We start from the raw sequence: 57,671 nt of genomic DNA on the forward strand, positions 1-57,671 counted from the left end.
CGCAACGTGTGCTTCAGCTCATCGGCCACTTGCCGCATTTCATCGACGACGATGCCGATAAAAAAGCCCACCAGCGCCAGCACGGCGTCGAGCAGTTGCAATTCATAAAACTGGATATCGACGGCATGCGTCCATTTCACCAAGGTAATGATACATAGCTGCAATACAAACACGGCCAGCATGGCGCCATGCAATCCCTGGCGCGAGGCGGCCCAGATGACGGGAAGAAACAGGAAATAGAAATGCTTGTATTCGGAGCGCACGATGGAACCGAAGAGGCTCCACAGCACGAAGCTGGCCAGGGCCAGGTACGCCAGGGTTTCCCAGCGCCAGACGGCGGCGTGCAGGCGCGCACGCCCGCGCTCGCTGAACAGCACCCAGATCAGCGGCATCGACACCAGCATGCCGACCGTGTCGCCAATGCCGAAACGCCAGACGGCCGTGCCCCACTCGCCGGCCGGTATGCGCCCCGTGAGCGACAGCAATGAAATATAGCCGAGCGCATTGAGCGTGGTGCCCAGCAGCACGATGAGGACCCAGGCGCTCAGGCGGCGCCGGTTGTCGAAGATGTCGCTGCTGCTGAAGCTGCGACGCAGGACTGCGCCGATACCGCCATAGCCGAGCACCAGCCACGCCGAACAGAGCAGGGTCAGAGGCAGGCCTGCCGGCATGCCGCGCACCAGCACCTCGCCGGCCACCAGGGCGATGAACCATGGCAGCGCCGCCTTGCGGCCGTGGATCAGCCAAAACACGAGGCCCAGCGCGGGATCGGGATTCCACGGAGTGATGTTCAGCCCGTACATCGGGTCGATATACGTGGCCCAGTCAAACAGCAGATACAGGCCGACAAAGGCGGGATACGGCAGGTAGCGGGACAGGAGTGGGCGCATAACGGTGTTTTTTAACTGTCCCGCATTATGCATCGCAAGCGTGCGCCACACCATGCCATCTTGCGTTATGTGCACATGAAATAATTTTCATGCAATATCGCAAGGCGCGCCAGCGCGGTCAGGCTACGGCCAAGGGCAAACGTACCTCCACCAGCAAGCCCAGGCCGCCATTTCCGCTGTGCAACTGAATCGTGCCACCGTGCTGGCGCACGACGGAAGCGACGATGGACAAGCCCAGGCCGCTGCCTGGCTGCACCTGCTGCGGCGCGCGGAAAAAGCGGTCGAACACGCGGTCATACAGCGCCGGCGCGATGCCCGGTCCCTGGTCGGCCACATGCAACACGGCCTGGCCCCGCTCCGCATGCAGCGACACCGTCACGCTGCTGCCGCGCGGGCTGTACTTGATGGCGTTTTCCACCAGGTTGTCGATCAGCGAAACGAGGCTCTCGCGCTGTCCGGGCACACTGAGCGAGACGCTGGCTTGCAATTCAAGCTCGATATCGCCCGCCTGGGCCAGTCCGGACAGGGCCGCCAGGCGGTCTTGCAGCAAGGTATCGAGCGCCTGCCGCCGCGGCAACTCGCCCGCGCCCGCCTGCACTTCGCTGCGCGTCAGCTGCAGCAACTGGCCCACCAGGCGCGCGGCCCGGTTGCCACTGTTTAAGATACCGTCCAGCAGTTCTTGCTGGCGCGCATCATGTACCTGGCTCTGCAAGGCCTCGACATTCACGCGCATGGCCGCCAGTGGCGTGCGCAGCTCATGCGTGGCATCGGCGATGAAGCTGCGTTCGCGCGCGGCGCTGGCATCGACCCGCTGCAGCAGCGCATTGATATTGTCGACCAGCGCCGCCAGTTCGCCATGCGGCGGCTTGAAGGCCAGCGGCCGCAAATCCTGCGGCCCGCGCGCCGCCACCTCCTGCGCCAACTTGCGCCACGGACGCATGGCAAGGCGGATCGACAGCCAGGCCGGCACCAGCAGGAACGGCAGGCTGATCAGCAATGGCAGCAGGTAGTAACCGCGTGAATTGATCGTGATGAACAATTGCCAGGCGCCTCCCGCTTCCAGCACCGTCACGCGCGTGCTGCCCTCGGCCAGGCTGCGGCTGCGCCAGGCCTGGCCCTTGACGTACACCACTTCCATCTGCTCCGGGCCCGCGCTGCGGATACCGCTGGGCGCATCGGGCGACTTGTAGACCAGCTTGCCTTCGCGCCAAACGAGGATGCGCGGCGCCAGTTCCGGCACCCGCCCCGTTTCAAACTCCTCGCGCAAGGCTTCGTCGATGGCGCGCAAGCTTTGTTCCTGGCGCTGCGGCTGCTCGGCCAGGTTGTCGGCCACGCTGATAATGGCGTGCAGGACGCCGCGGCTCACATTGCTTGCTTCGTCCGCCCCCTCGACCAGCACATACGCCACGGCCAGACTCCACACCATGGTCAGCATCAGCATTTGCGCGATCATCAGCCGGCGCACCAGGGTAGGCCGGCGCAGCATGGCCCAGAAACGCCCCATCATGCGCCAGTACCCGGCGCAGTGGACGCTTCGCCCTGCTGGTCGATGACATAGCCGACGCCACGCACGGTACGGATATAGCCTTCGCCTATCTTGCGGCGCAGGTTGCCCATGTGCACATCAAGGGTATTGCTGGCATTGGCCAGCCCGCCGGGCAGGATGTGTTCTTCCAGCACGCGGCGCGTGATGACCCGGTTGGCGCGCATCAGCAAGGTCTTCAGCAGCGCATATTCACTGGCGGTAAGCTCCACCGGCCGGCCATGCACGCTGACACGGCGCGTGGGCACCTGCAGCAGCAGGCCGCGCAACTCGATGGTGTCGCCGTCGAAGCCATAGCTGCGGCGCGCCAGCGCGCGCACGCGCGACAGCAGCTCGGCCAGCACGAAGGGCTTGACCAGGTAATCGTCGGCGCCCCCATCGAGGCCCCGCAAGCGCTGTTCCAGCGTGTCGCGGGCGCTGAGGATCAGCACGGGCAAACGGGCCGCGCGCAGCCGGGCCAGCAAATCGAGGCCATCGCCATCGGGCAAGCCCAGGTCCAGCAGCACCAGTTCGCAACTGTCGTGCTCGATGCTGCGCGCCGCATCCTCGAGGCTGCGCACCCAGACCACTTGCATGCCCTGGTCGCGCAAGGCGATCCGCACGCCGTTGCCCAGGTCCATATCGTCTTCAATCAGCAGTATCTTCATGGTGAGTATTAAACCACCGCAAGCTGAAGAAAGGGTAAAGAACCCGTCTTCATGCAATCTTAATAAAAGGCTCATTTTTCCTTCATGGCAAGGACAGATACTGTCGGCAGTCAATCGAGCCACCTCCGGACTCGGTTCTCCACCTGACGGAAAACTCCATGCACGCATCTACAACCTTGTTGACCTCGCTGGCACTGGCCTGCGGCCTGAGCTTGAATCCCCTGGCTGCCGCGGCGGCCGAACCGGCTGCGGAAAATGTCTTCACCATCGGCGGCGGTGTCGCCGCCGTGTCCAGCTATTCCGGCGCCGACAAGCTGTCGGCCTCGCCGCTGATCATCCTCGATTACGCCATGGCCAATGGCCTGTTCTTCAGCACGTCGCGCGGGGTCGGCTATGGCGGCCAGGCAGGCCCCCTCAGCTACAGCGCGGCGCTGGGCTACCGCGGCAACCGCGAAGACCACAAGCGCAATGGCGCCAACGGCTGGGGCGGCAGCGACTATCTGAAAGGCATGGGCGAAGTCAAGGGCAACGCCAGCGCCCTGCTCAGCGTGGGCTACTCGCCATTGCCGGGCCTGTCGCTGAGCGTGTCGAGCGACATTCCCCTGTCGAACCGCGAAAATGGCGCGAATGTGCATTTCGAAGCGACGGGCCAGGTCTACGGCAGGTCCGATGCCAAGGGCATGCAGAAAGACAGCGTGACCATCGGCGGCCAGCTGGCCTGGGGCGAGCGCAAGTACGTGCAGACCATGTATGGCGTCACGGCCACCCAGGCCGCGAATACCTCGTTCAAGCAATACACGCCCAAGGCCGGTTTCTATGAAGCGCAAGCCACCGTCAACTGGGAGCACCGCATCGATGCGCGCTGGGGCGTCAATACGCTGATCGGCGTCGAGAGCCGCCTGGGCGACGCGGCCAAGAGCCCCATCGTGCAGCGCAAGACCTCGCCGATCGGCGCCGTGTACGTCACCTACCGCTATTAAAACAGGCCTGGCATAAGGGGAACCCGTACGCTGTTTCGCCAATTTACAGGGGGTGATGGCATGCATAAGATGACATGGTTTTCCGACTATGGCCATCCCTTCCATGCATGCATCGCGCCCCGCAACGCAACACCACCGCGCCCCGGACAGCGCCGCGGGCGCCTGCGGCAAGCCGGGCCAGGATACCTTGCTGCTGCTCTTGCCCGTCAAGCGCGCCAGCGACATCATCTACGGCGCGCGCTACGCCAGGCGCTTGCAGGAATGGGGCATCAAAGTCTGCGTCAGCCTGTTGCACGTGACCGCGGCGCCACGGCGCTGTGCCGATGACCTGCCCCTGCATGGCGCCAGCGAGTGCCCTGCGCTGGACCTGGCCACGCAGCACATGATGCACGAGGCGGGACTCTACCTGAGCCGCTCTCATATCGCCTACAGCACCCACATTTTCGCCGGCGAACTGCTGTTTACGATACTCGATACAGCCGAGCTACTGGGTTGCCATGAAGTGGTCTTGCCAGCGCACAGGCACGGCGGCTGGCCGCGCCATTTTTCGGGCGGCCTGGCCGGCAAGCTGGCGCGTGGCAGCCGCGGCACCACCATCCTGCTGGCAAACCACGAGGGCGTCAGCAGCCCGGTACCCGTCTGAGCCGAAACGGCTTCGACGTTTCCCCTTTATCATGGACATGCGCACGATGATGCCAACTATTACCCTGTCTGACGGCTTGATGGCGATGCCCAGCGGCATGCGCCGCTGGCGCGAAATGCTCAAGCTGCATCTGCGCGCCCGCGTGCAACAGCGCCAAACCCGCCACTGGCTACAACTGCTGAACTCGCATCCGGTGTTTCATGATCTGGTGCAAGCCTATCCGCACATGATCCACAAGGTCTACCGCCCTTACCTGAGCCTGACCTTGAATTGCCAGCAGCGCGTGGAATTGCTGACCGAGCACTACCACTTCATCTTGCAGCAAGGCTGGGGCAGGCTGATGAGCCAAGCGGCGCACGGCCCCGTGCGCCTGTGCACGGTGGCGGGCAAATCGGGCGCGCCCTACCATTTGCAACTGTGTTCGCTGCACCCGATGGACCGCGAAGGCGAGATGGTGCTGCAACTGATGCATGACGACGACGTGCTGTATTCGATCGCCTTCTCCTTCTTCGGCAGCCAGCTGCGCGCCACCCTGGGCATGCGCATCGGCTGCCTGCAAGGCCCGAAGGGCGAGGACAGCGCGCACCGCGTGCGCGAAGCAACGCGCGACTTGCACGGCATGCGCCCCAAGAGCCTGATGGTGCGCCTGGTGCGCCAGCTGGGATACGAACACGGCTGCCGCAAGATGCTGCTTGTCGGCAATATCAACCGCGCCGTGCACCACTCCGCCAAGAAAGGCCGTTTGTTCGCCAACTACAATGCAATATGGCAAGAACTGGGCGCGCAAGTGCGCCAGGACGGGGATTTTGAGTTAGCGTGCGAAAACCTGCCCTCGCTGGCGCTGGAAGAAATTCCTTCAAAGAAACGCTCGGAAGCACGCAAGCGCCACGAACTGACACTGGCCATGATCGCCAGCCTGCGTAGCGGCCTCGAGGCCCATCGCAGCCTGGTGCAAGCCGTCACGGCAGGCGCCACGGCCGCCAGCGCGGTGCGGCAATCGGCCATGCTCGACGAAGACGACGACTACGCTTCCGCTATCGCCTGAGCGCCCCCGCTCTTGCGGCACACGCTACAACCCGTGCACGGCACAATCCTGTTACGCTAGCGCTATCGGAATGCACTGCGGTGCACCGGTTCCCCCAACGTTTACTAGGAGGCAAGTCATGCGTGTAGACATCTACCGCCGGGCCGAGCACGACGGCATTTTTTCCTACCTCGCCGTGCCGGAAGGAAAGCTCATTCCGGAAGAAGTGACCAATACGGACTGGCAGCTCGAAATACGCGCCAGCGAAGTGGCTGACGATGCCGAGATCTTGCCCGACTACCATATCGAACAGCCGCACCAGCAGATCGCCGCCAAAGGCTATGCGATCACGGGCCTGAAAGACATGTAAACGAAAAAAGCCAAACCAGCATGTCTGCGGTTTGGCTTTGTTGTCTGCGCCGGGCGGTGCCGGTCAGTATTCGACCGCCACCTCTTGCGCACCCAGCATCTGCTCCAGCGCCATCTGCAATTCATCCGATGGCGCCACTTTCCACTCATCCCCGAACTGCAGCACGCAACTGACGCCTTGCGGGCTGACCCGCGCGGCGATCGGCAAGCCCGTCTCCGCACGGTGCGGCATGATCACGTCGCGGATGCGCTTGGCATCCAGGGTGGCCGGCAAGGTCAGGCCCAGCTGGCGGCCATACTGCACGCGCGCGGCGATGATGTCGAAGGCGCTCTCGGCCGTGATACGCAAGCCGCCCGAAAAACGGTCTTCCGACACCTTGCCCACGACGGCCAGGAATTCATCTTCCTTGAAGATTTTCCGGTTGGCGTCGAACAATTCGCCGTACACCGTCACTTCCACCGTACCGCTCTTGTCATCGAGCGTGACGATGAGGATCTTGCCCCGTTGCGTCATCTGCGTGCGCAAGCCCGTGATGACGCCGGCCATCATGCGCGGCTCGCGCGATGGCGACAATTCCGACAATTTCGTGCGCGCAAAACGGCGCGCCTCGGGCGCATACGAATCGAACAGGTGGCCGGACAAATAGAAACCCAGCGCGATCTTTTCTTCCGTCAGACGCTGTTTATCGGTCCACACGGGCACCTTGACGTACTCGGGCGGCGCCACCATGTCGCTGTCGTCGCCGCCGAACAAGCTCACCTGGTTGGCCGCCTTGGCGGCCTGGTCGGCACATTCCATGGCGAACGCGACGGACGCGAGCAGGATGGCGCGGTCGACCTTCAGGCAATCGAAGGCGCCGCTGCGTATCAGCGACTCGATGGTGCGGCGGTTGATCTGTTTCTTGTCCACGCGCTTGCAGAAATCGAACAGGCTCGTGAAAGGGCCGCCTGCCTCGCGCGCGGCGATGATGGCTTCGATGGCGTTCTGGCCCGAGCCTTTAACGGCGCCCAGGCCATAGCGGATCTGCGTGACTTTCTTGCCGCTCACGGACGGCGGCGCGCCGCTCGGCATGAAGCGGTAATCGGACTCGTTGATATCCGGCGGCAACAAGGTCAGCTTGCAGATTTCCAGCGAGTCTTCCACCAGGATCTTGATCTTGTCCGTGTCGTCCATGGCCAGCGACAAGTTGGCGGCCATGAAGGCGGCCGTGTGGTGCGCTTTCAGGTAAGCCGTGTGGTACGACAGCAAAGCGTAGGCGGCGGCGTGCGATTTGTTGAAACCGTAGCCGGCGAACTTTTCCATCAAGTCGAAGATCTCATCGGCCTTTTCCGCCGTCAAGCCGTCTTTCGCCGCACCGGCGCGGAAGATCTCGCGGTGCTCGGCCATCTCTTCGGCCTTCTTCTTACCCATGGCGCGGCGCAGCATGTCGGCGCCGCCCAGCGAGTAGCCGCCGACGATCTGCGCCATCTGCATCACCTGCTCCTGATACACCATGATGCCGTAGGTTTCGGACAGAATCGATTCCGTGCGCGGATCGGGATAATCGAAGCGTTCGCCGTGCTTGCGCTTGCAGAAGTCGGGAATCAGGTCCATCGGGCCCGGACGATACAAAGCCACGAGCGCGATAATGTCTTCGAAACGGTCGGGACGCGCGTCTTTCAGCATTCCCTGCATGCCGCGCGACTCGAGCTGGAACACGGCCACGGTCTTGGCCTTGGTCAACAAGTCGTAGGACGGCTTGTCGTTCAGCGGCAAGGTGGCCAGGTCGAAATTCGCCTGCGCGGGATCAAGCTGCTTGATGTAGCGCACGGCGCGGTCGAGAATGGTCAGCGTGGTCAGACCCAAGAAGTCGAACTTCACGAGGCCGACGGCCTCCACATCATCCTTGTCGTACTGCGACACGACGCCGGAATCTCCGCCCTGCGTGTACAGCGGGCAGAAATCCGTCAGCTTGCCGGGAGCGATCAGCACCCCCCCCGCGTGCATGCCGATATTGCGCGTGATGCCTTCGACCTGCTGCGCCAGGTCCAGCAGCTGCTTGACCTCTTCCTCGTTTTCCAGGCGCTCCTTGAGCAGCGGTTCCTCTTCGATGGCGTCGGCGATCGACACGGGTTTGCCCGGCTTGAACGGGATCAGCTTGGAGATGCCGTCGCAGAAGTTGTAGCCGAAATCCATCACGCGGCCCACGTCGCGGATCGCGCCCTTGGCCGCCATGGTACCGAAGGTGGCGATCTGCGAGACGGCCTCCTTGCCATACAAATCCTTGACGTGCTGGATGACGCGGTCGCGCCCTTCCTGGCAAAAGTCAATATCGAAGTCGGGCATCGAGACGCGTTCTGGGTTCAGGAAGCGCTCGAACAGCAGGTTGTACTGCAATGGGTCCAGGTCGGTAATGAGCAGCGAGTACGCCACCAGCGAACCGGCGCCCGAGCCGCGGCCCGGGCCGACGGGCACGCCGTTTTCCTTGGCCCACTGGATAAACTCGGCCACGATGAGGAAGTAGCCGGGGAATTTCATGTTGCAAATCGTATCCGTCTCGAATTTCAGGCGCGACTCGTAGCGCGGACGCTCCTTTTCACGACGCTCGGGATCGGGATACAACTGCAACAAACGCTTTTCCAGGCCCGCCTGCGATTCGGCGACGAGAAACTGGTCGATCGTCATGCCGGGCGGCGTGGGGAAATTCGGCAATTGCGGCTTGCCCAGGGTCAATGTCAAATTGCAGCGCTTGGCGATTTCCACGGAATTGGCCAGCGCGGCCGGCAAGTCGGCAAACAGTTCGGCCATGTTCGCCTGCGACAGGAAGCGCTGGCTGTCATTGAAACGCTTTACCCGCTTGGCGTTGGCCAGCATTTCGCCTTCGGCGATACAGGTGCGGGCTTCGTGGGCAATAAATTCCTCAGGGGAAATAAATTGCACGGGATGCGTGGCGACCACTGGCAGGCCCAGCTTGGCCGCCAGGGCCACCGCATGGCGCACCTGCGCTTCCTGGTTGGCCTGGCCGCCACGCTGGATTTCGATATAGAAATGCCCCGGGAAAATCTCGGCCCAGCGCTGCGCATTGCGCTCGGCCAGGGCCAGGTTGCCATTCTCGATGGCGGTACCGACATCGCCAAAGTGCGCGCCCGACAGCACGATCAAGCCATTGGCCGCGCTTTCGCCCGGGTACAAGTCGTAGGTATTCGTCGCCAGCGCCTGCAGCCACTCGATGCGCAACTCGGCACGCCCCTTGTACTGGTTCGTCAGCCAGGCCGTCGACAGCAGTTCGCACAGTTGCAGATAGCCCATGCGGTTCTTCGCCAGCAACAGCAGGCGCGACGGTTTTTCGCGGTTGTCGTCATTCGTGATCCACACGTCGACGCCGACGATGGGCTTGATGCCCTTGCCACGCGCTTCCTTGTAGAACTTGACCATGCCAAACAGGTTCGACAGGTCGGTGACGGCCAGCGCCACTTGCTTGTCCTTCGCCGCCGCCTTGACCACGTCGTCGATGCGCACCAGGCCATCGACGATCGAGTACTCCGAGTGCACACGCAAATGGACGAAAGCAGGACCGGGCTGCATCGCTTGCTGTGAACCTGCCGGAGCGCCGGCCTCTTGCATTACCATTTCCATCCTGTGTACCGTTTCGTGCAAAATTCAATGGGGTCTATTCTACCGCGTCGCGCGTGCGGACCGGGTATCCTGCCTGGCCTGTCGGGCTTATAATATCGGCTGTTCAGTCTAAGCCGATCGCCATCATGCAAGCCATCACCCCAGCAACACCCGCCGTTTCCGCCGCCGTCAGCCCGCTGGCCGCCACGTTTGTCAATATCGCCGCGTATAAATTCATCACGCTCGACGATACGGAAGCCATGCGTCCCTTGTATCAGGAGCAATGCCTGGCGCTGGAACTGAAGGGCACGATCCTGCTGACGCCGGAAGGCATCAATATGTTCCTGTCGGGCACGCGCGAGCATATCGACAACTTCCTCGCCTGGGTGCGCAGCGACGAGCGTCTGGCCGATCTGGAATGGAAGGAAAGCTTGTCGAACGAGCAATCGCACAAGCGCATGCTGGTCAAGCTGAAAAAAGAAATCATCACCATGCGCATGCCGCTGATCAAGCCGGAACTGGGCCGCGCCCCGTCCGTCGATGCGCACACGCTGAAGCGCTGGCTCGACGCCGGCGTCGACGATGCGGGCAAACCCGTGGTCATGATGGAAACGCGCAACGCCTTTGAAGTGGATGTGGGCACGTTCAACAACACGCTCGACTACCGTATCGACAAGTTCACGGAATTCCCGGCAGTGGCCGCCGCCCACAAGGATGAACTGGAAGGCAAGACCGTCGTCACCTTCTGCACGGGCGGCATCCGCTGCGAAAAGGCCGCCATCCACATGAAGGAAATCGGCTACGACAGCGTGTACCAGCTCGACGGCGGCATCCTGAAGTATTTCGAAGAAGTGGGCGGCGAGCACTACACTGGCGACTGCTTCGTGTTCGACTACCGCACGGCCCTGAACCCGAAACTGGAACCGACGGAAACGGTACAGTGTTTCGTCTGCCGCGCCGTCGTCACCCCGCGCCAGCAACTGGCGCCGGAATATGTGTATGAAGTGTCTTGCCCGCATTGCTACGGCAAGCATAGCGTCTAATACCGGGCACAGAAGGTAGGACAGTACTTGCCTGGTACCGCAGACCGTTTCTTAAATGCCAGACTCGTTCCATTCTTGCGTCTACAGGCAAAGCTCCTACCAAGCGAACAATTCTTTTACGTAATATATCGTAAAGGTTTAATCAGTCGCAGTATATAAATAAGCAAGAACGACGCGGTGAACACGCCAATAGAAGTAGTCAGAGAAGTGACCCATGGATTCCCTATCGTCGCTGAAATAGCGTGCACCTTAAAAATGGGGTCGATCATAAAGATGTGTATACAATAAATTCCCAAGGTACAGTCGGATATGGCCACGACCCAGCGCGACGGCACGCCTGGCTTCATCCCCATGAAGGCTGTGTACAAGCCATAGGAGGCTCCTACGACCAAGGGCGACAGGTAAATATAGAAAAATTCACAAGGTCCACCCAGGTGTCGTGACCACAAATAAGTAACGGCCATAGTGGCGGCGGAGCAACTGAAAAAAATGGCCAACCCTGCCATGATGCTGCCACGGCTATCAGCGATATAAGCACCAAGCAACAAATAGCCAATATATCCGCCAAAGTATGTCAGATGATACTGCGTAGCAAGCAACCCCAACTGCAAGCTTCCGCATTGCGTATCATTCCGCAACGCCATGATGGTTGGGTAGACCGAAGCGACCGCGAACCAGAGCAAGATGAAAGCCAGATGCTCTTTCCTACTGCTATGCTGGTAAAACTTGCGTAATACTGGCACCAAGGCGTACAGACCAACGAGGGCATACAAGTACCACAGATGAAACATTGTCTGGCCACTCAGAATTTTCACCACCCACGCATCCCAGCTGCCAATTATCACACCGTTATACGCTAGCCACCATAGGAAAAAACATGACCAAAATATTAATGGCGGGATGATTTTTAAGAAGCGCTTACGAAAAAAGGTGCCAAGGGTCTCATCCTTCGATAATAGGTTAGCGCCGCTAATCATGAAAAATATCGGTACGCATGCACGCGTCAGTGAGTCATAGAAATTGGCTGCCCACCACTTTTCTCCGAAAGCATGAAAATTCTCTGCTGAAACATGCAATAAGATCACCATAAAACACGCAACGATACGCAACAAGCTAACTCTTCGGTCCATTCTTATCCCATTCTTCAAGAAAACTATTATTACAGAATGTCAATAACATGCAAAACTGACAAAAGCGCTTTACTGATACGGATATTCATTCGCGCGTCAGCTCTTGCTTGGACGTTCGCGTGCAAAACCGCTATACTGAGAGGTTACATTAAAGGCATTAGATTCAGATAGTAATTTTACGTTAATTAATTGCATTTGAGAAAACATTACTCTCCCAGCCCTTCCGCCATACTTGGCTAGGCCAAGGGTTCAGTACGCCAGAGCAATTGGGCTAGCCGGCTTGAACCAACACATTTTCCGCTGGCATGGCGTGTCATCCGACTCCGCCCCGCCATGCATCTCAACCTAAAGATTCATTACATGCTTATCCGCAACACTTTGTACAACTTGCTCGGACTTGGCTTACCGATGCTGGTCGCTATCGGATCGATGCCAGCTCTGATCCATCTTCTCGGTGACGAACGTTTTGGCATGTTGACGCTCATTTGGGCTGTGGTCAGCTATTTCGGATTGTTCGACTTGGGCTTGGGGCGCGCACTGACATTGCAAATATCGCAATTAATGGCAGACAAGCGCGATGCGGATCTTCCCTCGCTGATTTATACCAGCCTGCTGATCATGGCCGCGCTGGGCTTGTTTGCAGGAATGCTCATGTGGCTTGGAGCTGACTGGGGTGCAGCCCATATGGCTGGCGGCGTCAATACCGGGGAAATTTCTGGTTCCGTCAAGGTCATGGCCATGGCAATGCCATTTATTGTATTGACATCCGGTTTGCGCGGCATTTTGGAAGCGAGAGGGGCATTCGGCATCATTAATATGATACGTTTACCCATGGGAATGTTCACCTTTCTCGGCCCGCTGGCGGTGGTACTCTGGTACAAAAATGACCTGATCGCGGTTACCGTTGCGCTTACCATCGGGCGTATCGTCGCCTGTCTGGCCCATGTCTACTATGCCATACGCTCACTGCCCGGCATGCTCAATGACCGACGCTATCGCAGGGAGTTAATCAGAGGGTTGATCAGTTCAGGCGGATGGATGACAGTCAGCAATGTCATCAGCCCATTGATGGGCTACATGGACCGTTTCCTCATTGGGGCAACCATTTCGGCCGCCGCTGTGGCCTACTATGTCACGCCGTTCGAAGTCATTTCCAAATTATGGATCATTCCTGGGGCGTTGACAGCAGTACTCTTCCCTCGCTTTACAGGCGAATTATTTGCGAACGGCAAGGAATCCCCTACGATTTTCAGAAAAGCGCTACTGATGTTATTTTTGGTTATCTATCCGTCAGCGTTGTTTTTTGGCATTTTTGCCCAAGATTTTTTGCGACTGTGGATTAATCCCGAGTTTGCGGAAAAAAGCTACTTTTTACTGCAAGTATTCTCGCTGGGCATCATGATCAACTGCATGGCGCACATCCCCTTCACTTTGATTCAAGGTGCAGGAAAAGTCAGGGTAACTGCCATGATCCATCTGGTGCAGTTCCCATTTTTTATTCTCATCCTGTGGTTGGCCACCTCCCGTTACGGCTTGGTGGGGGCGGTGGGCGCATGGCTGGCACGCATGCTGATCGATGCTTTCATCATGTTTTTTCAAGCCGCAAACGTCATCAAGATGCGCGACGTCATCGATCAGCCGCTCAGGCTCTGCGGCGTGGGTATCCTAATACTATTATCGTACTTACCAGCGCTTGTCGGCGGCCTCCTGACACGGACATTGCTATATGTATGCTGCATAGCTGTAATGTTTGCTTACATATGGCTTTGTATAGCAACAAAAAACGAACGACAATACGTCCTTGGTAAAATTTCTTCTCGTTTCGGTGGCAAGCATGATCTTTAAAGACAATCCATTGGTTACTATCGTGACTCCCGCCTACAATCAGGCTGAGTTTCTTGACGAAACTATTGCAAGCGTGCTGGCACAAGACTATCCGCATATCGAATATATCGTGCTGGACGACGGTTCGACAGATCACACCAAGACAGTATTGCAAAAATATCAAGGAAAATTTCATATCGAAAGTCAGCAGAACATGGGGCAAGCCAGTACCTTGAATAAGGGATGGGATATTGCCCGAGGAGAAATTTTCGGTTATCTGAGCGCTGATGATATTTTGTATCCTGGTGCCATTACCAAGCTGGTAGCTGCATTACAAGCTGATGCCAGCATTGCCGTGGTCTATCCAGATTGCCACCTGATTGATCCAGCATCGATTATTATAAAAAAGAATGTATGCCGTCAGTTCGATCATGAAAATCTCGTTGTTGAGCAAGAGTGCTTTATTGGTCCCGGCGCATTGTTTCGTAAAGATTCCTATCTGAAAGCGGGTGGCTGGCGGCCTGATCTGAAACTGGCACCTGATCGCGAGTTCTGGATGCGGGTGGGCCTCAATGGCGGTTTCAAAATGCTCGAAGAGCCATTGGCGGGCTATCGCATGCATCCGAAATCCATTTCTTTCTATGAAAAGCGGCCTGAGATCGCGATGGAATATCTGCGAGTAATGGACGATTTTTATGCACGCAAAGACTTAGCACAGTGCCTTATTCTTCGCAAAGATGAGGCATATTCGCATGCTTTGCTGGTCATCGCCCGTTCGCACCTGCGCAGCGGCGATTTGACTGGCGGCTACAAAAAGTATCGCGAAGCCATCGCCCGCTATCCCCGTCACCATTCTCTGCGCACAATACTCAGCCTGTTGCGAACCAGCGTCAGTAAACCGCTGCGCCGCCTAATCTGGGGTGTGCAATCCTTGTTGCCAAAGGCAAAGATTTAAATATGGGTGTTAACCGACCTGCAAAACGAAAGCCCCGGGGCCTTTGGTTGCCTATTATATTTTTTCAGATCTATCTGAATATCTCGGTATTTTTATTTGCTTTTGGACCGTGGCCTTGGCCGGTCAGCAATCCTGTTGAACTATACAGCTTTCTGACTGCCTCTCACATTTTGCTCGCCTGGGGATATTACTCCGGCTACAAAAAGGCTTTGCGTTCCCCACTAGTGACCAGCAAGTCAAAAACAGATTGGTTGAGGATTTCATTAATCCTGAATCTGGTCATGTTATTGCCGAGTTCCTTTTCGCGCACTGGCACCTTTATTCCCAATATCATGTTCGGTTTGGCGGCACCTGGCGAAGCATATCAAAATGCAGTGGAAAGAAGCTTCTCCGGCGGCCCATGGGTGATCATCGAGTATATCCGAATTATATTGGCCCCCTTACTGGCATTAAGCTTTCCCTTTGTAGTGGCGACTTGGCAAAAACGTACCACAAACGAAAAACTGTGCTGCGCCTTCATCATTTTATTTAATATTTCCATGTATATTTCCATGGGAACCAACAAAACCATCGTTGACACGGTACTGTTGGTTCCTTGGCTTATGGCACTGGCTATAGCCTCTGGACATTTAATACTGAGTAAAAAGCAAAAACTAATACTGGCTTTGGGTAGCCTGACGGCGATGTTTGGTGCCTTTATCTTCTTCGGCTATGGGCAAACCCAGCGCTCTGGCGGTGTCGCAAGCGGTAGAACGTTTGGTCCACCGATCTTCATAGATAGCGATCCCGATAATTGGATGACGTACGCAATGCCGGAGCAATACCAAATCTATGTAGAGTCACTGTTGCGCTATTTGTGCCAAGGCTACTATGCCCTGTCACGTGCCATGCTGCTCGGTTTTGAAAGCACGTTCGGTGTTGGCAATTCAATGTTTCTCTCCAGAACTGCGACTTCGCTAACGGGTATGGTGGAACTAGGAACACACACCTATCCGGCCAGACTGGAAGCGGCAGAAGGCTGGGGTGAACTGACACTGTGGCATTCGATCTATACGTGGATCGCATCGGATGTCGGTTTCGCTGGCACTTTGTTGATCGTGTTTTTTATTGGCCGTTATCTGGCCATGTCATGGATATATGCAATCTTATATACCGATAAACTTTCCATCCTGCTATTCACTTATTTGACCATCATGTTGCTATATTTTCCAGCAAATAATCAATTGATGCAAAATGGTGAATCCTGCATGGGATTTTTATTGACTTTGTTTTTATGGCTCTTATTCACCGGACCATTGATGAGAAAAATAAAAACAATACGGAAAAAGAAAAATCTCAACCCGCAGACAAAAATATGCAGCTTGCCCCAGGCATAAACGGAAAAGATTACAAGTGAAAAAGAAAATATTAATACTAGTCGATTGGTACTTGCCTGGCTATAAGGGGGGCGGGCAAATCAAGGCCGTCGAATACATAGTCGAGAATCTCAAGGAATACTTCGATTTTTATATCTTGTGTCGCGACCATGATGCAGATGGAACAAGCTATCCAGGCATTGCGACGAACACTTGGATTATGCGTGATGGCATCTGGATAAAGTACATGTCTGCCACACAGCAACCTTACCGTGCCAGTATCACGGCTGAAGTGGCGTTGCCACAGTGGGATGCCATTTACGCCAATAGTTTCTTCAGCACCTATTTTTCGATCATCCCTTTGCTGGCGCGGCGTTTCTCGGCAAGTTCGAAACGGCCATTTATTCTGGCACCTCGAGGTGAGTTCTCACCTGGCGCCTTCAATCTGAAACGCTGGAAAAAAAGGGCATTTGTCGGCTTGGCAAAGCTGCTGGGCCTGCACAAGAACGTGCTGTGGCATGCATCAACAGAGCTGGAGCAGGCGGACATACTGAAACAATTTTCGCAAGCGCGTGTACACATCGCTCGCGAATTGCTTCCCCCTGCGGTACAGTCTCAAATTACCCCGTTGGAAAAAGAACCAGGCCAATTACGCCTTATCTTCTTATCGCGTATTTCCAGCAAGAAGGGGCTCGATATTGCGCTGCGGACGCTGTCCAACCTCGACCATGGGCAGGTCACGCTGGATATATATGGCCCCATCGAAGATGCACGCCATTGGAGCGAATGCGGCGCATTGATTGCCAGCATGCCTTCCAATATCACCGTCAAGTACTGCGGTGAACTTCCGCATGCGCGCATCAAGGAGGTCATTCCCGCCTATCATTTTCTGTTTTTCCCCACACTGGGAGAAAATTTTGGCTATGTCATCATAGAAAGTCTCTTGGCAGGGCGGCCTGTATTAATCAGTGACCAGACCCCATGGCGCGAGCTGCAGCAAAAACAGATCGGGTTCGACATTCCACTTGCGCGGCCAGACTTGTTCGTGCAAACCCTGCAAACTCTGATCGGACTGAACCAGGCCGGTTTTGACGCTTACCAAGCAAGTGTCAGCGCTTATGCCAGCGCCTATGTCGCCTCGCAAAGCACGCTGGTTAACGACAGCTTTGCGCTATTTTCTCGGGGCCAGTCACCTGAGTGAAGAGCTAATAATGAAAGCAACAATTTGAATATCCTGATCGTCAGCCAGTATTTCTGGCCCGAGAATTTCCGCATCAATGATCTGGTGCGCGCCTTGCTAGGCCATGGCCAGAAAGTCGACGTGTTGACCGGACAGCCTAACTATCCCACGGGCAAGACTTTTGATGGTTACCGCGCCAATGGATTCTCCATGCAGGATTGGGAGGGCGCCACTGTGTATCGGGTGCCATTGGCTCCGCGCGGTGTCGGATCAGCATTGCGCCTGGTGTGGAATTATGTATCATTCGTCCTGAGTGGCTCGACACTCGGTCCTTTCGCGCTGCGCGGCAGGCATGTAGATGTGATCGTGGTGTATGCTGTATCGCCCATTTTGCAGGCCCTCCCCGCTATTTTTCTGAAATGGATAAAGGGCGCCAAACTGGTTATCCTGGTACAGGATCTCTGGCCAGAAAGCCTCGAAGCCACAGGTTTTATACGTAACCGTACCGTGCTGTCGTTGGTAAGGTTAATGGTACGCTGGATCTATGCGCGCGCAGATTTGTTATTGGTTCAGTCAGAAGCATTTATCGAGCCGGTTGCGGCCTTAGCGGATCGAGGGAAAATTGCCTACCACCCAAATACTGCAGACGATGTATTTGTCGCTCCGCAGCAAGAAACACCCGATCATTGCCCGATTCCGGGCCTTGAGGAAGGCTTTAGCGTCGTTTTCGCAGGTAATCTGGGCACGGCCCAGTCGGTAGAAACCATCGTCGAGGCAGCTGCCTTACTAAAAGATATACGGGAAATCCGCTTTGTGCTAGTCGGCGATGGTAGTCGGGTTAGCTGGATCAAGCAGAAAATTGCCGAGTTAGGCCTGAAAAATGTGCAATTAACCGGCCGTTATCCACTTGGATCAATGCCGTCAATTTTAAAGCATGCCGGAGCGCTGCTGGTGACATTGAAGGATGAACCGATTTTTGCGCAAACTATCCCAAGCAAAGTCCAGGTATACCTGGCCATGGCGCGCCCGGTCGTCGCTTGCTTGAATGGAGAGGGTGCGCGGATCGTGCAGCAGGCCAACGCTGGCGTCAGTTGCAAAGCCGAAGATGCCCATGCACTGGCCATGGCCATCCGCCAACTTGCAGACTTATCTGTAGAGCAACGCAATGTACTGGGGCAAAATGGTTTGCGTTATTTCCGCAGCCATTTTGACCGGGATATGCTGACAAAAACTTTGATTGACCATTTTCAACAGCTAACGGATCCAACAAGTACTGCATAGTACGAGACAATAGCTTTTTTCAAATAAACAAATTGAGAGTAAAAGGATAACTTATGAAAGTTTTGGTGCTTGGAGTGTCAGGAATGCTGGGCAATACGGTATTGCGCTATTTTTCCGACGACAGCCGTTACCAGGTTTTTGGCTCGGCACGCAGCGCTTCTGTACGCAAGGCCTTCCCGCCGGCTCTGGCTGAGCGTATTGTAGTTGGCACGGATGTGGACAATGCCGACTCTCTGGCCTGGTTGTTTGGCAAGGTACAGCCCGATGTTGTGATCAATTGCATCGGCTTGGTCAAGCAATTGGCCGAATCCAACGATCCGTTACAGGCTATCCCCATCAATTCCCTGCTGCCGCACCGCCTCGCCCGTCTGTGCGCCATCGCTGGTGCGCGCCTGGTGCATGTCAGTACCGATTGTGTCTTCGCCGGTACGCGTGGCGGTTACACCGAAGCCGAGGCTTCAGATGCGACCGATCTGTATGGACGCTCCAAGTATCTCGGCGAGGTCAATTACGAACACTGCATCACCCTGCGCACCTCGATCATTGGCCACGAATTAAACAGTGCCAATGGATTGGTCGGCTGGTTCCTGGCTCAGCAAGGGTCGGTGAAAGGCTACACGCAAGCGATTTTCTCAGGTTTGCCTACCATCGAACTGGCCCATGTCATCCGCGATATCGTGTTGCCGCAACCACAGTTACATGGTTTGTATCACGTTGCTTCGCAACCGATTAATAAATTTGATCTGCTCACGCTGGTCAAGAAAGAATACAAAAAAGATATTGCAATCGTTGCCGATGAAAAGCTGAAGATTGATCGGTCGCTGAATGCAGATCGCTTCCGTGAGGCAACAGGTTATATTGCTCCGGCATGGCCTGAGCTTGTTGAAAAAATGGCTAATTTTAAGTAAGAAGGAAATCAAAATGTTTGCAAATAAAGTCTTGATGATCACCGGCGGCACTGGCTCGTTCGGCAACGCAGTCCTGAAACGTTTTCTGTCGACCGACGTGTCTGAGATCCGTATTTTCAGCCGCGACGAAAAAAAACAAGAAGACATGCGCATCGCGCTGAACAATCCAAAACTGAAGTTTTACATTGGCGACGTGCGCAATCCTGAAAGCTTGAATGAGGCAATGAAAGGCGTGGATTACCTGTTTCACGCGGCAGCGCTAAAACAGGTTCCATCGTGCGAGTTCTACCCGATGGAAGCGGTGCGCACAAATGTGTTGGGTACCGAAAATGTGCTCAATTCAGCAGTCGCCAACAATGTATCGCGCGTAGTCGTGCTGAGTACCGACAAGGCCGTGTATCCGATCAATGCCATGGGGATTTCCAAGGCACTGATGGAAAAATTAATGGTTGCCAAGGCACGCGTGCGCAGTGCCGGCGAGACGGTCATCTGCGCCACCCGTTACGGTAACGTGATGGCTTCACGCGGTTCGGTCATTCCACTGTTTATCAATCAATTGAAAGACGGCAAAGCGATCACGATCACCGACCCCAACATGACGCGTTTCCTGATGTCGCTTGATGATTCGGTCGATCTCGTTTTGCATGCCTTCGAGCACGGAGAACAAGGCGATATCTTCATTCAGAAAGCCCCCGCATCGACGGTAGGCGACCTGGCGATCGCGCTGAAGGAGCTGTTTGCAAAGGATAATGAAATTCGCGTAATTGGTACCCGCCATGGCGAAAAATTGTACGAATCCCTGGTTTCACGCGAAGAAATGGCAAAAGCCGAAGATATGGGCCGATACTATCGTGTCCCTGCAGATAATCGTGACTTGAACTATGACAAATATTTTGTCGAAGGTGAGACCAAGATTTCGGAAATCGACGACTATACCTCGCACAACACCGAACGCCTGACGGTTCCACAAGTAAAAGAGATTCTGCTGACGCTGGACTTTGTGAAAGAACAACTCGATGCGTAAAATTATGACGATCGTAGGCACGCGGCCAGAATTAATCAAAATGAGCCGCGTGATTGCTGAACTGGAAAAACATACCCAGCATATTCTTGTTCATACCGGCCAGAATTACGACTACGAATTGAACCAGGTTTTTTTTGATGACCTGGAAATCCGCAAGCCGGATTACTTCCTTGACGCTGCGGGTACCACGGCAGCCGAAACCATTGCCCAGGTACTGGTAAAGGCCGATGCCGTGTTTGAAAAGGAAAAACCGGATGCCCTGATGCTGTATGGCGATACTAACTCATGCCTGGCGATCATTGCCGCCAAACGTCGGAAAATTCCGGTCTTTCATATGGAAGCCGGAAATCGCTGTTTTGACCAGCGCGTCCCTGAAGAATTGAATCGTAAAGTATTAGATCATTTGTCCGACATTAACATGGTATTGACGGAGCATGCGCGCCGTTATCTGGTTGCGGAAGGCATTCGTCCAGAAACCATCATCAAGACAGGTTCGCATATGCGCGAGGTGCTTGATTTTTACATGCCAAAGATTGAACGCTCGGATGTCCTGACGCGTCAAAATCTGCAGGAAGGTAAATTCTTCCTGATCAGCGCGCATCGTGAAGAAAATGTCGACTCGCCGGAAGCGCTGCGTGACCTGCTGGCCACGCTTGAGGCACTGGCTGAAAAGTATGATTACCCGGTACTGTTTTCAACCCATCCTCGCACCATGAAGCGCCTGCAAGAGATTGGTATCGAGAACCTCGATAAACGCATCATTTTCTCCAAACCTTTCGGCTTTGTCGACTATATTAAATTGCAAATGGAAGCTTTTTGCGTATTGTCCGATAGCGGAACGATTACGGAAGAAACCTCGCTGCTGAATTTATCGGCAATCACAATCAGAAATACGCATGAACGACCAGAAGGAATGGATGTCGGCACCTTGATTATGTCCGGATTAAAATCCGAACGTGTACTTGAAGCCGTCGACATTATTACCAGCCAATACAACCGCAATACGCCGCCCGTTTTGCCAGTAGCTGACTACGAAAACCCTTTCGTCTCCAAGCAAGTCTTGCGTGTAGTCAGCAGCTATATTGACTATATTAATACCAACGTCTGGTCGAAATAATTCAACCAACGAAATGATTGGCAACGGCAATGAAAATTCGTTTTTAAGATGACAAAGATTCTCGTAACTGGAGCGAATGGTTTTGTCGGCAGCGCGTTATGCGCTACGCTGGCAGAGCGCAACGTCGCCTACACGGCAGCGGTGCGCAAGGATGCCCGCGCTATTCATGCCATTGCCGTAGGCGAACTGGACGCGAGCACCGACTGGTCGCCTGCGCTGGCTGGCTGCACCTGCGTGGTACATCTCGCCGCCCGCGTCCATGTTATGCATGACGTTTCCAGCGATCCCTTGGCGGAATTTCGACGAGTCAATGTCGATGCCACCATCAACCTGGCCCGGCAGGCATTGGATGCCGGGATCAAGCGATTCGTCTTCGTTAGCAGTGTAAAAGTCAATGGTGAAGAAACCACTGACAAGCCCTTCACCGCCTTCGATTCCCCTGCACCTCGCGACCCATATGGCCAATCCAAGCTGGAAGCGGAGGTGGCTCTGCAGGCATTGGCTAGGGAGACCGGACTGGAATTGGTGATTGTGCGCCCTCCGCTAGTCTACGGACCAGGCGTCCGCGCAAATTTTCACAGCCTGATGAAACTGGTCAGACTGGGATTGCCGCTACCTCTGGGAGCCATAGACAATCGACGCAGTATGGTCGCGCTGGATAATCTGGTCGATTTATTGATTTTATGTTGCGGCCACCCTGCCGCTTCCGGGCAAGTCTTCATGGTTTCCGACAATGACGATGTCGGCATTACAGAGTTGCTGCGCAGGCTTGCTTCCGCCATGCGACGGCGTAGCTTGCTGTTGCCTGTGCCAGCGGCATGGCTGGCGGCAGGCGCTCGCCTGATGCGGAAATCAGCTGCCGCCGACAGGCTGCTTGGCTCTCTTCAGGTTGACGTCACACATACCATGCAGACGCTTTCCTGGAAGCCGGTGTCGAGCATGCAGGCAGCGCTCGAAAAAACTGTTGCGCCATTTCGCCGTTAATGCCTCAATAAACTTTTAATCGACCTTGAATGAAAAAAATATTTGATTTTTTATTGGCGCTTCTTGCCCTTTGTATTTTGCTGCTACCAATCACCATTGTCGCCTTACTGGTCAAGATCACATCAACCGGGCCAATAGTTTACTGGTCAGATCGCGTCGGTCGCAACAATCGCATCTTTCGGATGCCCAAGTTTCGCACCATGTTAGTCGGTACTCCTGCCGTAGCGACACATTTATTGTCAGATCCAAGGCGTTACCTGACGCCGATCGGTTCATTTTTGCGCAAATCGAGCCTTGATGAGTTACCACAATTGTGGAGCATCCTGTGCGGCGACATGAGTTTTGTGGGCCCACGACCGGCACTCTTTAATCAACAGGATCTGATCGCATTACGCACACAATATGGAGTCGATCAAATCTTGCCGGGACTGACCGGATGGGCTCAAATCAACGGCCGGGATGAACTGCCAATTCCGGAGAAGGTCAAGCTTGACGTGGAGTATCTGCAGCGACGCTCCCTAGCATTCGATATTAAAATTATCATATTGACCTTTATCAAGGTCATTCGCAAAGATAATGTAACACATTGATTCTAAAAAACTCTTGCCTACCTACGGAGAGTAATATAGCAACTTTTAATTCCGTGTCGCGTTGCCAGGGATGACAATTATATGAAGCATACAAATGAAATCCTTTCTTGATCTTTCGCGTTTCCATAAGCAAATCATAGCGGCCTCAGCAGATTTGTTGATGTTGCCGCTAATTTTTTCTACCGCCATTCTGCTTCGTTACGACGTCGTGGATATGGTGATCTTGAAGCAATATTATTGGCTAATCCTATTGGTACCGGTCGTTTCCTTGCCCGTGTTCGTGCGACTCGGCTTATATCGTGCCGTCATCCGCTTCATCGATCAGAAGATTGTCTACGTGGTGATCCTCGGCGTGTCGATCTCCGTCGCATTACTCGTGGCCGCCGCGGCCATCCTCACACACATGAGCGGCCTCTCGCGAGGCGTCTTTGGCATCTACTGGATCAGCGCCATCATGTATATGGTGGCAAGTCGCTTCGTCGCGCGCGGCTTCTTGTTGCATGCCAATGCGGAACGGGCTCCAGTACGCGTGGCCATCTATGGCGGAGGCAAGGCTGGCACCCAACTGGCCACGGCGTTACGGGCTGGCCACGACTATCTGCCTGTGGCTTTTATCGACGACAAAAAAGAGATGAAAGGTGCGACCATCGCGGGCATCAAAGTCTATCCGGCCAGCGAATTGGATGCCTTGATCGCAAAAATGGATATCTCAGAGGTGCTGCTGGCCATGCCTTCGCTCGCCAAAAGCCAGCAAAAACTCATCTTGGAAAAATTAGCCGTCCATAAAGTCAAAATCAAGGTAACACCGCCAATCGGCAGCCTCGTGAGTGGCGAATTGCGCGCACAGGATGTGCGCGACATCGAAATCGAGGATTTGCTAGGACGCGATCAGGTAACGCCAAACCGCCACCTTCTGGCCAGCTGTATTACTGGAAAATCGGTCATGGTCACGGGTGCCGGCGGCTCCATCGGTTCGGAACTATGCCGCCAGATCATCCGTCTGCAGCCAAGTCACCTAATCCTGCTGGACATGACAGAATTTGCCTTGTATTCGATCAAGCAAGAGCTGCGATCGCTCATGTCAGCACACGATCTACACATTGAATTGATGCCCTTTCTCGGCTCCGTGCTCGATACAGAGAAATGCACCCGCGTCATGCGTACGTTCGCCGTCGAAACGGTTTACCACGCCGCGGCCTATAAGCATGTGCCACTGGTTGAACATAACCCGATTGAAGGCGTCAATAACAATGTCTTTGGCACGTTAAGCGTTGCCAAGGCAGCGATGGCGGCCGGCGTCGGTTGCTTTGTTCTCATTTCAACAGACAAGGCCGTGCGTCCCACTAATGTCATGGGTGCAACCAAACGCCTGGCGGAATTGATTTTGCAAGGTTTTGCGCGCGAACAAACGAAAACCCGCTTTTGCATGGTGCGTTTCGGCAATGTATTGGGGTCTTCCGGCTCAGTCGTACCGTTATTTCGCCGACAAATCATGCAGGGCGGGCCAATCACGCTGACCCATCCTGAAATTACGCGTTACTTCATGACAATTCCGGAGGCGGCACAGCTTGTCCTACAGGCTGGGGCGATGGGAGAAGGTGGCGATGTCTTTGTGCTCGACATGGGTGAACCTGTCAAGATCATGGATCTGGCGGAACGCATGATTCACCTGAGCGGCTTGGAGATCAGGAGCAGCTCTGCCCCTGACGGTATTGACATACAACACGTTGGGCTGCGTCCAGGGGAAAAACTTTATGAAGAGTTACTCATAGGCGACAACGTGGAAGGCACTGAACATCCTTTGATCATGCGCGCCCAGGAGTCAGAAACGGCCTGGAGCGAATTACAAGTGACACTCAACAGGCTCAAGCAAGCATGCGACCTGTTCGAATATGATCAGGTGCGCGAAGTACTGTTATCGGCCGTAATTGAATATGCACCGCAATGCGGCATAGAAGACTTGATCTGGAATGAGAAAAATCGCCGCAGCTCGCTGTTGCCAATAGCTAGCATATTAAATGGCAATACACCGGATACCTCGTCTTAAATAAAACGCACTCACGCAGTTTAAAGATGCGCAAAAACTGACACATCCATATTTAAAAAGTGAAATCATGCACAACCAAAACACCCAAGACAATCAGGATCAACAAGACGACTTCGAGGACGATAACGCAACGCCGTTTACTGACATGCTGGCGATCGCCTGGCGTTCGCGGCGCACCATCATCTCCGTTACCATCGCCGCTGTAGTGATTGGCGTTGGCTACACCTATGCGTTTCCAAGCTATAAAAGCGAAGGTTTCCTGCAGTTTGGCGGCGCCATTCCCATGCCTGCGTCGCTGAAGGAGCGTGAAACCGCCAGTTCCGGGATCGTGCTGGCTGACTATAAACGCTATTCGGCTGCGTTCAGCACAAGCGGCCGCTTGATGGATTACATTAAGGAATACAAACTGGAAGGTCAGCCTGGCGTCGACAAGCTGCGTCGCGTCTTTGCCTCGCGCGCGGGAATGGGCAAGCTGGTGGAGCCAGTCTTTCCATTTACCAAGATTGACGCCAAGGAATTGATGGAGCAGCCCAAGGATGGTGGCAATAACGTCATTGGCTTGCGCATTACCTATGATGCAGCCACGCCGATCGAAGCCAACCAAACGGTAGCCCTGCTTGGGCGCTATACGATGGACAGCATTATCTATCAGATCTATTCAGACGTGCTACGTTTCAAACATAGTGAAATTACTGCCCGAATTACCAAACTGGAAAATGACATCATCGATAGCAATGGGAAATTGGAAGTATTAAACCGTAAGGGTAGCAATTTGAAGCAAATCATGGCTCGCTATCCACAGAGCGCTAACCAGGCATCCCGTGAAGTAATTTCCATCACAGAAGATAATGCACGCTACTTGCCGCCAGCTACACAATTAATGACTACGGAAGTCGAAGCAGCCGCTGAAAACGAGTCTATCTACAAATTCAAACGCGAGCAGCAAAAATATCAACTGCTGCGTGAGTATTATGATCGTGCAAAAGTAACGCTGGACAATACTAAATCCGGTGAAGTCATCCTGCGCGCGCTTGAACCGCTGAAACAAACCATCTTCAAAAACAAGGACATGAAGAATGAGGTCATACAGGAGACCTTCAATATGATCAGCATTGATAATCAGAATGCGCTTAATCTTTATCTTGAGAAAAGCAGATTCATTGCAGGACCGAGCTTGCCTGAAAACCGTTCATCGCGTTTGACCACAACCGCACTAGCAAGCTTCATCTTCGGCCTGCTTATCTCGCTCGGCCTCGTTTTTGGTCGCAACTGGTGGAAAAATAACAGCAGCAAAATGAATGGCTAACCAAGCTACTCTGAATACATGCCGTGCGCCAAGGTGGCGCATGGCTGCATCAAAAAAATACATAAGGCACAATAAAATAGCAGCGATACGACTCCACAAATAATAATGAAATCTTATTATCCAAGGCTCATCTCGCCGTATTAATGGCCTGCGCACCATCGAGTATCAGGCAAGGAGCTATTACCTTCGCCTGAACTCCATCAAGTCAATCGCAGAAATATTGCAAAAAGCTCTACTTCAGCAACCCACCCAACAACGCCGCCACCTTCTGCTTCGGCTTGGCTGCGGCAGGCGCCATGCTGGCGGCAGCCGGAGCTGCTGCCTTGGCCGGCTCATATGGCTTCAGGAACCAGGGATCGGCCTTTTCGCGGCGGGCGCCGGGACCAAAGGCGGGACGAGCACCGCGCTCGGCGGAACGGCTGTCGCGGCTGTCGCCGGCATGGCGGCTCTCAGGGGCACGCGCGGGACGCGCATCGCCACCTTCGGTACGGCGCGGAGGACGGCGCTCGCTGTCGCTGCTGCGGGCGGGCGCAGGGTTGAAGCCCGCCAGTTCGCCACGCTTGATGCTTTGCTTGATGAGTTTCTCGATATCGGCCAGCAAGCGCTCGTCTTTATCCGAGTAGATCGAAATGGCATCGCCCGAGGCGCCGGCGCGGCCCGTGCGGCCGATACGGTGCACATAGTCTTCCGCGTTGTACGGCAAGTCGAAGTTGATGACGCAAGGCAGGTCGGAAATATCCAGACCGCGCGCCGCCACGTCGGTAGCCACCAGCACGTCGATCTCGCCCTTCTTGAACGCTTCCAGCGCCGCCATGCGTTCCTGCTGGCTCTTGTCGCCATGGATCGCCGTGGCGCTCATGCCTTCCTGTTCCAGCACACGGGCCAGGCGCGAGGCGCCGATCTTGGTGTTCGAGAATACGATGACCTGCTTCAGGTCGCGCTGGCGCAACAGATGGGCGACCAGGGCATGCTTCTGGTCTTCCGTCACCTTGTAGACCACTTGCGTGACCTTGTCGGCCGTCTGGTTGCTGCGCGCCACTTCGATCGTCAGCGGATCGTTGAGGAAGGTCGCGGCCAGTTTCTTGATTTCTGGAGAGAACGTCGCCGAGAACATCAGGTTCTGGCGCTGCTTCGGCAGCAAATTGATGATGCGTTGCAAGTCCGGCAGGAAGCCCATGTCCAGCATGCGGTCAGCTTCGTCCATGACCAGCATCTGCACCTGGCTCAGGCTGATGTTCTTTTGCTCGATATGGTCAAGCAAGCGGCCCGGCGTGGCGATGACGATTTCCACGCCGCCGCGCAGGATGACGGTTTGCGGCTTCATGTCCATGCCGCCGAAGACGACGGTCGAACGCAGCGGAGTGTGCTTGGCATAGGCCTTGACGTTTTCCGCCACCTGCACCGCCAGTTCACGCGTCGGCGTCAGGATCAACGCGCGCACCGGGTGGCGTGCCGGCGACATGCTGCTGCTGGCATGCGCCATCAGCAACTGGATGATCGGCAAGGAAAAACCGGCCGTCTTGCCGGTGCCCGTTTGCGCGGCACCCATCACATCGCGGCCTTGCAGCACTACGGGGATCGCTTGTTCCTGGATCGGTGTCGGATGGGTGTAGCCCTGGTCGGTCAGTGCGCGCTGGATTTCAGGCGCGAGGCCGAAGTCGGCAAAAGTCAGGCTGGGAGCAGCAGATGCGACAGGTGCTGGTGCAGGCGCAGCGGCGGCGGGCGCCGCTTCAGGGGCAATCGCCGGGCTGGGCGTAGGAGTCGATTCGATTTCAGACATAAATTTTCTGGTGTGCCTCCGCACTGCGGAAGCCATGCTTTCTCAATAAACAACATTTCGGGGCACAGGCAGCTCCGTCTTGCAAGCCATGGATCATTGTTCTTGCGGCACCTCTGTGCTCCGGGACATGCTGGATGGCGTATGCGGGAGCGTCGAAGAGATGTGCGGCAATGGCGGCGGAGATCGCGCCGGCGGAACATCGCGCGCAGAAGATACAATATCAGTGCTGTAAACGATACCCTAATTCACCGCAACTGTACACGGAAACCGTGATTTTTGAGCAAAAAGCGTTCCAGCAATGACGCGCCGGGATGCCGTATCATGCCAGCTCCTATGCCTGCTCCGATGCCAGCCTTAACGTCCCCTGCCCTCACCATGCCCACCCCGCCCTTACCCCACGATCCGCAACCGCAAGCGCCCAGCAAACCAGGCAATGACGAGTGCTGCCACAGCGGTTGCACCTTTTGCGTGCTGGAAATGTACCAGGAAGACCTGGCTGCCTACGAAGAGTCCTTGAGGGCGTGGCAGCAGCGCCAGCAAGCTGCTGCCGCGCCCGCTGCCCCAGGCATCAAAAAGCCGCGCAAGCGCGCCTGACTTCATTCACTTAAAAGCTTTCCCATTCATCCACCGGCGCCGCGCGACGGGCCGTGCCGGCCAGTTGACGCGGCGCAGTTGCTGGCGTCACGGCTGTCGGAGCCTGGACGGCGACGGGCGCGCGCGGCCGGCTCGCGGCGGCGCTGGCCGCGTCGAGCTTGAAGATGCTGACGACGGCGCTCAAACTGGCGGCCTGCTCCTGCATCGATTCGGCCGCGGCGGCCGCCTCTTCCACCAGAGCCGCATTTTGCTGCGTCACCTGATCCATCTGGGCGATGGCCTGGTTAACCTGCTCGATACCGGCGCTCTGCTCGCTGCTGGCGGCCGTGATCTCGCTCATGATGTCCGTCACGCGGGTGATGCTGGCAACGATGTCATCCATCGTGCGGCCGGCCTGGTCCACCAGTTTCGATCCCGCCTCGACTTTCTCGACCGAATCGCCGATCAGTACCTTGATATCCTTGGCCGCCGCGGCCGAACGCTGCGCCAGGTTGCGCACTTCGGTGGCCACGACGGCAAAGCCGCGCCCCTGCTCGCCTGCACGCGCGGCCTCGACGGCGGCATTCAGGGCCAGGATATTGGTTTGGAAAGCAATGCCGTCGATGACGGCGATGATGTCGACAATCTTGCGCGACGATTCGTTGATCGACGCCATCGTGCCCACCACTTCGCCGACGACCTTGCCGCCCTCGATGGCGATGCTCGACGAGGTCAGCGCCATGGTGTTGGCCTGGCGCGCATTGTCCGCATTCTGTTTGACGGTCGAGGTCAGCTCTTCCATTGACGAGGCCGTTTCTTCCAGCGAGCTGGCCTGCTCTTCCGTGCGCGACGACAAATCCTGGTTGCCGGCGGCGATCTGGCTCGACGCCGTGGCGATCGTATCGGTGCCGCTGCGTACCTGGCCCACCAGCTTTTGCAGGCTGGCATTCATGTCTTTCAGGGCCTGCATCAATTGCCCCGTTTCATCTTGCGATTGCACAATGATATGCGCCGTCAGATCGCCAGCCGCCACCTGGCGCGCCACGCCGACGGCCTCGATCAGCGGACGCGCCACGCTGCGCGCCACCCACAGCGCCAGCAGCATGCCGACGACGACGATGCCCACCACCAAGCCGATCAGGCTGGCGCGCGAGGCTTCATAGGTTGCATCGGCGCTGGCGCTCGAGCGCACGCCGCCGTCCGTGTTAATCGACACCAGTTTATCCAAGGCCACCATCATGTCCGTCATGACTTGGGCCGACGGTCCCACGGCCAACGCGCGCGCCTCTTCCTTTTTCATCTCGCGCGACAGGCTCAACATGGTTGCATGCAGGCGCATGAATTCATCGTTGAGCGCCAGGAAGCGCTCGAACACTTCCTTCTCGCCCGGTTCGGAAATCAGGCTGCGGTACTTGTCGCTATCGGCCTTCATCCTGGCCTGCGTTTCCGACATGCGTGTTTCATTCTGCGCCATGTCGGCATCTTGCGCGGCCAGCATGTGCGCCAGCTCCCAGCGGCGGAAATCGCTGACATCGCTGCGCATATTCATGGCCGCCAGCACGCTGGGCATCCAGTTGTCGGACAGGTCGGTCGACGCCGTATTAATGCGCGCCATGGAAAAGATCGCCGACACGCCCAGCGCCGCCGTCAACAGCAGCACGGCGCCAAACGACAAGATCAATTTGGTGGCAATTTTCAGATCAAAAAACCATTTCATGCGTTGCTTTCCTTCATTAGACAAACGGGACAAAAGTGAGCAGTGATGGAGAGCAAGCTCATCCCGACACGCACGTTAAATTTCCGCAATGCAACATTTTATCACCGTCGTACTGCAACGCAGAGTGGTTTGACTGCTCCACGCGGCCAAAGTTCGCGGGTAGCGCGCAACGTGACGTTTTTTGCCGAAGTACCGTTATTTCTACAGGGAAAATACAGCAACAGGCGTAGGAGTCGGATGACACGAGGCAATGTTCCTAGCCTACATAAGCACGTCGGCTCATCCGATGCCCGCCGACGCCCCCTGGTCCTATAGTGGATACAAGATTCAGCACAACGCTAGCAAGCCAGAAAAGCAGCGCCATCCAACAAAATCAGAAGACGAGGCCCTACCATGTACAAAGCTTATAGCAACCTGACACCAGCAACGAATAGCCACGCAGCAGCCCAGCACAACTGGCAAGCCGCGCCCGCCACGCCCATGATCAGCATCACGGGCGCACAACAGAACGAATTGCTGCGCGCCTTGTCGCGCGCCGATCTGGAGCGCCTGTTTTGCCAATTGGAATTGGTCGCTTTGCCTGCCGGCAAGCACCTGTTCGATTGCGGCGGCAAAATTGAATACACGTATTTCCCCACCAATGCCATCGTTTCCCTGCTGTACGTGATGGAAGACGGCGCCACAACCGAGATCGCCGTCGTCGGCCGCGAAGGTGTCGCTGGCGTGGTGCTGTATGAAGCGGAACGCGCCACCTGTACCGCCATTGTGCAGACGGCCGGCTACGGCTACCGCCTGAAAACGGCCTTCCTGCGCGAAGTGTTCAATGAGGGCGGCGCCCTGGCGCAATTGCTGATGCGCTACACCAGCGCCATGTTTGCGCAAATGGCACAGAACGTGGTGGGCGGCCGTCATTGCAGCATCGAACAAAAACTGTGCCGCTGGCTGCTGGACCGCCTCGACCGTTCCCTGTCGAACGAGCTGAAGGTGACGCAAGACACCATGGCCAACATGCTGGGCGTGCGCCGCGAAAGCATCACCGTCACGGCCCGCAAGCTGCAGGACGAAGGCTTGATCCAGTACCGCCGCGGCACGGTCGAAGTACTTGACCGCGAAGGCCTGGAAGCGGCCGCCGGTAATTGCTACAAGGCAGCGCGCGCCGGTTTCGAACAATTCCGCAGCGGCATCAGCGCACACAATTAAGTAACCAGCGGCAAGTCATCCGCGCAAGCACGCTTCGGCGTGCTTTTTTCATTCCGGGGTGTTGACTTCCCTTCCAAGCCACTTGATCGCCCGTCACTTCGAAGCGCACGACGCCACATGGGCAGCCACCTGCCCGCGCCTTTTCTCCATTGCCTCTCCTCGTTTGCACCGTTGCCTAAGCCGCCAGCCGGTACGCACCCGGTACAATATTGCAATACACCACAAACCGGCGCGACCAGCAGTACAGCGCGCAGGCACTATGAAAGAATCAATGGAAGATATCAATTGCGAAGGCTTGCCCCACATCCGCGTACTGGCAGGCGAAAACACGAGCGGTCCCGTGTATGAAACCCTGCCCGCGCGCAAGATCGACGAGCACGTCTACGAACTGCTGGCCTCGCCCGGCCTGACCCTGAACTTGGCACGCGGCGACATCGTCAGCATCGCCGACCCGCTCGCTCCCGCCGAAGTGCTTAAGCGCGGCGGCAACTTCTGCATCCAGATCTATGCCGACGACGTGTCGCAAGAGGCAGTGGACCAGCTCGAACGCGAGGTGCAAAGCCAGCTGGGCGGTACCATGGACGGCCAATACAAGGGCAACCTCACCTTCAGCGTGCCGGGACACCACGGCATCTATAACGTCAACGGTCCCTTCGACGCCTTCCGCGAAGCGACGGGCGTGGAGTGGTACTTCGCAAACATCTACGTCAACCTCGATGACGACGATGATGAAACCCTGCTCAACTGGTGGGTGGATATGTAAGACGGTTCGTGCGCCAGGCGGGGCCATGACACGTGTCAATGCTCCGTATTGCCCTGGCGCACATCAAGGTGCCTGTCCGCATCTTGCGTACGCTCTCTCTACCGTCAGTCACAGAGAGAAACGCCATGCCCTACATTGCGAGTGCCGGCTATACAAAGCAAAAAGAAATCGTGGGAAATGGCGAGTGCGTCACCCTGGTCAGGGACCTCACAGGCGCCCGTGCCTCATCGCTTTGGCGCGAAGGCGACAAAGTGACTGATCTGCTGGAAAAAAGTAGCATCGCGAAAGGGACGCTGATCGCCACCTTCGTCAATGGTCGCTATCAGAATCTGCGGCATGGCAACCATGCGGCGCTCTTCATTCGCCAAGTGCCTGGCGGTATTGAAATTTTCGACCAGTGGCGCAACCACAAACCCAGCGCCCGCATGATCCACTTTGGCCGTTCAGCGGCCGGAGCATCGAATCGCCCTGAGCTGTATTCGGTGCTCGCACTGCTGACATTGGCTATCGCGGCCACGACGATGCAACCAACTGCAGCAGCTCCTCTTTCTTGCCCGCAAGCAGCTCCATTGACCTGGAACCTGCCAGCCGCCAGGCTAGACAGTGTGCGCGTGCTCTCCTATCCGGCGAATCAGCCGCAGGTGGATGGCGAGGCCCTGCCCATCCTGGCCCCGATCAGGGAGTGGACACGAGCCGGCACCTTGTATCAACGCTGGAATATCAATTTCGATGCCCCCCACTATCTGTTTCAAGTGGACTGCCTGTATGCCGGTACCGCACGCTACCTGCGCATGGATTTACCGGCAGTCAAACAGTGCACCGCGGCCATTCAACAGCGAACAAAAATGGTCAGGTTTCAGTGTAAATAGTGCGCTCGGCGGAATTTCTCATGCATGCTCATGGGAAAAACGGAGTGCGTGTGACAAGTCTGACAGCGGTTGTAGCGGATCGCCCGCGCGGGGCACGGCCAACCGAACTCATCGCTACGTGCTACGATGCAAGACAAGTTCCTTTCAATGACACGCCATGAAATACAAGCTATTCCTGTTTGACCTCGACGATACCCTGCTCGACTTCCGGGCATCCGAAAAACGCTCGTTCCTGCACACCATGCACGAACTGGGCTTGCGCGACGGTATCGACGCGCTGTTTTCCCAATACCAGGCGATCAACGTCGACCTGTGGAGACGTTTCGAAACGGGTGACGTGACCAAGGATTTCCTGAAAGTGGAACGCTTCCGCAAGACATTTGCACTGAACGGTATCGCCATCGATCCGGAACTGGCCAGCCGTCTGTATCTGGACTCCCTGCCGGACACGGTCGTCCTCATCGATGGCGCCAAAGAAGTGTGCGAAACGCTGTCGCGTATCGACGAAGTGGGCATCATCACCAACGGCGTCGAGTCCATCCAGAACCGCCGCATCGCCGCCTCCGGCTTGAGCGACTACATTTCCTTCGTCGCCACCTCGGAAGCGTGCGGTCATGCCAAGCCGGACGTACGCTTCTTCGAATACGCCGCCAACATGGCGCGCGCATTCAACAAGGATACGACCATCATCATCGGCGATCGCCTGGACGCCGACATCCTCGGCGCCAACCGCTACGGCATCGACAGCTGCTGGTTCAACCCGGACAGCATGGCCAATATCTCGGCCGCCATCCCCACCTATGAAGTGGCCAGCCTGCATGACATCGTGCCGGCGCTGGGTGCGGTAACGGTCAACCTGAAACAGGCTTGATCTTCAACAAACACGGCAATTAATAACGCGGGTAGCGGCGCGAAAACACGCCGCTGCTCGCGTACCATCGGGGCTCGTCCATCCTGGTGCCAGCCCATGCCTTCCTTCAGAGTCCTGTTCGCCATCGCGGCATTGATCCTGTTCTTTGCCATGTTGGCCACGCGCCAGGCCGCCAAGTCGCGCAAGCCGCCGAGGCTGCAAAGAAAACCCGTTATGACGGCGCGCGAACAGCAGATGTACCACCTGCTGCAGACAGCCTTGCCGGAATGCACGGTGCTGGCGCAAGTGGCGTTTTCCGCGCTGGTAACGGCGAAGGAATGGGCAAACAGAAACCGTTTCGACCGCAAGGTGGCCGATTTTGTCCTGTGCAGCCAGCAACTGCACGTCATCGCCGTGATCGAACTCGACGACAGCAGCCACGCCGGCCGCGAACGCCAGGACAAGGAGCGCGATGCCATGCTCAGGCTGGCAGGTTATGTGACCTTGCGCTATGCCACCTTCCCAACACAACAGGCACTACGCGTCGATATCGAGCAATTGCTGCTGAAAAGCCGGCGTCGTATCTGCCTGATGACACCGTCCAGACATCAATCGCGCGTCAGCGCTTCCAGCAATTCAATCTCGAAGATCAAATTGGAGCCAGGTGGAATCAAGCCCACCTGACGTTCGCCATACGCCAGCGCCGCCGGCACCCACAGCTTGCGCTTGCCACCCACCTGCATGCCTTGCAAACCCAAAATCCAGCCTTGGATGACCTTGTTATTGCTCAACACACAGCGAAAAGGCTCGCCCCGCTTGTGCGACGAGTCAAACTCCGTGCCATCTTCGAGCCAGCCCCGGTAATGCGCAGTGATCAGCGCGCCACGCGCCGCCGCCTTGCCATCACCCGCCACGATATCGTCAATCTTCACTTCAGCCGTCATCTCGTTTCATCCTTCATCAATCGTCATGCCGCGATTGTACGGCGGCACGAAAAAAGCCCCGGCAGTCACCTGTCGGGGCTCGTTCTATTCTTGCTAAATTCTGGTGGGCCTCCCGTGAGTCGAACACGGCACCAACGGATTATGAGTCCGCTGCTCTAACCAAGCATGAGCTAGAGGCCCAAGGACTGCGGCGTGGCGGCGCTGTTGATGCCCGCCTCGCGCGGCCGTTTTGGAAACGGACACGCGAGGATAGGGGTATCAGGGGCGCACGTCAAGCCCTATTGGCTTCTAGTTGCCTTCCAAGAAGCTTTTCAGCTTGTCGGAGCGCGATGGGTGGCGCAGCTTGCGCAGCGCCTTGGCTTCGATCTGGCGGATGCGCTCGCGCGTCACGTCAAATTGCTTGCCCACTTCTTCCAGCGTGTGGTCGGTGGACATCTCGATGCCGAAACGCATGCGCAGCACTTTGGCTTCGCGTGGCGTCAGGGAATCGAGCACGTCCTTGACGACGCCCCGCATGGAGGCGTGCAAGGCTGCGTCGGCTGGCGCCAGGGTATTGTTGTCCTCGATGAAGTCGCCCAGGTGGGAATCGTCGTCGTCGCCGATCGGCGTTTCCATCGAGATCGGTTCCTTGGCGATTTTCATGATCTTGCGGATCTTGTCCTCGGGCATCTCCATCTTGATCGCCAAGGTGGCCGGATCGGGTTCCGCGCCTGTTTCCTGCAGGATCTGGCGGGAAATCCGGTTCATCTTGTTGATCGTCTCGATCATGTGCACGGGAATGCGGATCGTGCGCGCCTGGTCGGCGATCGAGCGCGTGATGGCCTGGCGGATCCACCAGGTCGCATAGGTCGAGAACTTGTAGCCGCGGCGGTACTCGAACTTGTCGACGGCCTTCATCAGGCCGATATTGCCTTCCTGGATCAGGTCGAGGAATTGCAGGCCGCGGTTCGTGTATTTCTTGGCGATCGAAATGACCAGGCGCAAGTTGGCCTCCGTCATTTCGCGCTTGGCCTTGCGCGCCTTCATTTCACCGGCCGCCATCTGGCGGTTGATGTTGCGCAAGTCTGGCAGCGGCAATACAACGCGCGCTTGCAGGTCGATCAGGCGCTGCTGCAGTTCCTTGACTGTCGGAATGTTGCGGCCCAGGATGGCGCTGTACGCGTGTCCTGCGTTGACTTCGCCATCGACCCAGTCGAGGTTGGTTTCATTGCCCGGGAAGACCTTGATGAAGTGGGCGCGCGGCATGCCGCAGCGGTTCACGGCCACGTCGAGGATCTGCTTCTCGATATGGCGCACTTCGTCGACCTGGCCACGCAGGGTGTCGCACAGCTTTTCCACGACCTTGGCCGTGAAACGGATGCCCAGCAATTCTTGCGAAATAGCTTCCTGCGCCTTGGCGTACGGTTTCGAGTTGTAGCCTTCTTTTTCGAAGGCGCGGCGCATCTTGTCAAACTGCTGCGAAATGATGGCGAATTTTTCCAGCGCCGTGCGTTTCAGGGTTTCCAGCTGTTCGGCCGAGAAGCCGGCGGCGCCCGAAGCGCTTGCTTCTTCTTCCTCTTCTTCTTCCTCTTCTTCCGCTTCGCCCTCTTCCTCGTCTTCTTCAACGGGCGCGGCCACGACAGGGGCGGCAGCGACCGGCTCGTTTTCATCGACGAGGCCGTCGACGATTTCGTCGATCTTGATCTCTTCGTTGGCGATGCGGTCGGCGGCGGCGATGATTTCGGCGATCGTCACGGGGCAGGCGGAAATGGCCTGGATCATGTCTTTCAAGCCATCTTCGATGCGCTTGGCAATCTCGATCTCGCCTTCGCGCGTCAGCAGTTCGACCGAGCCCATTTCGCGCATGTACATGCGCACGGGGTCGGTGGTGCGGCCAAAGTCGGAGTCGACGGTCGACAACGCGGCCTCGGCCGCTGCTTCCGCCTCGTCGTCGCTGGTGACGACGGCAACGTTATCGGACAATAACAACGTTTCCGCATCGGGCGCGTGCTCGTAGACGGCGATGCCCATGTCATTGAAGGTACCGATGATGCCTTCGATGGCTTCCGGATCGACGATGTTTTCAGGCAAGTGATCGTTGATTTCCGCGTAGGTCAGGAAACCGCGTTCCTTGCCGAACTTGATCAGGGTCTTGAGTTTCTGGCGCCGGCGCTCGAGTTCTTCCTCGCTCGCTTCCGTGTCGGACGAGAACGCGTCCTTCAGCAGCGCGCGCTCTTTCGCCTTGCGATCCTTGGCCTTGGCCTTGTCGACGGCCTTCAGTTCGGCCCGCTCGACGGCGTTCAGGGCGGCGACTTCATCATTTTCTGGCTGGAATTCTTTTGGCTTGCGGCCGCGGCGGCCTGGCACTTTTACCGACGGCAAGACATAACCGGACGTATCGATCGCGGCCAGGGTGGCGGCGTCGGTGGTCTGGCTGACCACGGGCGCGCTGGTGACGCGCGCTTCTGGCCGGTCGAGCGCCTTTTCGGCTTTCGTGGTAACTTTAGTGGGCTTTACAGCCGCTTTGGATTCGGGTTTCTTGATTGGCACAGGCGCTTTCGATTACACAACGACTTGCTTTACGGTGGATTAGGATAAAGTTTGCTGCCAGTTCCCTGTCTACCTGCGGGAACCACCATCTTCGAACCTGCCGACAACGCAAATTCGACACTGTTACGTTACTTACACCTCATCGGCCACGATCCGCGGGAAGCGCAGCAATTCCTGTCCACCGGCTGTTGCCAGCCGCCTCGGCAAAAATTCCTGCATCGACCGCGTTGGGAGCGAGAGCCTGGCGCGGCTTGCCAGCGTCTGCGAGCCTTGCCCGCAACGCCGAAAGCGCCCGTTGGCCCTGGCTGCCGACACGATCCACCGCGCCGATCAAGAGCCTAACTTACTGAAAACAAATACTATTTACGAAACAGAACTAGCTTGCCAAAGCACACAATACTTAGCATTTAATTATAGCACGCGAAAAATGTTTTTCCAGTGCGCGCCATACCCTCAGGGCAAGGTTAGCGATTCACCAACTCGGCATCGCGCTCGCGCTCCAGCGCCCCCTGCTCCTGCATGATTTCGCGGTAGCGTACACCAATTTTCTCGGATGGCAAACCCGAGGCAAACAATTGCTGCAATTCCGCCTTCAAGGCATTCAATTTGATCTCGCGGATGGTGCTTACCAGCCACGACAATTCGCTGTCGTAATCGGATTCCGTACCAGCCGCGATCTCGCCGATGATCTCGTCGTATTCGCTGCCCAGCTCCTTCAACTGCTGCGCCAGCGCGGCAAAACTGCCGTGCTCGCCCAACGCCTGCCCCACGGCCACCAGTTGCCCCAGGCTGTGCGCCGCATCGGGCCCCAGGTGCTGGAAGGCGACCAAGGCGGCCTCATCGATGCGCATCGTCAGCGGCGGATGCGCCACCAGCATGCGCATGATCTTCAATTCCAGCCCGACAGGCACGGGGCGGCCCGATTTCGGCGGCGCGCGGTGCGCCACGGCAACGGGCTTGGCCAGCTCGAACAGGGCTTCGATCTCGGCCGGCGTGGACTGCGTCAACTGGGCCAGGCCGCGCACGATCTGCAGGCGCAGGGACGACGGCGCCATCAGCTGCAGCAGCGGCTTGGCGTCGAACTGCACGCGGGCGCGCCCTTCCGGTTCCGACAGGTCATGCTCGCCCGACACTTCTTTCAACAAGAATTGCGACAGCGGCATGGCTTCATGCACCTGCTGTTCAAACCCCTCGGCGCCGAATTCGCGGATATAGCTGTCCGGATCGTGTTCCGACGGCAAGAACAGGAATTTGATGGTTTTATTGTCCGACACGTGGGCCAGGCTCGCTTCCAGGGCACGGCGGGCGGCGCGGCGGCCGGCCTTGTCGCCGTCGAAGCTGAAAATCACGTTATCGGTCTGGCGCAGCAGTTTTTGCACGTGGGTGGGCGTACACGCCGTGCCCAGGGTCGCCACTGCTTGTGGGAAACCCATTTGCGCCAGCGCCACCACGTCCATATAGCCCTCCGTCACCAGCACGTAGCCCGCGTCGCGGATGGCCTGGCGCGCCTCGAACAAGCCATATAGTTCGAATCCCTTGGAAAACAAGGGGGTTTCCGGCGAATTCAGGTATTTTGGTTCGCCATGGTCGAGCACGCGGCCGCCAAAGGCGATCACTTGTCCCTTGGTATTGCGGATCGGGAACATGATGCGTTCGCGGAAACGGTCATAGCGCTTGCGGTTGTTGCCCTCCTCATCGACCTTGTCGATCACGAGGCCGGCCTCGGCCAGCGCCACCACGTCGTATTCAGGGAAGACGGAGCGCAGATTGTCCCAGCCGCCAGGCGCAAAACCCATGCCGAAGCGAGCGGCCACTTCGCCCGTCAAGCCCCGGTTCTTCAGGTAAGCGATGGCTTCGGGCGCGTGACGCAATTGTCCGCGGTAATAATCGCAGGCCTGCGTCATGGCGTCGGACAGGGCCATGCTCTGCGCCTGGATCTGCGCCCGCTGGGCCGGCGGGATCTTGTCGTCCGCTTCCGGCACGACCATGCCCACGTTCTGCGCCAGATCCTTGACGGCATCGACAAAGCCCATGCCCGAGTACTCGATCAGGAAGCCGATCGAAGTGCCATGCGCGCCACAGCCGAAGCAGTGATAGAACTGCTTGGTGGGGCTGACGGTAAAGCTGGGCGATTTTTCACTGTGGAACGGGCACAAGCCCATGAAATTGGCGCCACCTTTTTTCAGTTGCACATAACGGCCCACGACATCGACGATATCGACGCGGTTGAGCAAATCGGAAATGAAGGATTGAGGTATCACTGGCTAGGGCGGGTCTTGTTATAGGTCAGACTATACTACCGCACGCGGCCTGAGGTTGAGCCAGGTCAACGTGTGGGCTGTTAACAGGCTGCCAGCGCGACGGCTGACAGCCCTTGCTACTATTGTTGCTTACGCTGCCGGCGTCAAGGCTTTCTTGACCAGGGCGGACACCACCGTCATGTCGGCGCGGCCAGCCAGCTTCGGCTTGACGATGGCCATGACCTTGCCCATGTCTTGCGGACCGGCGGCGCCCGAGGCGGCCACGGCGGCAGCCACTTCGGCCGCCACTTCTTCGTCCGACAGGCCGGCAGGCATATAGCCCGTCAGGTGCACCAGTTCGGCTTTTTCGATGTCGGCCAGGTCGGCGCGGCCACCGGCTTCGAACTGGGTGATCGAATCCTTGCGCTGCTTGATCATCTTTTCCACGATGGCCGTCACATGGGCATCCGTCAGTTCGATGCGTTCGTCGACTTCCTTGCGCTTGATTTCCGCCAGCAACAGGCGAATCGTGCCCAGCTTGCCCGCTTCCTTGGCGCGCATGGCGTTTTTCATGTCTTCGGTAATTTGTTCTTTCAAGCTCATGGCAATCCTCGTGTTGGTAAGTAGGGTTCGATGCTCGTGCAGGCACTCCAAGCAGGCGGCCACAAAAGCGAAAACCCGCTGCGGCGAACCGGAGCGGGTATGCGACTCATCTGAAGTATCACTCCAGGCGAATCAAAACAAAACCCGTGGCGAACAATGCGCCGAACTACCCGGGTTGGTTTTGACTGAACAGTCTTAGAATAATTTTTTCGGCAGTTGTTGGCTGCGGATGCGTTTGTAATGACGCTTGACAGCAGCTGCCAGCTTGCGCTTGCGCTCAGCTGTTGGCTTTTCGTAGAATTCGCGAGCGCGCAATTCGGTCAGCAGACCCGTTTTTTCGATGGTGCGTTTGAAGCGACGCATTGCGACTTCGAACGGCTCGTTTTCTTTAAGGCGAATAGTGGTCATGTAAAATTCAAACCGTTGAGGTGGTGTATAGGAAGAGATAGATAGTAGCAGCTTTTATTCGGAAAGGGAAGCCCCTCCCCCACTTGCGTGCGGCATGCAGCCTGCGGTCGCTGCCGGAATGTGGCGTAAACCACGCACCGGGGTGGCGCACCGGGCGCCAGAACCCCATCTTACAGAGTAGCTTACTGCAAGGCAATACCTGCCGCCACGCCGGAAGCCCAGGCCCACTGGAAGTTGTAGCCGCCCAGCCAGCCCGTCACATCGACGGATTCGCCGATGAAATACAGGCCCGGCACTTTATTGGCCATCATGGTCTGCTGCGACAGCTCGCGGGTGTCGATGCCGCCGCGCGTCACTTCCGCCTTGCGGTAGCCCTCGGAACCGTTCGGCACGATGGACCAGGCATTGATGGCCTGGCCCAGCTTGCGCAGCTGCGCGTCGGGCATGTCGGCGATGCGCGCGTCCGGCGCCAGGCCGTTGACGGCCAGCAGGCAGTCGGCCAGGCGTTGCGGCAGCCATTGCGCGACGATATTGCCCAGTTGCTTCTTCAGGGTGCCCTTGCCTTCGATCAAGGTCTGCGCCACGTCCACTTCCGGCAGCAGATTGATGACGATGGGTTCGCCCGGCAGCCAGTAGCTGGAAATCTGCAAAATCGCCGGACCCGACAGGCCGCGGTGCGTGAACAGCAAATCTTCGCGGAAACGCGCGCCCGTCGCCTTGCGTCCTTTCAGGCTCCCTGTTTCCACATCCACTTCCAGGGCGATACCGGACAATTCCGCGAACGGCGCCCAGCTGGCCGCATCGAACGTCAGCGGCACCAGGGCCGGACGCGGCTCGACCATCGTCAAGTCGAATTGCTTGGCGATGCGGTAGGCAAAATCCGTGGCGCCGATCTTCGGGATCGACAGGCCGCCCGTGGCGATGACGATGCTGGCTGTCTCGATGTCGCCGCTATCGGTCTGCAGCACGAAGCCGCCATCCGCTTGCTGGACAACATTGTCGATCTTGCACGGCATGCGCCAATGCACGCCGCCAGCGGCGCACTCGTCCTTGAGCATGTCGATGATCTGCTCGGCCGATTCATTGCAAAACAGCTGGCCCTTGTGCTTCTCGTGGTAGCCGATCCGGTATTTTTTCACGAGCGCGAGGAAATCCTGCGGCGTGTAGCGCGACAGTGCGCTCTTGCAGAAATGCGGGTTTTCCGAGAGGAAATTTTGCGGGGTGGCATTGATATTGGTGAAATTACACCGTCCACCACCCGAGATGCGGATCTTTTCGGCCAGCTTGGCCGCGTGATCGATCAACACCACGCGCTTGCCTTGCTGGGCGGCAACAGCCGCACACATCATGCCGGCCGCGCCCGCGCCGATCACTGCCACATCAAATTGTTTTGCCATAAGAATTCCGGTCACCGCTGATTACAAAGACGCCATTGTAAACTGCGGCGACGCGGCTAGCGCGGCCGTGCTGCAATCTGCCGCGATGTCGTCAAGCATTGCTCCACCTGCTCGGCGATCGACGGCGGCACGGGCATGTCACCGCGCAGCACGGCCGCGATCCAGGCCGCCGTCGTGGCTGCGTCGCGCTCGGCCGGCAAATGTGGCAACTCTTCCACGAGCAACTGCTTTTCCACCAGTACCGTACGCTCCACGCCATGGAACCAGTCGATCTGCTGCGCCTTGTTGGCGTTAGCCACCGTCTCGCCCTCCGTGCCGCGCATGAGGAAGGCGTCGCCGCGCGCGGGATCCGAGGCGGTGAGGAAATATTCACCGAGCATTTCCAGGTATTCCGGGTGCGTGTACGACACCAGGCGCAGGGCCGGGCCGGCGAACGGCTGCATGATTTTCACCAGGGTATGCGTGGAATTGCGCACACCCAGCACGCGCCGCAACGACAGCATCCAGGCCAGGCGCGGCGCCAGGGCCTCGATGGGCAGGAAGGCGGCTTCGCCGCGCGCCATGGCGGCCTCGGCTTGCGCATGGTCCGTGGAAGCGGGCACGCCCAGCGCGGCCAGCACTTCGGCCGTCGTGATGCGGCCCGGGTCGCTGGTCACGCCATGCACGAGCACGGGTGCGCCCGCGCGCGCCAGCAGCAGCGCCAGCAAGGCCGTCAGGTTGGCCATCTTGCGCGCGCCGTTGTAGCTGGGAATGATGATCGGGGCAAATTCACCGGCCGGCGCGGCCAGCGGGGCAAATGAGGCTTCGGCAGCATCAAGGAAGCCGGCGATCTCGTCCACGGACTCGCCCTTGATGCGCATCGATAACAAAATCCCGCCCAGCTCCAGGTCCGACACGCGGCCCTCGAGCATGGCGCGATACAGGGCGTGGGCATCGTCACGCGTCATGCTGCGCGCGCCGTTCTTGCCGCGTCCTATTTCCTTGATGAAACGTGCTGCGGGGAATGGCTCACCGGCCACATCGGTATGGGGTATGGAAACAGTCGTCATGGCACCAGCTTACACGGATTTTTCCCCTTGCAGACGGGCTGGAAGACGCCATAGGCGAGTATGCAACAGTCTTCCAGGTTCTTTTTTGATTGAATCCGCATCGCGGCTGCATCCAAACGCGCCACCGCTGCGTATAAGACTGCACAGGGGGACTCATCATGGAACACGCGATCAAACGGGAAACGGCCTTCGTCGGCATCGAAACGAGCAAGCTGCTGCTGAAAGCCGTGCTGCTCTCGGGCAACGAAGTGCTGTGCAAGGTGCTGGAAAACGACGTGGCCGGCTACCGCTGGCTGCGCAGCTGGCTGCAAAGGAACGACGTGCCCGTCATGGGCTTGCGCGTCTGCATGCGCCTCGATATGCCGTACAGCGAGACGCCGGCGCGCATGCTGGCCGACATGGGCATGGTGGTTTGCGATGCCCAGCCCGCGCATCTGGCAGACTATCTGCGCGGCCAGAGCTTGCCCGATGACGCGGCGCACAGCGCCGTGGTGCTGGCCAACTACTGTGCGCACAGGCGCCCCGCGCGCTGGACGCCGCCCTCGCCCGCCTACGTGGAACTGCGGCTATGGCTGCGCCGCCTGCATGCCATCGAAGGCGTGCGCCAGCAGGAATCGGCGCGCCTGAATGCGCATCTGCAGGCCGGCCAGCATGCGCTGCACGCCCTGCTGCGCCAGCAGATCGCCTGCCTGGACGCACAGATACGCCAGCACGAAAGCGCCATCCTCGCGCATGTGAAGCGCCATCCCGGCCTGCCCCGGCCGCCCGAGCTGGCCGGCAACTACCAGCGCATCGCCCGCTACAACGTTGGCGCCAGCCTGGCCGGCGGCCATTGAACGCACGGGGGCCGGCAGCGTGCCGGCCCTGCCATAAAAACAACTGAACCATTGCCGTTTTGGCCCCATCCCCGCCGCCAGGCCGCATTTCCGCTACACTATTGCCTCTTAAAGAACGCAATCGCGAAAGCCGAGCCAGAATCATGAATACGCCAGACATCGAAAATATCAACGTCACCTCTTTCGCGCCCATGCCGACACCGGCCGAACTGCACGCCAAGCTGCCCCTGTCGGAAAGCGCCTTCGACACCGTCAGCCGCGGCCGCGAAGCGCTGCGCAACATCATCGACCGCAAGGACCAGCGCCTGTTCGTCGTCGTCGGGCCATGCTCGATCCACGACCCCGTTGCCGGCCTCGATTACGCACGCCGCCTGAAAGCGCTGCAAGAGGAAGTCAAGGACACGATGCTGCTGGTGATGCGCGTGTATTTCGAAAAACCGCGTACCACCACGGGCTGGAAGGGATACATCAACGACCCGTACATGGACGATTCGTTCAAGGTCAACGAAGGCATGGAAAAGGCGCGCCAGTTCCTGCTCGACGTGTGCGAACTGGGCCTGCCCACCGCCACCGAAGCGCTGGACCCGATCTCGCCGCAATACCTGGGCGACCTGATCGCCTGGACGGCCATCGGCGCGCGCACGACGGAATCGCAGACGCACCGCGAAATGTCGTCGGGCCTGTCGACCCCGGTCGGCTTCAAGAACGGCACCGATGGCGACATCAGCATCGCCGTCAACGCGATCCTGTCGTCGGCGCACCCGCACTCCTTCCTGGGCATCAATGGCGAAGGCAATGTCGCCATCGTGCGCACGCGCGGCAACGCGTATGGCCACGTCGTGCTGCGCGGCGGCGACGGCCGTCCGAACTACGATTCCGTGTCGATCGCCATCGCCGAACAGGCGCTGGCCAAGGCCAAGCTGCCGGCCAACCTGGTGGTCGACTGCTCGCATGCGAACAGCTATAAAAAGCCGGAACTGCAACCGCTGGTGATGGCCGACGTGGTCAACCAGATCCGCCAGGGCAACCGCTCGCTGGTGGGCGTGATGATCGAATCGAACATCGTTGGCGGCAACCAGAAGATCCCGCAAGACCTGTCGCAACTGACCTACGGCTGCTCCGTCACCGACGGCTGCATCGACTGGGACACGACAGCGACCATGCTGCGCGATGCGCATGCGCATTTGGTCAATCGCCCAAAATAATGCCGGCGATGTTGTCGGATTACGGCGCTTTGCGCCTAATCCGACCTACGAATTGAACCGCGTAAGCCGACACCACCACGCGGCATATCACGCCATCTGCACATGCGGCAGCACGGCAAACGATCCCGCCAGCGCCTGTTCCGCCTTGCTGGCCGGGATATTGAGTTCATTGACGTCCAGGTAAATGCGTCCGTCCAGGATGCGCACGGCGTACAGGCGCGCCATGCCCTGCACGGGCGCCACCAGACGGCCCGAATCGAGCTCGATGATCCAGCTGTTCTTCGGCCCCATCAGGTTTTTCTCCATCAGCACCCCATGCGACAGCGGGCCGCCCAGGCAGGGCACCGTGTCAAGGAGCGCGTACACCGTATCGTCAGCCGCGCGAAACAGCGCCACACCCGGTAAATCCTGCCACGCCAGGCCCCGCTGCACCATGCGCGCACCCGCCAGCGGCATGTCCTTCAGGCGGCAAATCATTTTCCATTGTTCCGACATCGCTAGCTCCCTCGAGAAAGGTACACGCTTGCATAAGCAAAAGCGGTGCCAGTGCCGTCACAGACGCAAAGCGGCCAGAATCCCGGGCAAAACCGGTCCGCGCCGCACTGCGCAAGTGCACACTGCCGCCGAAATGGTGCGCCGGCCGCACGGTGGAGTGCCCGGCTTTCCTTTACAATGGCGGATTACTCCTCCCTATTTAGCACCTTCATGATTGTTCTTGGCGTCGAATCCTCCTGTGACGAAACCGGCCTGGCCTTGTACGACACGCAACGCGGCCTGCTGTCGCACGCCCTCTATTCGCAAGTCGCCATGCACGAGCAATATGGCGGCGTGGTACCGGAACTGGCGTCGCGCGACCATATCCGCCGCGCCATTCCGCTGCTCGAAGAAACCCTGGCCAAGGCCGGCATCACCCTGCCCGAGATCGACGCCATCGCCTACACGCAGGGTCCTGGCCTGGCCGGCGCGCTGCTGGTCGGTTCCTCCGTCGCCTGCAGCCTGGGCCTGGCCATCAACAAGCCGGTGCTGGGCATCCACCACCTGGAAGGCCATCTGCTGTCGCCCTTGCTGGCGTCGGAACCGCCGGAGTTCCCCTTCATCGCCCTGCTGGTCTCGGGCGGCCACACGCAGCTGATGCGCGTCGACGGCGTGGGCCAGTACACGATGCTGGGCGAAACGCTCGACGATGCGGCCGGCGAGGCGTTCGACAAGTCGGCCAAGCTGCTGGGCCTCGGCTATCCGGGCGGCCCCGCCATTTCGCGCCTGGCCGAATTCGGCGACCCGCTGGCATATAAACTGCCACGCCCCATGCTGCACTCGAAGGATTTCAACTTCAGTTTCTCGGGCCTGAAGACGGCCGTGCTGACGGTGGTGAAAAACCATGAAGAAAAAGTCATCGCGAACATCTGCGAACAGGACAAGGCGAATATCGCGCGCGGCTTTGTCGACGCCATCGTCGACGTGCTGACGGCCAAATGCGTGTCGGCCCTCAAGCACACGGGCTTGAAACGCCTGGTGATCGCCGGCGGCGTGGGCGCCAATGCGCAATTGCGCGCCTCGCTCAACGCGGCCGCCGCCAAGAAGCGCTTCAAGGTGTATTACCCGGAGCTGGAATTCTGTACCGACAACGGCGCCATGATCGCCTTTGCCGGCGCCATGCGCCTGCAGATCAATCCCGACGCCGCCAAGCACGATTACTCGTTCAACGTGCGCCCGCGCTGGCCGCTGGACGAGATCCGCGAAGTCTAATCACTTCAGCAGGAAGTTGCGCGCGCCCGCCAGGGCCGCGCCCTCTTCCACTGTTTCATCCTTCAATTCCACGCCCGACAACTGCCGGCTGAACGCCTGCGACAGCAAATAGTGCAGCCGGTACGCCGCCTGCGCATACGCCAGCCCCTCCGGGCGCACGTTCGAAATGCAGTTGCGGCGCTCGTCCAGCAGCCCCACCTTGGGCGCCCACGTCAGGTACAGGCCCAGGCTGTCCGGGGAACTCAAGCCCGGGCGCTCGCCGATCAGCACCAGCACTGCCTTCGCTTGCAGCATTTGCCCCACCTCGTCGCCGATGGCCACCCGTCCTTGCGCCACGATGTGCAGCGGCGACAGCGTCCACGCCTCCAGCGCCAGCCGTTCGCGCAGGGCGGCCAGGAACGGCGCCGCATGGCGCTGCACGGCCAGCGCCGACAGGCCGTCGGCCGCCACCAGCGCCAGATCCACACCCTGCGCCGAGGCCGTCAGCCGCGCCCGTGAAGCGTCGTCGAGCCGGCGTCCCAGGTCTGGCCGCTGCAGATAGTCGGCGCGCGTGGCGGCCGCGCTGTGCAGCTGCACGCAGTCTTGCCCTTGCGCGGCCAAGTCGCGCGCGAGGACCTCGCCATCGAGCGCCAGGTGCACGGCGTCGCGCGCCTGCGCGTGGGCCAGCTGGAACGCCAGCTGCGCCTTGGTCGGCACGCTCACGCCACGGCGTCCCAACGCGATGCGGGCGGCAGTATGCGCGCGCAGCGCCTGCCAAGGATAGTTTTCATCCATGCGTTCTCCCTAGTCGTCCAGGCGCAGCAGGGCCGCCTGGAAGGCCGGCGCCAGCGCTTCGCTCAAGCGGTCCTGCCCATCCGTGATCCGCATGCGCGCCAGCCAGGCCGCGAATTCCGGCGCAGGGCGCAAGCCCAGCACCCGGCGCGCATACAGGGCGTCGTGGAACGAGGTGCTCTGGTAGCCGAGCATGATGTCGTCCGCGCCCGGCACGCCCATGATGAAATTGCAGCCGGCCACGCCCAGCATGGTCAGCAAGGCGTCCATGTCGTCCTGGTCCGCTTCCGCATGGTTGGTGTAGCACACGTCGCAGCCCATGGGCAGCCCAAGCAGCTTGGCGCAGAAATGGTCTTCCAGCCCCGCGCGCATGATCTGCTTGCCGTCGTACAGATACTCAGGGCCGATGAAGCCGACGACGGAATTGACCAGCAGCGGCTGATACGCGCGCGCCACCGCATACGCGCGCGCTTCGCACGTCTGCTGGTCCATGCCGTGGTGGGCGCCCGCCGACAGGGCGCTGCCCTGCCCCGTTTCGAAATACATGACGTTGTTGCCCACCGTGCCGCGCCCCAGCGACAGGGCCGCCGCCTGCCCCTCGGCCAGCAGAGACAAATCGATGCCGAAGCTGCGGTTGGCTGCCTGCGTGCCCGCCACCGACTGGAACACGAGATCGACGGGCGCGCCGCGGCGGATCGCCTCGATGGTATTGGTGATGTGGGTGAGCACGCACGACTGCGTGGGAATCTGGTATTGATCGATGACGGCGTCGAGCAGGTGCAGCAGCGACACCACCTGCGCCACATTGTCGGTGGCGGGATTGATGCCGATCACGGCGTCGCCGCTGCCCAGCAGCAGGCCATCGAGTATGGAGGCGGCAATGCCTGTAGCGTCGTCCGTCGGGTGATTCGGCTGCAGCCGCGTGGACATGCAGCTTTCCAGGCCCAGGGTATTGCGAAAGGCCGTGACGACCCGGCACTTGCGCGCCACCAGTACCAGGTCCTGCAGGCGCATGATTTTCGAGACGGCGGCCGCCATTTCCGGCGTGATGCCGGCGGCCACTTGCGACAGCGTTTGCGTATCCGTCGCGTCATCCAGCAGCCAGTCGCGAAAGTCGCCCACGCACAGGTGCGCGATCGGCGCAAAGGCGGACCGGTCATGGCCATCCATGATCAGGCGCGTGACTTCGTCGTCTTCGTACGGCACCAGCGCCTCGCTGAGGAAGAGCGGCAGCGGCACGTCCGCCAGCGCCAGCTGCGCCGCCACCCGTTCCCGCGCGCTGGCTGCCGCCACGCCGGCCAGCACGTCGCCCGAACGCAGCGGCGTGGCCTTGGCCAGCAGCCCTTTCAGGCTGGCGAACGCATAGGTATGACTGTCTATCGTATGGCTGAAGCGGGGCATGGTTCGGTTCCTCCCATGCCCATTCTACGCCAGGCTACAGGCTGCGCAGCGCCCCTTCCAGTTGCGGATAGCGGAAAACAAAACCGTCGGCCAGCAAGCGGCGCGGCGCGACCCGCTGGCCTTCCACCAGCAAGTCGGCCTGCTCGCCCAGCAAAGCGCGCATGAGGAAGGCCGGCGTGGGCATGACACTGGGGCGGTGCAGCACGGCCCCCGCCACTTGGGCGAAGCGGCGCTGCGCTATGGCTTCCGGCGCGCAGAAGTTATAGGCGCCGCCCACTGCCTGTTCTTCGCTGCGACGCGCCAGATGGGCGATGCCGCGGATCACGTCGCGCACATGCACCCACGTGACCCACTGCTTGCCGCTGCCCAGCGGGCCGCCCACGCCGAAACGGACCGGCAGCAGCATTTGCGGCAGCGAACCCTGGTGGCCGAAGACGAGGCCAAAGCGCATGCAGCCCACCTGCACGCCATAGCGTTCCGCCTGGCGCGCGGCCGCTTCCCACTCCTGGCACAGCTGCGACATGAAGATGGCTTGCGGCGCGCTCTCCTCCGTCAATTCCGTGTCGTCGCCCTGCGGCTGCACGCCGTAGTAGCCGATGGCCGATGCCGATAGCAGCACCCGTGGCTTGTGCTGCGCGCGGGCGATCCACGCCACCAGTGCCTGCGTCAGCGCGACCCTGCTGCGGCGCAGGGCCGCCTTGCGCGCGTCCGTCCAGCGCTTCCCGACGATGCGCGCGCCGGCCAGGTTGACGACCATGTCGATGCGCTGCGCATCCGCCAATTCGTCCAGCGACGCGATGCAGCGCACCTGGCCCTCAAACGTCCATGCGGCCTGCTTGGGCTGGCGCGTCAGCACCGTCACGGCATGACCATCGGCCAGCAAGGCAGCAACCAGCTGCTGGCCGATGAAACCCGTGGCGCCCGTCACCAGCACGGACTGCGGCGTGCTGGCAAAGCGCAGGTGTTCCTCTTGCTCTGCCGTCTCCTGCACCTTGCGCCGTCCCAGCTGCCACACGGCATACGCGTCGCGCAGTCCGGACAAGCCCACGCCCACGCCGCACAGGGCAAGGAAGACGCTGAGCCAGCCATACGGCTGCCACACGAGGGCCGTCGGCAAGGTCGCCCATTCGCTGCTGTTCAGGGCCAGCAAGGCGATGAAGGCGCCCGCGTTAATCGCCAGCACCGTGTGCGTGACCCGCTCCGTGGCGGGCAGGAGGCGCGTCTGGTCTTCGACGACGAAGTCCCACAAGGTCAGCACGATTTCCACGCCAAACACGATGACCAGCACCCAGGCCCAGGCGCCATGCCATTCCCACGCTGCCAGTCCGACGAACAGCAGGCTGTAGATCAGGGCGCGCGTCGCATGGATCGTCAATTCGAGCCGCGCGGACGCCTTTTGCGGCAGCGCCTCCGTGATTTCATGGTGGTAGATGGTGTCGAAGGCGCCCAGGCAGCCTTGCGCCGCCATCAGTTGCAGGGCCAGCAGATGCGTATTCATGGTGTCTCCTTGTGATTTTGCGGTGCGGCCGATTCGCGGAACACGCCCGCCTGGGTGAACGTGGTGCCGAACAGGGCGTGGCGGATCTCGATGCGGATGTTGAACTGCTGCGGCGTCTCGTTGCGGTGGCACAGAAAGGTTTTTCCGGGCGTGAGCACGCCGGGCAGTGGCACGCGCCAGCCGAAAAGATCCCAAAAATAGCCGTCGCTGGTGAAGTGCAGATTGCCGTCCTCGACATGCAGCACCAGCTTCATGCCCAGGCCCATGCCCACGTATTCGAGCACTTCGCCTTTCGCGCTTTCCGCCATGTAGGAGGTGAAGCGGATCGGCGCGCGCCCATGCAGGCGGTAGGTGCGCTGCTTGAAGATGAAGGGGCAGCCGGGACGCGAATAGACTTCGATATCGACTGGGAAATCGTGATCGTCGTACGGGATCAAAGCGCCGTCAATGAAGGGGCGCGTCAGCCAGCCGAGGAATTTTCCCAGGCGCGAGCTGGTGAGTTCACTGAGCTCCCCACGGTAATACAGGGGCTGGCCCGGCGCGGGATTTTTCTCGAAGCGGCGGCGGATGTCCGGGTGCAGCGTGAGCCACTGCGCACCCATCACCTTCTTGAACAGCTCTCCTTCCGAGGGGCCGTTCATGATTTTGCGCGCTTGCCAGGTTTGTCTTCCGGGCTGAGGAACTTGGCCACCTTGCCCCCCATCGACAGCATGCGCTGCAGGGTCGCTGGCGGCAAATTCTTGTAATCGCTGTAGGTGCTGCTGAGCATTTCCAGGAAGGCCAGCACTTCACCCATGCGCTCCAGGGTGGCCGGTGGAATGGCCGCATCGTGCTCGCCCTCGATCGCGCATTCACGCAGCACCGTCAGCGTGGGATCGATCTCGCGCCGCTTGCGCTCCTCCATGATGACGCGGAAGATTTCCCACACATCCTGCAGGGCGACGAAATGGTCGCGCCGGTCCCCCATCACGTGCGTGATGCGCGCCAGGCCCCAGCTTTGCAATTCCTTCAGGCTGTTGCTGACATTGGACCTGGCCACGTTCAGGCTGGCCGCGATGTCTTCCGCCGTCAGCGGTTCGTTCGCCAGGAACAGCAGCGCGTGGATTTGCGCCACCGTGCGGTTGACGCCCCAGCGCGTGCCCATTTCACCCCAGTGCAAAATGTACTTCTGCGTGGTCGGACTCAGTTCCATGATTTTCTCTTATTTCTGTCGTTACAGAAATGTAAGACGGAACGGAAACCGAGTCAAGCTCGATTCGTCAGGACTTTGAGGGTGGCTGGCCCATGGCGCGCAGGAACTGCTGCTGCGAGGCGTGCAGCTGGCCGTAACCGAGTTCGCGGTACACGAGGCCGTGGCGCGGCGCCAGTTCGACCAGGATGCGCGCCAGCGCCGGGTAATGGCGGTGGTTCCAGGTGGGGAACAGGTGATGCGTGAGGTGCAGGTTCAGGCCGCCCAGCCAGTAGCCTAGCCAGCGCAGCGCGCGCGGTTTCGGCGTCCAGTCGCAGGCCGTATAAAACGTGTGCTGGTACCAATCGTGCGGCAAGGTGCCGTCCGCGCCCGGCTGGAAGAATTCCACTTCGGCCCAGTGGGTGCCGAGGATCAGCGCCACCAGCGCGCACGAGGCGATCATCTGGCCCAGGAAATACGCGCCCAGCACTACGTTCCAGGCTATGCCGTGCTGCTGCAGCACCCACATGGGCAGCGCCAGCACCAGCGCTGCGTGGCCCAGCTTCCAGCCGAGGAACGACAGCCAGCCGCGCCAGCCCTGCAAGCGGCTGTGCGCGGCCACGGGCGTCTTGCCGAAGCGGTCCAGCCAGTCGCCATACCAGTTCAGGTACGGCAGCGACAGGGCCGCCACTACGGGCCAGTACAGGTATTGATAGCGGTACTGGGGCGACCAGCGCTGGAACGGCGTCTGGCGCAGGAAGGGGTTCGGTTCCGTATCGAGGTCATAGCCTTCCACGTTCGCATACGTGTGATGGAAGTGCACGTGGCGGATGGTCCAGAAATCCGTATCCACGCCCACGGGCAAGCCCACCAGGCGTATCAGCACGCGGTTCAGGAAGCCCCGGCGGAAGACGGCGCTGTGAGCCGCATCGTGCAGGGTATTCATGGCCAGCGCCATGGCCGCGACCAGGCAGGCGACATAGCTGGCGACAAACGGCCAGGTGCCGTCGGCGTTCAAGGCCAGCGCATACAGGCCCACCGTCAGCGCGGCCAGGAACACGGTTTTCGCATGCAGGCGCGCGTCGCCGAAGCGGTGCGTTCCTTCATCCGCCAGGTAGGCGTCGGCGCGGGCGCGCAATTCGCGGCGGAAGGCGGAATCGCGGGCGGGCCGGAAGCGCAGCGGCGGCAACGAAGGTACAGGCTGCGTCACGCGCGCGTCCCCGCTGCGGCAGGCCACCACAGGCGGCGCGCGCCATCGAGGCCATGCGCCAGCAGCGCGGCCAGGAAGACCATGCCCCACACATCGCGCGCGCCATACCAGCCCAGGTACAGGGCCGGCATGGCCAGCGCGATGGCCACCCAGGCGATGGCGCCCCAGCGGCGCGCATCCGACAAGCCGCCCAGCGCCAGGGTGCCGCCGAAAATCAGCGCGAACAGGATCGCCTGCTGCGCGCCGGCCAGCACCGCTTCATGGTTGACGTAATAGATCACGAGGCCAAACAAAATCACGCCGCCGATGCCGATGAACAGCTCGGGCACGTGGAAAGTGCTGCGCGACTGCCAGTGGGGAAAGCGCGCGCGCAGCCATTTGAACAGTTTGCCGTTGCTGGCCAGCAGAGGGTTGTGCGTGGGCGTCATGCCCTTCACGCCATAGCGCATTTCCACGCCCTCGAGTTCGGGCTGGAAGCTGCCGAACAGCCTGTCCCACAGCAGCAGGGTGCCGCCGAAATTGCGGTTGATGTAGCGTTTGTCCGTGCCGTGGTGCACGCGGTGGTGCGACGGCGTGACCATGAAACGATCGAGGATGCCGGATTTGTTTACCAGCGCATTGTGGTTGTAGAACTGCACCGTGTAATGCAGGGACGAGACGACGAGGAAGATTTCCAGCGGCACGCCCAGCACGCCCAGGATGGCGATGAAGGGGAAATTCGTCAGCGACGAATACCAGGAATTGCGCACGCCCAGCGACAGGTTGAAATGCTCGCCCTGGTGGTGCACCACGTGCACGGCCCACAGCAAAGGAATCTTGTGGTGCAGCCGGTGCATCCAGTAAAAGCACAGGTCCCAGGCAAAAAACGCGAATATCCACTGCACCGCCACGGGCCACTGGTCGACGACGTGCAGGTTCGCATGGCGCAGCAGCAGGGCGAAGGCCGCCACCTCCACGCCGCGAAATACCCACATCAGGATATGGCCGGAATTGAGGTTGAAGATCACGTCCTTCCACGGCACGGGTGTCTTGCGTACCCATTTGAGTATCAAGAGTTCGGCCAGCACGAAGGCCAGCATGATCAGGAACGACAGGGCAAATGGATTCATCATGGTGCGGTTTTGATGGAAACGGCGCGGCGGGCAGCCAAGGATACCTGCATTTTCGCCAGCATGCCGCCGGCGATGCCAACAGCCAGGCCGGCGGCCAGGTCGATGCTCACATGCCGGCGCAGCGCGATGATGGCGTAGCAGATGGCCACGCCCAGCACCAGGGCCAGCGCGGAGCGCAGCAGCTGGTATTTTTCGCACAAGGCCCACACGCACAGCAAGGTCAGGGCGCCGTGCAGCGAAGGCAGGCAGTTTTGCGTGGAGTCCGCCGCCTGCAGCATGCGCAGCGCCTGCGTGCTCCAGGCGCTGCCCTCGCCCACGGGCGGATAGGCGAGCGTGGTCGGATACAGCAGGAAGACCACGCCGCAGATGACGGCGGAAAGCGCCATGGCGCGCGCCAGCCAGCGCACGCGGGCCGCATCGGCTGTCAGGTAGGCGTACGGGATCAGGATGAAGAAAGACAGATACAGCCAGATGGCAGAGTCGCTGTAGGGAATGGCGCGGTCGATGGCCGTTTCCGGCAGCAGTACCCCCTGCCCTTGCAGCAAATCGCTGGAAAAATACACGAGGCCTACGCTGCCCCAGCCGGCCAGCAGGTGCAGCAGGCGGGAATACAGCGTCATGGTGTCTACAGATTTCATGCGGTGGCAAGGCGCCGGATGCGGCGCCGTTTCATGGTGGGGTCAAAGGAAGGCAGCTCACTGCTCGCCGTCCAGGCCAAGCTATCGACAGCCACACCCAGGCCCTGCAGCACCGTTGCCAAGTGCGCGCGCAAGGCGGACAGGCCGGCATCGTCCAGCGCCGCATGCAGCTGCAAGGATGCATCACCCGACTGCACCAGGCGGTAATCGGCGTCCGGCGGCAAGGCTTGCGCGAAGGCCCGCGTCAATACGTCGGCAAACACGGCAACGGGTGCGCCGCCTTGCACTGATGGCAAGGATGGCAATAACAACATATCGTCGCAGCGCCCTTCGATGCCATCGATGGCGCGCGTGGCGCGGCCGCACGGGCATGGCGTGGCGCGCGCGAGCAGGATGTCGTCCAGGCGGTAGCGCACGATGGGCTGCGTGATGCGCGTGAAGTCGGTAATCACGGGCACGAAGCGCCGCTGCTCACCATCGAGCCACTGCGGCTCGATGTGCACATACTCTTCGTTCAAATGCAGCACGCCGTGTTCGCAGCTGCTGGCAAGGAAACCTTCCGTGGCCTGGTAGATTTCATGCACGGCGCCAAATGCCTGCACGATCAGCGCGCGGTCCTGCGCTTCCAGCACTTCGGCGACCGAAATGACTTTTTTCGGCGTCAGCGCCAGGCTGCCGTCGATGACGCGCAAGGCCAGTTGGCGCAGCACCTGGGCCGGCGCGACGATGACGGATGGCCGGTATTGCACCAGCCGCGCGCACAGCGCATCGAACGGTTCGAACAGATCGTAAAAAGCAAAGGTCAGCCAAGGCGAACGCACGGCCGTGTACAGATTGCTGTTCGCGCGCAGGAACAGCGCGACCCGTTCGCCGGAGAACAGGCCGTCGGGCAGCGCCTTGGCCAGCATCACGCCCGCCCATTGGGCTTTTTCGCGGGGGCTGACGGTAAACACGGCGCGCCGCGACGAAGTGCCCGACGACAGACCCACCGTGATGTCGCCCACGGCCGGCGTGAAGTCGCGGCTATGCTCGGCCGCCATGGCCGCGTCCATCGCCTGGGCCAACGTGATTCCTGCTGTGTTCATGGCGTCGAAATGCTCGAGCATCAGCGCCTTGTTCATCGTCGGCCAGGCATCGAGCGGCAAGTTTCGGTATGGAGCAAAGTAGCGGCTGCGCGCGCACAGCACATCGATGAAACGGGCCAGCTGCTGTTGCTGGTAGGCGTCCAGCTGCGCGCGGTCCGCAAAGCGCAAGCGGCGCGTGCGCCAGTACGACAGCAACAGCCAGACGATACGCTTCACGGGCGGCCCGCCACGGCAATGTAGTCGACCGTATCTTCGTGCGTGATGCGGATCTGCGCATTGCCCGACTGGTGCAACTGGTGCAGCCGGTTCAAGGTGGCGTAGTACGGCGCGCGCTTGTGCTGGATGATGAACGACAGTTCAGACGGTCCGCGCAGCTGCTGGAAGCTTTCCGGCACCCAGGCCGCGTCCGACGCCAGCAAGGTCCAGCCGCCGTCCTGCAGCACGAAGGCACCCAGATGGCCGATGGCGTGGCCGGGCAAGTCGACGATATAGATTTCTCCCGTGCCGCTGACGTCGCGCCCGTGCGTGAATGGCAGCAGGGCCGCCGGCAAGGCCGTCTCGGGCACGCTTTCCACGAAATCCAGGCGTTCCGCAATATCGGTCGGCAGCAGCTCGGGCACGAAGGCCTGGCGCACGGCGGCCACGCCGGACAGTCCCCGCACGGCATCCCAGCCCGTTTTCGAGGCCATCAGCCGCGCGCCGGGAAAGTCGCGCAGGCCGGCGATATGGTCGGCGTGGAAGTGCGACAGCAGCAGGGTGCGGATGTCGCCGGGCGAGACGCCATGCGCGCGCAGCTGACCCTGCAGCGACTCGTTCTCGTCGAAGAAAATCGGCGTCACCCACGCATACATGCGGTACACGCCTTTCGACGTGGCGGCGCGGAAGTGCTCGGCGTAACCGGTGTCCCACAGGTACAGGCCCGCACGCGTTTCGAGCAGGTAGGCGCGCGAGGGGAAGCAGCGGCTGGCCAGCCCGCTGCCTTTCAGGACCATGCACGATGGATGGGTGCAGTGGCCAACGCGAAACGCGGTAATCCTAGCCATTGCGCTCCTTGCCCACCTTGTGCGCCGCCGCCTCCTGGCGCATCCACTGCGCCGTGCGGGCGATGCCTTCCTGCAGACTGACGATGGGGCGGTAGCCGAGCACCTTGCGCGCCTTGGCGTTATCGAGCGTCATGTCGAAACTGAGCGCGCCGATGCTGTAGGGCGTCAGCGATGGCTCGCGGCGCGTGAAGCGCGAGGCGAACTGCATCAGGCGCGCGACCACCGCCAGCACGCGGTACGGCACGCTGACGATCTCGAACGGCTGCTGCAGATGGGCGCAAAACAGGGTACGCAAGATATCGCACAAACGCGCCGGTTCGCCATTCGTGATGTTGAAGGCGGCGCCCGAAGCGATGGTCTTGTGCACGGTGGCCAGCCACATCGCATGCACGACGTTGTCGACATAGGTGACGTCGATGGTGGCCGCGCCGCCGTTGGGCAGCGGCAGCTTGCCGCCGCGCTCCCGCAGCACCCTCGCCAGGCGCGGAATCAACACCTGGTCGTGCGGGCCGAAGATGGCGCGCGGGCGCAGGATCACGCACGTCATGCCGCGCTGGCGGTCGACGCACTCCTGCACCAGCTTTTCCGCCATCGCCTTGCT

At 59.1% G+C, this 57,671-nt stretch carries 52 protein-coding genes and 1 tRNA gene (1 of these 53 running past the window's edge); 26 read left to right on the forward strand and 27 right to left on the reverse strand.

What is annotated here, in order from left to right; genetic code table 11:
• The 3 genes from VM94_RS29285 to VM94_RS26595 form a co-directional block, all read right to left on the reverse strand.
• On the reverse strand, positions 1-890 hold an 890-nt coding region (locus tag VM94_RS29285; protein WP_235433024.1), incomplete at its 3' end, for an MASE1 domain-containing protein.
• Between the two features lie 118 nt (positions 891-1,008).
• The gene (locus VM94_RS26590; RefSeq protein WP_052755951.1) at positions 1,009-2,397 is read right to left on the reverse strand and encodes a sensor histidine kinase; all 1,389 of its coding nucleotides are present in this window, start codon (positions 2,395-2,397) and stop codon (positions 1,009-1,011) included.
• Positions 2,394-3,080 (reverse strand): response regulator, encoded by a 687-nt coding sequence (locus VM94_RS26595; protein ID WP_046686116.1) that lies wholly within the window; start codon positions 3,078-3,080, stop codon positions 2,394-2,396. Before VM94_RS26595 ends, VM94_RS26590 begins: the two co-directional genes overlap by 4 nt.
• Positions 3,081-3,238: 158 nt before the next feature.
• On the opposite strand from VM94_RS26595, the gene VM94_RS26600 reads away from it, so the two are divergent.
• The 4 genes from VM94_RS26600 to VM94_RS26615 all read left to right on the forward strand — a co-directional run bounded on the left by VM94_RS26600 (position 3,239) and on the right by VM94_RS26615 (position 6,097).
• Positions 3,239-4,060 (forward strand): MipA/OmpV family protein, encoded by an 822-nt coding sequence (locus tag VM94_RS26600; protein ID WP_046686117.1) that lies wholly within the window; start codon positions 3,239-3,241, stop codon positions 4,058-4,060.
• A gap of 88 nt (positions 4,061-4,148) precedes the next feature.
• Positions 4,149-4,703 carry a universal stress protein gene (locus VM94_RS28650; RefSeq protein WP_046686118.1) on the forward strand — a complete coding sequence of 185 codons (555 nt, stop codon included), beginning with the start codon at positions 4,149-4,151 and terminating at the stop codon, positions 4,701-4,703.
• Positions 4,704-4,749: 46 nt separating this feature from the next.
• On the forward strand, positions 4,750-5,748 hold the full coding sequence (locus VM94_RS26610) for a VirK/YbjX family protein (protein ID WP_160309321.1): 999 nt from the start codon (positions 4,750-4,752) through the stop codon (positions 5,746-5,748).
• A gap of 118 nt (positions 5,749-5,866) precedes the next feature.
• Positions 5,867-6,097 carry a DUF6139 family protein gene (locus VM94_RS26615; protein ID WP_046686119.1) on the forward strand — a complete coding sequence of 77 codons (231 nt, stop codon included), beginning with the start codon at positions 5,867-5,869 and terminating at the stop codon, positions 6,095-6,097.
• A 63-nt stretch (positions 6,098-6,160) separates the two neighbouring features.
• Here VM94_RS26615 and dnaE read toward each other — a convergent pair whose 3' ends face one another.
• A complete protein-coding gene (dnaE, locus tag VM94_RS26620) occupies positions 6,161-9,700 on the reverse strand; it encodes a DNA polymerase III subunit alpha (RefSeq protein WP_235433025.1) in 3,540 nt (1,179 codons plus the stop codon).
• A 137-nt stretch (positions 9,701-9,837) separates the two neighbouring features.
• Between dnaE and VM94_RS26625 the strand changes: the two genes are divergently transcribed.
• Positions 9,838-10,734 (forward strand): sulfurtransferase, encoded by an 897-nt coding sequence (locus tag VM94_RS26625; protein WP_046686121.1) that lies wholly within the window; start codon positions 9,838-9,840, stop codon positions 10,732-10,734.
• Positions 10,735-10,850: 116 nt separating this feature from the next.
• Here the strand turns inward: VM94_RS26625 and VM94_RS26630 are convergent, their stop codons facing one another.
• Positions 10,851-11,846, reverse strand: coding sequence for an acyltransferase (locus VM94_RS26630; RefSeq protein ID WP_160309322.1), 996 nt, complete (start codon positions 11,844-11,846; stop codon positions 10,851-10,853).
• Between the two features lie 378 nt (positions 11,847-12,224).
• On the opposite strand from VM94_RS26630, the gene VM94_RS26635 reads away from it, so the two are divergent.
• The 12 genes from VM94_RS26635 (at position 12,225) to VM94_RS26690 (ending at position 26,435) form a co-directional block, all read left to right on the forward strand.
• Positions 12,225-13,709: a flippase gene (locus VM94_RS26635; RefSeq protein WP_160309323.1), complete on the forward strand. Its 1,485-nt coding sequence runs from the start codon at positions 12,225-12,227 to the stop codon at positions 13,707-13,709.
• On the forward strand, positions 13,699-14,643 hold the full coding sequence (locus VM94_RS28010) for a glycosyltransferase (RefSeq protein WP_082127920.1): 945 nt from the start codon (positions 13,699-13,701) through the stop codon (positions 14,641-14,643). The genes VM94_RS26635 and VM94_RS28010 overlap by 11 nt, the downstream gene beginning before the upstream one ends.
• A gap of 2 nt (positions 14,644-14,645) precedes the next feature.
• Positions 14,646-16,019 (forward strand): hypothetical protein, encoded by a 1,374-nt coding sequence (locus VM94_RS26645; RefSeq protein ID WP_138828996.1) that lies wholly within the window; start codon positions 14,646-14,648, stop codon positions 16,017-16,019.
• Positions 16,020-16,035: 16 nt separating this feature from the next.
• Positions 16,036-17,199, forward strand: coding sequence for a glycosyltransferase family 4 protein (locus tag VM94_RS26650; RefSeq protein WP_052755954.1), 1,164 nt, complete (start codon positions 16,036-16,038; stop codon positions 17,197-17,199).
• 24 nt (positions 17,200-17,223) lie between these two features.
• Positions 17,224-18,459, forward strand: coding sequence for a glycosyltransferase family 4 protein (locus VM94_RS26655; RefSeq protein ID WP_046686126.1), 1,236 nt, complete (start codon positions 17,224-17,226; stop codon positions 18,457-18,459).
• A 53-nt stretch (positions 18,460-18,512) separates the two neighbouring features.
• On the forward strand, positions 18,513-19,367 hold the full coding sequence (locus VM94_RS26660) for a dTDP-4-dehydrorhamnose reductase family protein (protein WP_046686127.1): 855 nt from the start codon (positions 18,513-18,515) through the stop codon (positions 19,365-19,367).
• A 13-nt stretch (positions 19,368-19,380) separates the two neighbouring features.
• Complete coding sequence (locus tag VM94_RS26665; protein WP_046686128.1) at positions 19,381-20,391, forward strand: polysaccharide biosynthesis protein; 1,011 nt, start codon at positions 19,381-19,383, stop codon at positions 20,389-20,391.
• Positions 20,384-21,508 (forward strand): non-hydrolyzing UDP-N-acetylglucosamine 2-epimerase, encoded by a 1,125-nt coding sequence (gene wecB, locus VM94_RS26670; RefSeq protein ID WP_046686129.1) that lies wholly within the window; start codon positions 20,384-20,386, stop codon positions 21,506-21,508. The genes VM94_RS26665 and wecB overlap by 8 nt, the downstream gene beginning before the upstream one ends.
• A 48-nt stretch (positions 21,509-21,556) precedes the next feature.
• The gene (locus VM94_RS26675) at positions 21,557-22,492 is read left to right on the forward strand and encodes a UDP-glucose 4-epimerase family protein (RefSeq protein WP_046686130.1); all 936 of its coding nucleotides are present in this window, start codon (positions 21,557-21,559) and stop codon (positions 22,490-22,492) included.
• Positions 22,493-22,521: 29 nt separating this feature from the next.
• The gene (locus VM94_RS26680) at positions 22,522-23,082 is read left to right on the forward strand and encodes a sugar transferase (protein WP_046686131.1); all 561 of its coding nucleotides are present in this window, start codon (positions 22,522-22,524) and stop codon (positions 23,080-23,082) included.
• A 94-nt stretch (positions 23,083-23,176) separates the two neighbouring features.
• Positions 23,177-25,129, forward strand: a complete 1,953-nt coding sequence (locus VM94_RS26685; protein WP_046686132.1) for a polysaccharide biosynthesis protein — start codon at positions 23,177-23,179, stop codon at positions 25,127-25,129.
• Between the two features lie 67 nt (positions 25,130-25,196).
• Complete coding sequence (locus VM94_RS26690) at positions 25,197-26,435, forward strand: LPS biosynthesis protein (protein ID WP_046686133.1); 1,239 nt, start codon at positions 25,197-25,199, stop codon at positions 26,433-26,435.
• Positions 26,436-26,667: 232 nt separating this feature from the next.
• Here the strand turns inward: VM94_RS26690 and VM94_RS26695 are convergent, their stop codons facing one another.
• Positions 26,668-28,215: a DEAD/DEAH box helicase gene (locus VM94_RS26695; protein WP_046686134.1), complete on the reverse strand. Its 1,548-nt coding sequence runs from the start codon at positions 28,213-28,215 to the stop codon at positions 26,668-26,670.
• A gap of 375 nt (positions 28,216-28,590) precedes the next feature.
• Here VM94_RS26695 and VM94_RS28015 point away from each other — a divergent pair, with 375 nt between their 5' ends.
• Positions 28,591-28,809, forward strand: coding sequence for an oxidoreductase-like domain-containing protein (locus VM94_RS28015; protein ID WP_082127921.1), 219 nt, complete (start codon positions 28,591-28,593; stop codon positions 28,807-28,809).
• Between the two features lie 10 nt (positions 28,810-28,819).
• On the opposite strand, the gene VM94_RS26700 is transcribed toward VM94_RS28015, so the two are convergent.
• Positions 28,820-30,505, reverse strand: coding sequence for a methyl-accepting chemotaxis protein (locus VM94_RS26700; RefSeq protein WP_046686135.1), 1,686 nt, complete (start codon positions 30,503-30,505; stop codon positions 28,820-28,822).
• A gap of 480 nt (positions 30,506-30,985) precedes the next feature.
• Here VM94_RS26700 and VM94_RS26705 point away from each other — a divergent pair, with 480 nt between their 5' ends.
• The 5 genes from VM94_RS26705 to VM94_RS26725 all read left to right on the forward strand — a co-directional run bounded on the left by VM94_RS26705 (position 30,986) and on the right by VM94_RS26725 (position 34,871).
• Positions 30,986-31,705 (forward strand): Crp/Fnr family transcriptional regulator, encoded by a 720-nt coding sequence (locus VM94_RS26705; protein WP_034747863.1) that lies wholly within the window; start codon positions 30,986-30,988, stop codon positions 31,703-31,705.
• Between the two features lie 271 nt (positions 31,706-31,976).
• Complete coding sequence (locus VM94_RS26710) at positions 31,977-32,468, forward strand: DUF4265 domain-containing protein (RefSeq protein WP_046686136.1); 492 nt, start codon at positions 31,977-31,979, stop codon at positions 32,466-32,468.
• 125 nt (positions 32,469-32,593) lie between these two features.
• Entirely contained in the window at positions 32,594-33,337 is a 744-nt protein-coding gene (locus tag VM94_RS28410; RefSeq protein ID WP_138828995.1) for a BPSL0067 family protein, read from the forward strand.
• A 157-nt stretch (positions 33,338-33,494) separates the two neighbouring features.
• Positions 33,495-34,208, forward strand: a complete 714-nt coding sequence (locus VM94_RS26720) for a YjjG family noncanonical pyrimidine nucleotidase (RefSeq protein WP_046686137.1) — start codon at positions 33,495-33,497, stop codon at positions 34,206-34,208.
• Between the two features lie 96 nt (positions 34,209-34,304).
• Positions 34,305-34,871, forward strand: coding sequence for a DUF2726 domain-containing protein (locus VM94_RS26725; RefSeq protein WP_052755955.1), 567 nt, complete (start codon positions 34,305-34,307; stop codon positions 34,869-34,871).
• Here the strand turns inward: VM94_RS26725 and VM94_RS26730 are convergent.
• The 8 genes from VM94_RS26730 to ybiB all read right to left on the reverse strand — a co-directional run bounded on the left by VM94_RS26730 (position 34,796) and on the right by ybiB (position 43,357).
• Positions 34,796-35,131 carry an FKBP-type peptidyl-prolyl cis-trans isomerase gene (locus tag VM94_RS26730; protein ID WP_046686138.1) on the reverse strand — a complete coding sequence of 112 codons (336 nt, stop codon included), beginning with the start codon at positions 35,129-35,131 and terminating at the stop codon, positions 34,796-34,798. The two genes, VM94_RS26725 and VM94_RS26730, sit on opposite strands and share 76 nt — an antisense overlap.
• 101 nt (positions 35,132-35,232) lie before the next feature.
• Positions 35,233-35,311: transfer RNA gene (locus VM94_RS26735), tRNA-Ile, on the reverse strand.
• Between the two features lie 108 nt (positions 35,312-35,419).
• Positions 35,420-37,660: an RNA polymerase sigma factor RpoD gene (gene rpoD, locus VM94_RS26740; RefSeq protein ID WP_046686139.1), complete on the reverse strand. Its 2,241-nt coding sequence runs from the start codon at positions 37,658-37,660 to the stop codon at positions 35,420-35,422.
• 464 nt (positions 37,661-38,124) lie between these two features.
• Positions 38,125-39,921, reverse strand: a complete 1,797-nt coding sequence (gene dnaG, locus VM94_RS26745) for a DNA primase (protein ID WP_046686140.1) — start codon at positions 39,919-39,921, stop codon at positions 38,125-38,127.
• Between the two features lie 129 nt (positions 39,922-40,050).
• Positions 40,051-40,503 (reverse strand): GatB/YqeY domain-containing protein, encoded by a 453-nt coding sequence (locus tag VM94_RS26750; RefSeq protein ID WP_034746974.1) that lies wholly within the window; start codon positions 40,501-40,503, stop codon positions 40,051-40,053.
• 195 nt (positions 40,504-40,698) lie between these two features.
• Positions 40,699-40,911, reverse strand: a complete 213-nt coding sequence (gene rpsU / locus VM94_RS26755; protein WP_008451879.1) for a 30S ribosomal protein S21 — start codon at positions 40,909-40,911, stop codon at positions 40,699-40,701.
• A 182-nt stretch (positions 40,912-41,093) separates the two neighbouring features.
• Positions 41,094-42,308 (reverse strand): NAD(P)/FAD-dependent oxidoreductase, encoded by a 1,215-nt coding sequence (locus tag VM94_RS26760; RefSeq protein ID WP_046686141.1) that lies wholly within the window; start codon positions 42,306-42,308, stop codon positions 41,094-41,096.
• Between the two features lie 56 nt (positions 42,309-42,364).
• The gene (gene ybiB / locus VM94_RS26765) at positions 42,365-43,357 is read right to left on the reverse strand and encodes a DNA-binding protein YbiB (RefSeq protein WP_046686142.1); all 993 of its coding nucleotides are present in this window, start codon (positions 43,355-43,357) and stop codon (positions 42,365-42,367) included.
• A gap of 158 nt (positions 43,358-43,515) precedes the next feature.
• On the opposite strand from ybiB, the gene VM94_RS26770 reads away from it, so the two are divergent.
• Complete coding sequence (locus tag VM94_RS26770) at positions 43,516-44,193, forward strand: hypothetical protein (RefSeq protein ID WP_046686143.1); 678 nt, start codon at positions 43,516-43,518, stop codon at positions 44,191-44,193.
• A gap of 143 nt (positions 44,194-44,336) precedes the next feature.
• On the forward strand, positions 44,337-45,398 hold the full coding sequence (locus tag VM94_RS26775) for a 3-deoxy-7-phosphoheptulonate synthase (protein WP_046686144.1): 1,062 nt from the start codon (positions 44,337-44,339) through the stop codon (positions 45,396-45,398).
• An 87-nt stretch (positions 45,399-45,485) separates the two neighbouring features.
• On the opposite strand, the gene VM94_RS26780 is transcribed toward VM94_RS26775, so the two are convergent.
• Positions 45,486-45,893, reverse strand: coding sequence for a nitrite reductase (NAD(P)H) small subunit (locus tag VM94_RS26780; protein ID WP_046686145.1), 408 nt, complete (start codon positions 45,891-45,893; stop codon positions 45,486-45,488).
• Between the two features lie 210 nt (positions 45,894-46,103).
• Here VM94_RS26780 and tsaD point away from each other — a divergent pair, with 210 nt between their 5' ends.
• Entirely contained in the window at positions 46,104-47,144 is a 1,041-nt protein-coding gene (tsaD, locus tag VM94_RS26785) for a tRNA (adenosine(37)-N6)-threonylcarbamoyltransferase complex transferase subunit TsaD (RefSeq protein ID WP_034779881.1), read from the forward strand.
• Here tsaD and eutC read toward each other — a convergent pair whose 3' ends face one another.
• The 11 genes from eutC to VM94_RS26840 all read right to left on the reverse strand — a co-directional run.
• Entirely contained in the window at positions 47,145-47,918 is a 774-nt protein-coding gene (gene eutC / locus VM94_RS26790; RefSeq protein WP_046686146.1) for an ethanolamine ammonia-lyase subunit EutC, read from the reverse strand. It abuts the gene before it with no gap.
• Positions 47,919-47,927: 9 nt separating this feature from the next.
• The gene (locus VM94_RS26795; RefSeq protein WP_046686147.1) at positions 47,928-49,316 is read right to left on the reverse strand and encodes an ethanolamine ammonia-lyase subunit EutB; all 1,389 of its coding nucleotides are present in this window, start codon (positions 49,314-49,316) and stop codon (positions 47,928-47,930) included.
• Positions 49,317-49,350: 34 nt separating this feature from the next.
• Positions 49,351-50,814 carry a TIGR01777 family oxidoreductase gene (locus VM94_RS26800; RefSeq protein WP_046686148.1) on the reverse strand — a complete coding sequence of 488 codons (1,464 nt, stop codon included), beginning with the start codon at positions 50,812-50,814 and terminating at the stop codon, positions 49,351-49,353.
• Positions 50,811-51,455 carry a DUF4166 domain-containing protein gene (locus VM94_RS26805; RefSeq protein ID WP_046686149.1) on the reverse strand — a complete coding sequence of 215 codons (645 nt, stop codon included), beginning with the start codon at positions 51,453-51,455 and terminating at the stop codon, positions 50,811-50,813. The genes VM94_RS26800 and VM94_RS26805 overlap by 4 nt, the downstream gene beginning before the upstream one ends.
• Entirely contained in the window at positions 51,452-52,006 is a 555-nt protein-coding gene (locus VM94_RS26810; protein ID WP_046686150.1) for a GbsR/MarR family transcriptional regulator, read from the reverse strand. Before VM94_RS26810 ends, VM94_RS26805 begins: the two co-directional genes overlap by 4 nt.
• Before the next feature lie 67 nt (positions 52,007-52,073).
• Positions 52,074-53,192 (reverse strand): fatty acid desaturase family protein, encoded by a 1,119-nt coding sequence (locus tag VM94_RS26815; RefSeq protein WP_046686302.1) that lies wholly within the window; start codon positions 53,190-53,192, stop codon positions 52,074-52,076.
• Entirely contained in the window at positions 53,189-54,304 is a 1,116-nt protein-coding gene (locus VM94_RS26820; protein ID WP_082127923.1) for a sterol desaturase family protein, read from the reverse strand. The genes VM94_RS26815 and VM94_RS26820 overlap by 4 nt, the downstream gene beginning before the upstream one ends.
• On the reverse strand, positions 54,301-54,924 hold the full coding sequence (locus tag VM94_RS26825) for a phosphatase PAP2 family protein (protein ID WP_046686151.1): 624 nt from the start codon (positions 54,922-54,924) through the stop codon (positions 54,301-54,303). Before VM94_RS26825 ends, VM94_RS26820 begins: the two co-directional genes overlap by 4 nt.
• Positions 54,925-54,938: 14 nt before the next feature.
• Entirely contained in the window at positions 54,939-56,243 is a 1,305-nt protein-coding gene (locus VM94_RS26830; RefSeq protein WP_046686152.1) for a F390 synthetase-related protein, read from the reverse strand.
• Positions 56,240-57,070: an MBL fold metallo-hydrolase gene (locus VM94_RS26835; RefSeq protein WP_046686153.1), complete on the reverse strand. Its 831-nt coding sequence runs from the start codon at positions 57,068-57,070 to the stop codon at positions 56,240-56,242. The genes VM94_RS26830 and VM94_RS26835 overlap by 4 nt, the downstream gene beginning before the upstream one ends.
• Positions 57,063-57,671 carry the 3' portion of an NAD-dependent epimerase/dehydratase family protein gene (locus VM94_RS26840; protein ID WP_046686154.1) on the reverse strand. It continues 429 nt past the right edge of the window, so only the last 609 of its 1,038 coding nucleotides appear in the window; its start codon lies off the right edge, out of view — the gene reads right to left on this strand; its stop codon occupies positions 57,063-57,065. The genes VM94_RS26835 and VM94_RS26840 overlap by 8 nt, the downstream gene beginning before the upstream one ends.

Source organism: Janthinobacterium sp. KBS0711, assembly GCF_000988085.1.
Lineage (GTDB): Bacteria > Pseudomonadota > Gammaproteobacteria > Burkholderiales > Burkholderiaceae_D > Janthinobacterium > Janthinobacterium lividum_E.

Bases quoted from the DNA above. Each gene is read 5' to 3' on its own strand.
- VM94_RS26660 (WP_046686127.1), top strand. From the start codon at position 18,513: ATGAAAGTTTTGGTGCTTGGAGTGTCAGGAATGCTGGGCAATACGGTA.
- VM94_RS26835 (WP_046686153.1), bottom strand. From the start codon at position 57,070: ATGGCTAGGATTACCGCGTTTCGCGTTGGCCACTGCACCCATCCATCG.
- VM94_RS26825 (WP_046686151.1), bottom strand. From the start codon at position 54,924: ATGACGCTGTATTCCCGCCTGCTGCACCTGCTGGCCGGCTGGGGCAGC.
- ybiB (WP_046686142.1), bottom strand. From the start codon at position 43,357: ATGACGACTGTTTCCATACCCCATACCGATGTGGCCGGTGAGCCATTC.
- VM94_RS26770 (WP_046686143.1), top strand. From the start codon at position 43,516: ATGGAACACGCGATCAAACGGGAAACGGCCTTCGTCGGCATCGAAACG.
- VM94_RS26800 (WP_046686148.1), bottom strand. From the start codon at position 50,814: ATGAATACGCATCTGCTGGCCCTGCAACTGATGGCGGCGCAAGGCTGC.
- rpsU (WP_008451879.1), bottom strand. From the start codon at position 40,911: ATGACCACTATTCGCCTTAAAGAAAACGAGCCGTTCGAAGTCGCAATG.
- VM94_RS26625 (WP_046686121.1), top strand. From the start codon at position 9,838: ATGCAAGCCATCACCCCAGCAACACCCGCCGTTTCCGCCGCCGTCAGC.
- VM94_RS26760 (WP_046686141.1), bottom strand. From the start codon at position 42,308: ATGGCAAAACAATTTGATGTGGCAGTGATCGGCGCGGGCGCGGCCGGC.
- VM94_RS26690 (WP_046686133.1), top strand. From the start codon at position 25,197: ATGCACAACCAAAACACCCAAGACAATCAGGATCAACAAGACGACTTC.
- dnaE (WP_235433025.1), bottom strand. From the start codon at position 9,700: ATGCAAGAGGCCGGCGCTCCGGCAGGTTCACAGCAAGCGATGCAGCCC.
- VM94_RS26665 (WP_046686128.1), top strand. From the start codon at position 19,381: ATGTTTGCAAATAAAGTCTTGATGATCACCGGCGGCACTGGCTCGTTC.
- tsaD (WP_034779881.1), top strand. From the start codon at position 46,104: ATGATTGTTCTTGGCGTCGAATCCTCCTGTGACGAAACCGGCCTGGCC.
- VM94_RS26590 (WP_052755951.1), bottom strand. From the start codon at position 2,397: ATGATGGGGCGTTTCTGGGCCATGCTGCGCCGGCCTACCCTGGTGCGC.
- VM94_RS26700 (WP_046686135.1), bottom strand. From the start codon at position 30,505: ATGAAATGGTTTTTTGATCTGAAAATTGCCACCAAATTGATCTTGTCG.
- VM94_RS26710 (WP_046686136.1), top strand. From the start codon at position 31,977: ATGGAAGATATCAATTGCGAAGGCTTGCCCCACATCCGCGTACTGGCA.
- VM94_RS26685 (WP_046686132.1), top strand. From the start codon at position 23,177: ATGAAATCCTTTCTTGATCTTTCGCGTTTCCATAAGCAAATCATAGCG.
- VM94_RS26695 (WP_046686134.1), bottom strand. From the start codon at position 28,215: ATGTCTGAAATCGAATCGACTCCTACGCCCAGCCCGGCGATTGCCCCT.
- VM94_RS26805 (WP_046686149.1), bottom strand. From the start codon at position 51,455: ATGAACGGCCCCTCGGAAGGAGAGCTGTTCAAGAAGGTGATGGGTGCG.
- VM94_RS26680 (WP_046686131.1), top strand. From the start codon at position 22,522: ATGAAAAAAATATTTGATTTTTTATTGGCGCTTCTTGCCCTTTGTATT.
- VM94_RS26780 (WP_046686145.1), bottom strand. From the start codon at position 45,893: ATGTCGGAACAATGGAAAATGATTTGCCGCCTGAAGGACATGCCGCTG.
- VM94_RS26820 (WP_082127923.1), bottom strand. From the start codon at position 54,304: ATGATGAATCCATTTGCCCTGTCGTTCCTGATCATGCTGGCCTTCGTG.
- VM94_RS26675 (WP_046686130.1), top strand. From the start codon at position 21,557: ATGACAAAGATTCTCGTAACTGGAGCGAATGGTTTTGTCGGCAGCGCG.
- VM94_RS26645 (WP_138828996.1), top strand. From the start codon at position 14,646: ATGGGTGTTAACCGACCTGCAAAACGAAAGCCCCGGGGCCTTTGGTTG.
- VM94_RS26795 (WP_046686147.1), bottom strand. From the start codon at position 49,316: ATGCCCCGCTTCAGCCATACGATAGACAGTCATACCTATGCGTTCGCC.
- wecB (WP_046686129.1), top strand. From the start codon at position 20,384: ATGCGTAAAATTATGACGATCGTAGGCACGCGGCCAGAATTAATCAAA.
- VM94_RS26725 (WP_052755955.1), top strand. From the start codon at position 34,305: ATGCCTTCCTTCAGAGTCCTGTTCGCCATCGCGGCATTGATCCTGTTC.
- VM94_RS28410 (WP_138828995.1), top strand. From the start codon at position 32,594: ATGCCCTACATTGCGAGTGCCGGCTATACAAAGCAAAAAGAAATCGTG.
- VM94_RS26705 (WP_034747863.1), top strand. From the start codon at position 30,986: ATGATCAGCATCACGGGCGCACAACAGAACGAATTGCTGCGCGCCTTG.
- VM94_RS26610 (WP_160309321.1), top strand. From the start codon at position 4,750: ATGATGCCAACTATTACCCTGTCTGACGGCTTGATGGCGATGCCCAGC.
- VM94_RS26720 (WP_046686137.1), top strand. From the start codon at position 33,495: ATGAAATACAAGCTATTCCTGTTTGACCTCGACGATACCCTGCTCGAC.
- VM94_RS26810 (WP_046686150.1), bottom strand. From the start codon at position 52,006: ATGGAACTGAGTCCGACCACGCAGAAGTACATTTTGCACTGGGGTGAA.
- VM94_RS26595 (WP_046686116.1), bottom strand. From the start codon at position 3,080: ATGAAGATACTGCTGATTGAAGACGATATGGACCTGGGCAACGGCGTG.
- VM94_RS26730 (WP_046686138.1), bottom strand. From the start codon at position 35,131: ATGACGGCTGAAGTGAAGATTGACGATATCGTGGCGGGTGATGGCAAG.
- VM94_RS26615 (WP_046686119.1), top strand. From the start codon at position 5,867: ATGCGTGTAGACATCTACCGCCGGGCCGAGCACGACGGCATTTTTTCC.
- VM94_RS28010 (WP_082127920.1), top strand. From the start codon at position 13,699: ATGATCTTTAAAGACAATCCATTGGTTACTATCGTGACTCCCGCCTAC.
- VM94_RS26635 (WP_160309323.1), top strand. From the start codon at position 12,225: ATGCTTATCCGCAACACTTTGTACAACTTGCTCGGACTTGGCTTACCG.
- eutC (WP_046686146.1), bottom strand. From the start codon at position 47,918: ATGGATGAAAACTATCCTTGGCAGGCGCTGCGCGCGCATACTGCCGCC.
- VM94_RS26775 (WP_046686144.1), top strand. From the start codon at position 44,337: ATGAATACGCCAGACATCGAAAATATCAACGTCACCTCTTTCGCGCCC.
- VM94_RS28650 (WP_046686118.1), top strand. From the start codon at position 4,149: ATGGCCATCCCTTCCATGCATGCATCGCGCCCCGCAACGCAACACCAC.
- VM94_RS26750 (WP_034746974.1), bottom strand. From the start codon at position 40,503: ATGAGCTTGAAAGAACAAATTACCGAAGACATGAAAAACGCCATGCGC.
- VM94_RS26600 (WP_046686117.1), top strand. From the start codon at position 3,239: ATGCACGCATCTACAACCTTGTTGACCTCGCTGGCACTGGCCTGCGGC.
- VM94_RS28015 (WP_082127921.1), top strand. From the start codon at position 28,591: ATGCCCACCCCGCCCTTACCCCACGATCCGCAACCGCAAGCGCCCAGC.